The following is a 57,671-nucleotide window of genomic DNA, read 5'->3' as shown; positions in this document are numbered from 1 at the left end:
CGCTGAAAGCGTTCAAAGGCATCACCGAGTTCAGCGAGCCACTGCTGCTCGAAGCCATGCGCAAGCAGTTCGGCCTGGCGCCCGACGTCAACAAGACGGTGCTTTACCATCTGCGTGCGCCCAACCGCATGGAGCAGCAATCGTTGCTACAAGCGGCGCTGCACAATTTCGAGGCCGATGAGCCGTTTGACGATGTGGTGTTGCAGGAAACCAGCGGGCTGGCGCCAGCGGGCTCGCTGGAGCAGATTCTTTACGACAAGCGCGATACCTATCCATTTGCGAAAGTTCGCTATCACCTGCGCGACAGGTTGGCGATCAAGCCTGCGGCGTTCGCCAGCCTGTGTCGCCAACTGGATCTGGGCAAGCAGTATCAGGCACACCTGAGTGCTGTGTTTGAAACACCCGCTACCGCTGCGCAGGTGCGCCAGCAGATGGTCCAGGCCAACAAGGATACGTTGCGGGTCCAAACCCATATCGCTCGAATGCGCGACGCCATCAGCGAAACGGCCCGCACAACGTTGCTCGAAATCCTGGATGGCACGCCCGCGCCATCGTTTTATGGCTGGCCGGTGGCTTTCAGCCAATTGAATCTTTTGGGGGCGGACGTGAACGACGTGGTCGTTATCAGTACCGCCTTGCGCAGGCGGTCTGTCGTCACCGATTTCGTGCCCCCCATAGTCAGGCAGTACGAGTCGTTGCTCGTCCCCAGTCGGATCATTGTGTGCATCCCGGGCGACCCACTGGCGCCGGTCAAGGAGTACCGTTCGCTTGAGGCGTTTTTGGCGGCGTTGGCGGTCAATCTGCGTTCCTCCAACTACCAGCGCTTTTTTGCAGGGCTCTTGTCTCAGAACGAGGCGCAGACATTCTTGCGACGGCTCAAAAGCCAGTTGAAAGTCTTACGGTGGAACCCCAATCCCGTTTACCCGGGCCCGAACTACAACCCCGCGGTCTTCATGCATGGAATTTACGAATCGGTCTGGAACGACAATGTAAAACTGCACGCTGAAGAATCTTTCATAGATACCGACGTGTTCGGCCATCTCTACGAAAAGCACCTGGCACGGATCAAGTCCAGCGCCAAGCTGCTGGCGGTGCCCACCGAGCAGGTTGATCACAATGCCTGGATCAATCGCCTCACGCATTGGGCCGAATGGGGGTTGAACGTACTCAACGTTGCGGCGTTCTTCGTGCCTGGGTTGGGCGAGGTGATGATGGCGGTTACCGCCATGCAACTGGGGTACGAGGTTTATCAGGGGGCTCACGCATGGAGCGTCGGTGACAGTGATGAAGCCTGGGCGCACCTGACTTCGATCATGCAGAACGTCGCATACATGGCGGCACTGGGGGCAGTGGCGGCCAAGGCGCCGCCGATATTGCCGTCGACGTTCGTCAACGGGATGGCCCGGGTGCGATCGCCTTTCGGCAAACTGCGTTTATGGCATCCGGACCTTTCGGCGTACAAGAGCGGCGTTTCGCTCAAGGGCCTCAAACCTGATGCGCTGGGGCAGTATCAGGTAGCCGGCAAGACCTACATTACGCTGGAGGGTAATACTTACGAAAATATCTTCGACCCAGCGATCAAGCAATGGCGGATCAAGCATCCCCACGAAATAGATGCCTACCAGCCGATTTTGCGGCACAACGGCAACGGCGCCTGGCGTCACAGCCTGGAACGACCGCTGGAGTGGCAACGTCTGGCGCTGCTGCGGCGGACCGGGCCGCACATGGAGCGCTTTACCGACACACAAGTGGAACAGATCGCCGAGGTCAGCGGCGTCAGTGACGAAGTCCTGCGTGCACTTCACGTCGATAATAAACCTGCGCCCCCGGAGTTTGCGCAAGCGGCCCGGTTGTTCGAGGTCGACCGACAAGTGGACGAGGTGATCGGTCAAATCCGCGAGGGGGCTGGCATGGACGAGCCTGGCCAATTCGTTGTTCCACTGGCTGTGGAAATGCCGGGATGGCCGGTTGAGGTGGGAATAGAAGTGCTAAGCAGCCCCGAACCCTGGGCGACTTCAAAACGCTACGGCGCGGCCAGTGCAAAACAGTCGATCAAAATTACCCGGTCAGAGGTCGCTGCCGGGAAGTGGCCGGAGAAAATCCTCGCAGCCCTCGACGAAGCGCAGACCAAGCGTGTGCTGGGCGATGACAGTGTCCAGTCTTATGCAGATCGTCTGCAGCTGCTCAGGGACCGCTTGGCCGATCACGCAAAAGGTCGAAGCAAGTCACTGTTCGACAGCCTGTTGAGTGGGCAGACCGAGCCGGATGCCGACACGAAGTTGCTTCAGCGCAGTTTCCGGTCGCTGTCGCCAGAGTCCGCGCAGCCTGTGCTGGGCATTGCCAGCGCCGACGAGTTGAGCCAACTGCGCAGCACCGGGCGCATTCCCCTGCGGCTGGCCAAGGCGATTCGCGTGCAGTTGCATCAAAGCAGTTTGACTCGGGCACTCGCCGGCTTGTACCTGGAAAACCTGGCGTCCACGGCCAGTGATCGGTTGGCGTTGCACAGCCTGGAGCAAATGCCCGGCTGGTCGGCGGATATTCGGGTGGAAATGCGCTCCCTTGGCATCAGCGGGCCGCTGGTGGACAGCATCGGCAGTGAGCAGGCGTTGTCGCGGTATGTCCTGGTTAAGGAAGAGGATCACTTTATAGCCATGGACGCTGAGGGCAGGGCATTGAACAGCGCTGCCAGGTATGGCCGAAATCTATTTGAGTCGCTGCTGCAAGTGGTGCCTGATACATGGCGCCGTTCACTGGGGGAGAATCCGAGCGAAGCCTTGCGCCAGCAGGTGATCGACCACGCGCGCAGCAATCGTGACGCCATGTCGCGAATCCTCAAGCGCCAAGCGCTCAAGGACGGTGCAGGACGCTTGCTGCGCACACCGGGCCGGGTTGGCTACGCGGCCAGCGGTGACGTCGCGGGATTCGCTGATGGGCCATTGGTCGCCAGGGCGCGGGTTATCTACCCCAATATCAGTGATGAGCAAGCGTTGCAATTCGTCAGGAGCCGTCGGCTGGCGGGCGACAGCGATCAGCGGGTGTTCAATCTGTTGGAGGAGCGTCGCAGGGAGTTTGAAGGGTTAAATACGGTGCTGGATCGTTGGGTCGAAAGCTCGGCAACGCCGCCTCGGGTATTCGGGGCCCGCCGGCGTGAAATCGCCAATCGGATCATTGCTTGCTGGCGAGGCGGGCTTTATCGCGGGCAGACGCCTGCTTACAGGCTTACGCTGCTTGGCGCTGACGAACTACCCACGTGGACCTCCGATTTTTCCCATGTGCGCACCGTGGTGGCAGACAGTCTCCAGGTGGCTGATGGCACGCTTCTATCACGCTTCAGCTCGTTGGAGAGACTTGAAATCTCTGGCGGCATGGAAGGCATGGCAGGCCTGGCCGATCAGTTGACTGCACTCAACCGCATTACCGAGCTCAGACTTGAGTTGCAGGAAGGGTTCACGACCTATTCACCGGCACTGACCCAGGCGCTCCAGGGCATGACCCAGTTGCAGGAGTTGCACTTGTGCGGGAGCCTCCCGGTGCTCGACTACAGCACCTACACGGCATTGCGCAGGGTAACGCTGAGTGGAAACCTGCGCGATTGGCCGACCGGCCTTCTGGCGCTCGACAGGTTGGAATCAGTGGATCTGTCGCGCGCGCGAATTTCATCGCTGCCCGACGCACTGTTCAGTGGGCATGAACGACTATGGCGTGGTTTGTCGTTGAACTGGAAGGCCCTGGAACCACAGGCGTTCATGCGGGCTTTCGAGTATCTCTATCAAAATTCGGCCCACCTGGTGGATGAGGCGAGGATGGTGGGGGATTACTGTAAGGGCCGCCTTGAGAGCATGGTTCCCCGCGATGAAGCATTCGTGAACCATGTCTTCGTCGCTCTTCAGCAAGAGGGGCTTTCGGGCCGGGCGTTGTTGGCGAAGGTCGAGGCACTGCATCAGGAATATCGCGACGTGGAGGCCTCCCTGGCGCAGTGGGAAGGCGTGGCGGGTCCCCGGGTGGCGGGTGTGCAAATGCCCAGCCATGAGCGCACGGTGCTGGCTGACAGGTTGCGGGCTTGTTGGCGCGATGCGCAGAGGGCCAGGTATGCGCCCCGCGAGCCTATGGCGCAGACGTCGACACGCGGCCCGGATTCGGTGATAGCAGAGACGCTGGACTTGACGGGGTACGGTGCTCCAGGAAATTTGCCGACGTTGAACGAAGCCGTCTTTGCGCACGTACGTCGCCTGAAACTGGGAAACCTCGAACTGACGGTCACGCAGCTGAATGAGTTCCTGCGTCGGTTTCCTCAGCTTGGTGAACTTGATCTGAGTGGCAACCACCTCACCGAACTGCCCCAGGCCCTGGAAGAGCTGACACAGCTCATCGAGCTGAACCTGTCTGGCAATCAACTGACGATCACCACGCCGACCCAGGCCCGGTTGAACCGCTTGAGTGGGCTGCAGCGGCTGGACCTCTCGCGAAATCGCGTTGGCAGCCTGACGGTTGCCTCGCTGACCGAATTGATTTCGCTGAATCTGTCGAGGACCCGGATCACGGCATGGCCTGAAGGTGTGCTGAGCCTGCCACGCCTACGCTTCCTGGACTTGAGTTACAGCGCTGTCGACAGCATTCCGGAGGCTGCGTGGGTGGGGCACGAAGTGCTGCTGGCGGGCACTGGCTTGCGCGGTTGCCGTTTAAGCCCGCCGGCGCTGGCCAGGGCGCAGCAGTTCGCTGTAACGACCGGCCCCGGAACACCGCTGGCGACCATGTTCGTCAATCCGTTGGGGATCGAGCGCGGCATGCTGGTCGCCGGCAGGACCGGCGGCGAACCGGAGTTCTTCCCGGTGGAGGTCGCGCAGCAACCCGATCTGCTGCTGCCAGCGCCTGGCGCAGAGCCAGACCTGCCTTTGACATCCGCCGAGCGCCTGCAACGGCTTGATCCACAGCTTGATACCGCCCAAGCGGTTCAGCGAATCGACACCTGGCTCGCGCAAGAGGTGAGTGCCATGGACATTGAAGCCGCGTTGCTCCGGTGGCAGACGCAGCACGCGGCAATGATCCGCGATCTGAACGCCTGGATCGATCGCCCTGCGACGCGTATCCGTGAGGGCTGGGCGAACGCCACCGACCGTCGGCGTGCGGCTGACCGCCTGCTGTCCTGCTGGCGAGAAGCGCTGCGCGACGTGTCTGTCACGGGTTCCGCGGCTTCCCAGAGCGTTGACTTGAGCGGCCTTAACCTGGGCGACCTGCCGGAGCTGGAGGTCAGCTTTAGCCATGTGGATGCACTGGACTTGAGCGGTTCAGGGCTCACGGGTGTGTCGGATGCCTTTCTGCGCGCTTTTCCACGGTTGAACCGCTTGATGCTCAATGGCAACCCGCTGGGTGAATTGCCCGAATCGGTAACCCAACTGACCGACCTGACCCACCTGGGCATCAACAATAACGGGCTGACGGAGAGCGGACCGTTACAACGCGTGCTGCGCACCTTGCCGCGTTTGCAAACACTGGACCTGGGCGGGAATACACTGCGGGAGTTTGACGTGACAGGCCTCGATCGCTTGCAACACCTGGATTTGAACCGCAACCGGTTGACCGACTGGCCGGCAGGTGCCCTGGAGGCCCCCGCACTGACGCGTCTCAACTTGCGGGGCAACGAGTTTGAGACGATCCCTCGCACCGCGTTTGAACCGCAACATGCAGGTTTGATGGAGGGCATCGACCTGTCCGATAACCCGTTGACGGCGGAAGAATTCGCCGTGCTACGCGAACATCTGCGCGAAACCGGCCAAGGCTTGGGCTTTACCGCCGGGCAGATCGACCGCGAATTGTTAGCCAACGACCCTGATTTTTTTGACGATGAGGGCGCTGACGTTCACCCTGAGCTGGAAGATCAGCCCACTCAGAAAAATCGCTGGTTTGAGGGCGTAGCGGCAGATTCCGAGAAGCACGAGATGTGGGATGCGGTGATGGCCGCCGACCAGACGGGGGATTTCGCCAATATTCTTGCGCAACTGCGCCAAACCCACGACTTTATGCAGGATCGCGCCGGCCTTGCCGAGCGGGTCTGGGACGTTGTCGAGGGCGCGTATGCCGATCCGGCCCTGCGTGAACGGCTGATGAGCATCGCCCGGGCGTCGAGGCATCGCGAGACCTGCGGGGATGGTCGTATGTTGTTGTTCAATGCATTGGAGGTAGAGGTGTATGAATTCAATGCCTTGCGCGAAATTGATCCCACCGACAAAGGCCGTGCCTTGCTCAAACTCTCCAGGGGACTGTTCCGTCTGGCCGAGTTGGAAGCGATCGCCAGCGAGCGCATTCGACTCAATCCGGCCACCGACCCCGCCGAAATTCGCCTGGCTTACCGAGTCGGCCTGGCCCAGCGCCTGGAGCTGCCGAGCCAGCCCAGGGGCATGATTTATCAAACCCTGTCACGGGTGGTGCAGGCGGATCTGGATGCGGCTTACCAGCGGATTATCGAGCAGGAACAGACACCGGCGTTCAGCGAGCAACTGATTGCGCGCCCGTACTGGAAAGCGTATTTGCAGGAGAAATATGCCGACGACTTCGCCAGGCTGCAACAAGCCCTTGAACGCGAAGCCGCGGCGCTGGAAGACCAATACCCCGAGATAAACCCGGAGTATCTGCAGAAAATCAACACCCTGCAAAAGGCCAACGAGGACGAGCGGCAAGCCTTGATGTTGCAGCTGTCAGCGGCCGAAATCGCCGCGTTGGGCCGTTAGCCGATCAGTTGTCGTATCCCAGATTCGGCGCCAGCCAGCGCTCGGTCACGGCCAGATCCTGGCCCTTGCGCGCGGTGTAGCTTTGCACCTGGTCCTTGTCAACCTTGCCTACGGCAAAGTACTGCGCCTGCGGGTGGGCGAAGTACCAGCCGCTGACTGCCGCCGCCGGGAACATCGCGTAGTGTTCGGTGAGGAACACGCCGCTGCGCCCGGCTTGCATCTCCCGCGCCTCGGGGTCGAGCAATTGGAACAACTGGGCTTTTTCGGTGTGATCCGGACATGCCGGGTAGCCGGGGGCTGGGCGGATGCCGCTGTACTGCTCCTTGATCAGCGCTTCGTTATCCAGCTGCTCATCCTTGGCATAACCCCAGTAATCCTTGCGCACCTGCTGGTGCAGCCACTCGGCGCAGGCTTCGGCCAGGCGGTCGGCCAAGGCCTTGACCATGATCGAGTTGTAATCGTCGCCCGCATCCTGATAAGCCTTGGCCACTTCCTCGGCGCCGATGCCGGCGGTGGTGATGAAGCCACCGATGTAGTCCGTCACGCCGCTGTCCTTGGGCGCCACGAAGTCGGCCAGGGAGAAGTTCGGCTTGCCGTCGGTCTTGATGATCTGCTGGCGCAGATGATGCAGCTTTGCGATCGGCTGGCCGTCGTCGCCGTAGACTTCCAGGTCATCGTCCTGCACCTGGTTGGTCGGCCAGAAGCCGAAGACCGCGCGGGCGCTGATGAGTTTTTCGTCGATCAGCTTCCTGAGCATTTCCTGCGCATCGGCGTACAACGCGGTGGCGGCTTCACCCACTACTTCATCGGTGAGGATGCGCGGGAATTTGCCGGCCAGGTCCCACGAGATAAAGAACGGCGTCCAGTCGATGTACTCGGCCAGGACGTTGAGGTCGATATTGTCCAGCACCTTGGCGCCGGTGAAGGTCGGCACCACCGGGGTGTAGCTGCTCCAGTCGAACTGCGGCTTCTTGGCGATCGCCGCCGGGTAGCTCAGGCGTTCGGTGCGCGCGCTGCGGTTGGAGGTGCGCTCGCGCACATCGATGTATTCCAGGCGGGTCTTCTCGACAAACGCCGGCTTCAATTCCTTGGACAGCAACTGCGTGGCCACGCCCACCGCGCGGGAAGCGTCGGTCACGTAGATGACGGCGTCGTTGCTGTACTTGGGCTCGATCTTCACCGCCGTGTGGGCCTTGGAGGTGGTGGCGCCGCCGATCATCAACGGCAGGTGGAAGTCCTGGCGCTGCATCTCGCGGGCCACATGCACCATCTCATCCAGGGACGGCGTGATCAGGCCGGACAACCCGATGATGTCGCACTTCTGCTCCTTGGCCACCTGCAGGATCTTCTCCGCCGGCACCATCACGCCGAGGTCGACGATGTCATAACCATTGCAACCGAGCACCACGCCGACGATGTTCTTGCCGATGTCATGCACGTCACCCTTGACCGTGGCCATCAGGATCTTGCCCTTGGCCTCCGGCTTGTCGCCTTTTTCCAGCTCGATGAACGGGATCAAGTGGGCCACGGCCTGCTTCATCACGCGGGCGGACTTCACCACCTGGGGCAGGAACATCTTGCCCGCGCCGAACAGGTCGCCGACGATGTTCATGCCGGACATCAGCGGGCCTTCGATCACTTCGATCGGGCGCGCGAACGACTGCCGGGATTCCTCGGTGTCTTCGACAATGTGCGTGGTAATGCCCTTGACCAGCGCGTGTTCCAGTCGCTTGTTCACCGGCCAGCCGCGCCATTCTTCGGTTTCGGCTTCCTTGACGCTGCCGTCGCCCTTGTACTTGTCGGCGATGGCGAGGAGGGCGTCGGTGCCTTCCGGGGTGCGGTTGAGCACCACGTCTTCCACCGCATCACGCAGCTCGGTCGGGATCTGGTCGTAGATCTCCAACTGGCCGGCGTTGACGATCCCCATGGTCAGGCCGTTGCGGATCGCATACAGCAGGAACACCGAGTGGATCGCCTCGCGCACCGGGTTGTTGCCACGGAACGAGAACGACACGTTGGACACGCCACCGGAGGTCAGCGCATACGGCAGTTCGTCACGGATATAGGCGCAGGCATTGATAAAATCGACGGCGTAGTTGTTGTGCTCTTCGATGCCGGTGGCCACCGCGAAGATGTTCGGGTCGAAGATGATGTCTTCCGGCGGGAAGCCGACTTCATTGACCAGGATGTCGTAGGAGCGTTTGCAGATTTCTTTCTTGCGCGCTTCGGTGTCGGCCTGGCCGGCTTCGTCGAAGGCCATCACCACCACGGCCGCGCCGTAGCGCTTGCACAGCTTGGCGTGGTGAATGAACTGCTCCACGCCTTCCTTCATGCTGATGGAGTTGACGATGCCCTTGCCCTGAATGCACTTGAGGCCTGCCTCGATCACTTCCCACTTGGAGGAGTCGATCATGATCGGCACGCGGGAGATGTCCGGCTCGCCGGCGATCAGGTTGAGGAAGGTCACCATGGCCTTCTTCGAATCCAGCATGCCCTCGTCCATGTTGATGTCGATCACCTGCGCGCCGGCTTCCACCTGCTGCAGGGCGACTTCGAGGGCTTCGGTGTAGTTGTCTTCACGGATCAGGCGGGCAAAGCGTGCGGAGCCGGTGATGTTGGTGCGCTCGCCGACGTTGACGAACAACGAGCTGCGATCGATGGTGAACGGCTCCAGGCCCGACAGGCGGCAGGCCTTGGGGATGTCCGGGATCGGGCGCGGCGCATAACCGGCCACGGCCTTGGCGATAGCCTCGATATGGCCCGGCGTGGTGCCGCAGCAGCCGCCGACGATATTGAGAAAGCCGCTCTGGGCGAATTCTTCGATAACCTTGGCGGTTTCCGATGGCAATTCATCGTACTCGCCGAATTCGTTGGGCAGGCCGGCGTTGGGGTGCGCGGACACATGGGTGTTGGCCTTGTTGGACAACTCCTCCAGGTACGGACGCAGTTCGCTGGCGCCCAGGGCGCAGTTCAGGCCCACGGAAATCGGCTTGGCGTGGGCCACGGAGTTCCAGAACGCTTCGGTGGTCTGGCCCGAGAGGGTGCGGCCGGACGCATCGGTGATGGTGCCGGAGATCATGATCGGCAGTTCGATAGCCAGCGCTTCGAACACGCCTTGCACGGCGAAGATCGCGGCTTTGGCATTGAGGGTGTCGAAGATGGTTTCGATCAGGATCAGGTCGGCGCCGCCCTCGATCAGGCCCTGGGTGGCCTCGGTGTAGTTTTCCACCAGCTCATCGAAGGTCACGTTGCGGTAGCCGGGGTTGTTCACGTCCGGCGACAACGAGCAGGTGCGGCTGGTCGGGCCGAGCACGCCTGCGACGAAGCGCGGCTTGGCCGGGTTCTCGGCCGTCTTGGCGTCGGCGATCCTGCGGGCCAGGCGTGCGCCTTCCACGTTGAGTTCGTAGGCCAGTTCTTCCATGCCGTAATCGGCCATGGAGATGCGGGTGGCGTTGAAGGTGTTGGTCTCGAGGATGTCGGCACCGGCATCCAGGTAGGCCTTCTCGATCCCGCCGATCACGTCCGGACGGGTGATCACCAGCAGGTCGTTGTTGCCCTTGACGTCGCTCGGCCAATCGGCGAAGCGTTTGCCACGGTAGTCCTGCTCCTCGAGCTTGTAGCTCTGGATCATCGTGCCCATGCCGCCGTCGAGGATCAGGATACGTTCCTTGAGGGCTTGGTGAAGGGCTTGCAGACGAACGCTACGATCGGACATGGGACTACTCTGGTCAGGCATTACGGAGGGCACGAATCATAACAAACCTGTGCCGATTTTGAGCAGGGCAGGTTTTTCTTGAATTTCGCTCATGTTGTTCGGCGCATGCATCGGCCTGATACTGTCCTCTCAAACGAGAACGTCTGTCAGGCGCGCTGGGCTTTTCCGACGAAAATACTAGGACTTTGTACCTGCGTAATATTTTGGCGTAAACTGCGGGCAAGCCTGTGAGGAGTTTCCATGACTGCCATTACCATTACCGACGCCGCCCATGATTACCTGGCTGACCTGCTGTCCAAGCAGAACACCCCGGGTATCGGCATTCGCGTCTTTATCACCCAACCCGGCACCCAGTACGCCGAGACTTGCATTGCCTACTGCAAGCCCGGCGAAGAGAAACCTGAAGACACCGCCCTGGGGCTCAAAAGCTTCACCGCGTATATCGACGCCTTCAGCGAAGCCTTCCTGGATGACGCCGTGGTTGACTACGCCACTGATCGCATGGGCGGCCAGTTGACCATCAAGGCGCCGAACGCCAAGGTGCCGAGCGTCAACGCCGACAGCCCGGTGAACGACCGCATCAACTACTACCTGCAAACCGAGATCAACCCTGGCTTGGCCAGCCATGGCGGCCAGGTCAGCCTGATCGACGTGGTGGAGGACGGCATCGCCGTGCTCAAGTTCGGCGGCGGCTGCCAGGGCTGCGGCCAGGCGGACGTGACCCTGCGCGAAGGCATCGAGCGCACGCTGCTCGAGCGTATCCCCGAGCTCAAAGGTGTGCGTGACGTGACCGACCACACGCAGAAAGAAAATGCCTACTACTGAGTAAGGTGTTCACTGCGAACGAAAAAACGGCGCCCCGTGAGCGCCGTTTTTTATGTTTTAAATTCAATGTCTTGCGATATCTATCAGACAAACCGCATTAACTGTGGGAGCTGGCTTGCCTGCGATAACGGTGTGCCAGCCAGCAGATTTGGCCTCTGACACACCGCTATCGCAGGCAAGCCAGCTCCCACCTTTTTGATTACATTTAGTAGTCAGGGGCGATACAGGTGCGCATGGCCAGCCCGATACAGCGACGACTCACTGAAGCTATCGTTGGCCAGCACCCGCCCCACAATGATCAGCGCCGTGCGCCGAAAGCCTTTGGCCGCGACCTTTTCGCCGATATCACTCAACGTCCCCAGCGCCCAATCCTGATCCGGCCAGGTCGCCCGGTGCACCACGGCAATCGGGCAATCGCCGCCATAGTGCGGCAGCAGTTCGGCGACGATCTTCTCCAGATGGTTGACTCCCAGGTGAATTGCCATGGTGGTGCCATGCCGCGCCAGGCTGTCGAAATCTTCACCGGCCGGCATGCGGGTCTTTTCGGCATAGCGGGTCAGGATCACGCTCTGGGCGACGTCCGGCAGGGTCAACTCGGTCTCCAGCAACGCCGCGCACGCCGCTACCGCCGTGACGCCGGGAATGATCTGGAACGGGATGCCCAGCTCGCGCAGATGGCGGATCTGCTCGCCGATCGCCCCATACAGGCTCGGATCGCCGGAGTGCACGCGCGCCACGTCGTGGCCTTGCGCGTGTGCAGTCTTGATCAGGTCGATGATCTGCTCGAGGTGCAATTCGGCACTGTTGACCACCTGTTCCGCCTGATGGCCTTCCAGCACCGCCGCCGGCACCAGCGAGCCGGCGTAGATGATCACCGGGCAACTGCGGATCAGTCGCTGGCCTTTGACGGTGATCAATTCCGGGTCGCCGGGGCCGGCACCAATGAAGTAGACGGTCATGGAAAATCCTGTTCAAAAAACGCATGAGCATGAAGATTGCTCATGATTGCAGAGGGCGATTATCGGGTTTCAGCCGGTCCACGCCAATGCAAAGGTGGCCTGGGCGGCTTTTTTGCGGGTGATCCGCAGATAGGCTGGGGCGTTGGAGAGGTCTTCGGCCAGGGCCAGGGCGGCGCTTTCGGCGACGCCGTAACAGCCGGTATGGGCAAAGGCGACGTCGGATTTGTGGCTCAGGCGGTCTTTATAAAACGCCAATTGTTCTGCGCTGAAGCAGCGTAAAGGCAGTTTCAACAAGCGCGCCAAGGCGATTAATCCCGGCTCGTCTTGTCTGCGATCGATACTGGCCAGCGCGGTTACCTGTTGGCGCTCGACTCCGCCCTCGGCGAGGGCGCCGTCAAACAGGGCCAGCAGGGCGTGAACGTCGCAACCCCGCTGGCAACCCAGGCCGACCACCAGGGTCATGCCGAGTATTGACCGTCGCGGTTGCGCCGGAACAACCAGGCGCTGATCAGGCCCAGGGCCAGCCAGAATGCGACGTTGGTCAGCTGCGAAGCTGTCTTGAACTGCGTTTCCAGCGCCTCGGGCGCCAGCATCGAATGCACCAGCGGCTGCGGCGCGCCGATCACATGGGGAACGACCAGGATCGCCACACCCAGCACCTTGAGCAGCCAGTTGCGGCCAAACACGACCAGGGCGATTCCAACAGCGGTAGACGCGGCGGTGCCGATCCACCAGATCTGCCGCTGCGCCAGGTCAGCGGCGGCGGTGCCCGGCAGCTCGGGCGGCAGGCCCAGGGTCGGCGCCAATACAAAGGTGGCATAGCCGGCCAGGCCCCACAGCAGCCCATGGGCGGTACGGGTTGGAGCACGCAAGGTGTAGAGGCCTGCGAGCATCAAGGCAAAACCGACAGCGACGACCAGATTGCCGCCCGTGGTGGACAGCACGCGCTGCCAGCCATCTTCCGGCTCCCAGGCTTCGGCGTCGTGGGTGTGCGCCGCAGCGCCGGCAGCATGCCCGTGCGCAACTTCAGTGACAGCCGGGGCCTGTTCAAAGGTTTCCGCCTGCAGAATCAACGGGGCCACCCAGAAACTTTGCAACAGGGTCAGCAGCAAGGCAGCCAAAAGGCCGGTAAAACCTGCGGTTTGCGCAATACGCTTGATCATGTCGGCAGGCCTCAGTGGCACGGGAACGCGGCGCTGTGGCGGGTATCGTGGGCAGCATTGTGCACCGCCTCGATGTGCGAGAAACCGGCGAAATACACAAGGCAAACGCCGAGAATCGACGCACCGATGGCGGCGGCCAGGCGTTGGCTCAGGGTCGTGGTGCTGCTGGCGGAGTGCGAGGTGCTGCTGATGATCGACATGGCGCGTCCCTTTCAAATGTCTTGAGCGAACGGGCGCATGAAAACCCTGCGAGCCAGGCATGCAGGGTTCTGAACAGCGCCCGCCCACCGCGGGTTTGTTATCTGATTTTTCGGGCCGGTCTCCGGGCTTGCGAGGGGCTTATTGCCTGAAAACGTCGCCTTCCCATGCCTGGGGCACAGTGGATATGACGCTTCGCTCGCTTACCGTTGCGGGGGCAGCACCGGACTGGTCATAACGCTATGACGCACCGGTTTCCCGTTTCACCCTGTGAAGGGCACCCGAAACAAGATGTTCAGGAGAACACGCGCGGCCAACGTGCGTCAAATCCAGGGCGTGCCTGTCATGAGCGTGTTGGGTAAAAGCGATCAAATCCACTTCCCTTGCCTGCAGAAGGTCACAGTCCTGCGGTTGGCCCGGATCAGGTAATCAAGGTTTTCGATGTCAAATCGCTGATCCTCATTTCCCGGAAACCCCAGGAAACCGATGCCTATATCCAGATCACGCAGCAGTTTGGGCCGTTCAAGCAGTTCTTTGGCCGCTGCGGTTGCTTCTGCGGAAAACGTTCGGGTGGTAGGGCGCAATCCCGCTGCTTCTTTCAGTTCGTTGAAGTTTACATACTGATCGTCAGCGCCCGCAGCGTACTCCCGGAAATGCTCTTTAATCATGCTGAGCAGGTGTTTGTTGCCTACATTGCAGTGCGGGTTTGGGAAGTTCGACGTCGAGCGTTTCTGCACCGTATGCTCGGGCGAGCTGCCGGAGAATGACAGCGGCGTGTTGAGGTTGGTGATTGGCAGCATTCTGAATGACTCTTGATTGATGACAGTAGAGTGGCAGTCCTGTTGTCAATCACGTTGATCGACGGCAGTTGCTTTGATAGGTGGCGCCCGCTGCCGAGGCGTTCCCGGGGAAGTCTTTCCCAGTGTTTCACGTCGCCAAGAGGATAATTTCGGTGTTGTGTGGGGGAGGAGCCAAGCGTGAGCGGCAAGTCCGGCATCGCCAACATTGACCCGCCCCCACGCACTGCGTAGCCTTGCACCCTCGAGGTTCTTCGACCCAGGTCGAAGCTAAGAAGGGAACGCGGTTCAAGCCGCGGCTGCCCCCGCAACTGTGAAGGGTTTATCCGACTGCCACGCCACTGCCTCAACGGGCGGGAAGGCGCAGCCGGTGCCGGTCGCAAGACCCGCAAGCCCCAAGCCAGGAGACCTGCCTCGCAACCGATTTTCAATTCAACCGGGCGGGGTGATCCGGTGACGAAATCCGCTGCTGCGCGCCGTCGCAGGGCCTATCGTCCCGTATGCCCGCCCCAAAGGGCATCCGATGAAAACACTGGCCAAACTTCCCGTCACCATCGTTACCGGCTTCCTCGGTTCGGGCAAAACCACGTTGCTGCGGCATATGCTCGACAATGCCCAGGGCCGGCGTATCGCGGTGATCGTCAATGAATTCGGCGAGCTGGGCATCGACGGTGAAATTCTCAAGCAGTGCTCCATCGGTTGCACCGAAGAAGAAGCCAACGGCCGCGTCTATGAGCTGGCCAACGGCTGCCTGTGCTGCACCGTGCAGGAAGAGTTCTTCCCGGTGATGCGTGAATTGGTGGCGCGTCGCGCAGACCTTGACCATATCCTCATCGAAACCTCGGGCCTGGCCCTGCCAAAACCCTTGGTGCAAGCCTTCCAGTGGCCGGAAATCCGCAGCGCCTGCACCGTTGACGCGGTAATCACCGTGGTCGACAGCCCGGCCGTGGCGGCCGGCACGTTCGCCGCTTTCCCGGACCAGGTGGATGCCCAGCGCAAACTCGACCCGAACCTGGACCACGAATCGCCGCTGCACGAGCTGTTCGCCGACCAACTGGCCAGCGCCGACCTGGTGATCCTCAACAAGGCCGACCTGATCAGCCCCGAAGACCTGGCCCGCGTGCGCCTGGAAGTCGCCGAGGAATTGCCGCCGGCGGTGAAAGTCATCGAAGCCAGCAGCGGTCGCGTGCCGCTGGATGTGCTGATCGGCCTGGGCGCCGGCTCCGAGGAGCACATCGACGGACGCCACAGCCATCACGATCATCACCATGAAGGTGAGGATGACCACGATCACGACGCCTTCGACTCCATCTCCATCGACCTGCCGCAAGCCGACGAAGCCCTGCTGCTCGATGCCCTGGCCCAATTGGTGGTGCAGCACGGCATCCTGCGCGTCAAGGGTTTCGCGGCGATCCCGAACAAACCGATGCGCCTGCTGATCCAGGGCGTGGGCACGCGGTTCGACAAGCATTTCGACCGCGCCTGGGGCTTTGACGAAGCGCGCGTCACACGCCTGGTGCTGATCGGCCAGGACCTGGACGCCGCCGGCCTAGAAGCGCAACTGCGCGCCGCCCTCAGCGCCTGATCCATGCACCTGCTCAGGACCCAGCCCGGTGGTTTCGTCTCGGACGACAACATCGCCGACCTTGGCCAGACCCCCGCTGAACTGGTGATCCTGTGCAGCGGCGACTCCAGCCTGGCGCTGCTTGCCGAAGCGGCGCAGCAACTGCCGGGCGATTACCCGACCTTTCGCCTGGCCAACCCGATGCAGGTGCAGAACCACGCGTCGGTCGACCTGTACGTTGATGAAGTGCTGCGCCATGCCAAGGTCATCCTGATTTCGCTGCACGGTGGCATCGGCTATTGGCGCTACGGCATTGAGCGCCTGGTGGAATTGGCCGAGCGCGGCGTACAGCTGATCCTGGTGCCGGGAGACGATCGTCCGGACCCGGAGCTCAGCGGCCTCAGCACCGTAGGGCCGCAGGAACGCGACCGCCTCTGGCACTTCCTGCGCCAGGGCGGGCTGGCCAATGCCCTGGATTTCTATCGATGCCTGGCCGCCGGTTACCTGGGCCGCGACTACGCCTGGGCCGAGCCGCAAACCCTGCCGCGCACTGCGATTTACCATCCGCGCCACGCCAATGCCCGCCTGAGCGACTGGCAGGCGGACTGGAATGCCGACTGGCCGGTGGCGGCGGTGCTGTTCTATCGCTCACATTTGCAGGCGGCCAACACCGGATTCATCGAGGTGTTCTGCCAGCGCTTGCAAGCCGCGGGGCTGAACCCGTTGCCGATGGCGGTGGCCAGCCTCAAAGAGCCGGGTTGCCTGGCGACCGTCGAGGACTGGCTGGATGAAGTCGGCGCGGCGGTGATCCTGAACACCACCGGGTTTGCCCAATCCAGCCCGGAGGCGCCGCACCTGCGCCCGTTTCGCCGCAATATCCCGGTGATCCAGGCGATCTGCGCCCAGGACAACCAGCCCGGTTGGGAGGCCAGCGAGCAAGGCCTCGGCCCACGCGACCTGGCGATGCACATCGCCTTGCCGGAACTGGACGGGCGCATCATCAGCCGGCCGATCAGCTTCAAGGACCTGGCCTGGCGCAGCGAGCGCAGCCAGTCGGACGTGGTGTGCTATCGCGCCGCGCCCGAGCGCATGGATTTTGTCGCCGAGCTGGCGCGCCGCTGGGTCGAACTGGCGCAGGTGGCTAACGCAGACAAACGCGTCGCGCTGATCCTCGCCAACTACCCGACCCGCGACGGCCGTATCGGCAATGGGGTCGGCCTGGATACGCCGGCGGCGGCGCTGAATATCCTGCGTGCCCTGCAAGCCGAAGGCTATCCGCTGCCGCACGTGTTGCCCGACAGCGGCACTGAGCTGATCCACGCGCTGCTCGGCGGCGTGACCAACGACCTCGACAGCCTCGACCTGCGTCCCTGCCATCAAAGCCTGGACCTGGACGCCTACGAGGCGATGTTCAAGCGCCTGCCCGAAGCCAATCGCCAGGCGGTACTGACGCGCTGGGGCGCGCCGCATCAAGACCCGATGTTCCGCGACGGCCGCCTGATGATCGCCGGCCTGCGCCTGGGCCTGACCTTTGTCGGCATCCAGCCGGCGCGGGGTTATCAGGTGGATGCCAGCGCCGTTTACCACGACCCGGACCTGGTGCCGCCCCACGGTTACCTGGCGTTCTACTTCTGGTTGCGCCACACCTATGGCGCCCATGCGGTCATCCACGTGGGCAAGCACGGCAACCTGGAATGGCTGCCGGGCAAGGGTGTCGGCCTCTCGGAAAACTGCTGGCCCGATGCACTGTTGGGGCCGTTGCCGAATATCTACCCGTTCATCGTCAACGATCCAGGGGAGGGCGCCCAAGCCAAGCGGCGCACCCAGGCGGTCATCATCGACCACCTGATGCCACCCCTGACCCGCGCCGAAACCTATGGTCCGTTGCGTAACCTCGAACTGTTGGCCGACGAGTATTACGAAGCACAGCTGCTCGATCCACGCCGTGCGCTGGAGCTGCAGAAAGACATCCTCAAACTGGTGCGCGAAACCCGTATCGACCAGGAGCTGGAGCTGGAGAGCGATGCCGATGCGGCCGTGTGGCTGCCGCGCCTGGACACGTACCTGTGCGATTTGAAGGAGTCGCAGATCCGTGACGGCCTGCACATCTTTGGCGAGTCGCCTCAAGGCCGTCTGCGAATCGACACCTTGCTTGCCTTGCTGCGCATCCCGCGTGGCGATGGCCGCGGCGCGCAATCGAGTTTGCTGCGCGCATTGGCCAAGGCGTTCGAGCTGGGCTTTGATCCGCTCGATTGCGCCCTGGCCGAACCCTGGACCGAACGCCGCCCGCAGGTATTGCAGCAGATCGACGCGCAGCGGTGGCGCACCGCCGGCGATACCCGCGAGCGCCTGGAGCTGTACGCGGCCCGCTTGATCGAGCAGGCGCTGCAAGGGCCGCTGGAACAGTTGGACGCGCCCGGTTGGGAGGACGTGAAGGCGGTGATCGCAAGCCTGCTTAGCGTGGTTGCGCCACGCCTGGACGCCTGCGGCCCGGCGGAGATGCGTGGGTTGCTGGATGCCCTCAACGGCCGCTTTGTGCCCGCCGGCCCCAGTGGCGCACCGAGTCGCGGGCGCCTCGATGTGCTGCCGACCGGGCGTAACTTTTTCAGCGTCGACGTGCGCAACCTGCCCACCACCACCGCCTGGCGCATTGGCTTCCAGTCGGCCAACCTGATACTGGAACGGCACCTGCAGGACCACGGCGACCACTTGCGCCAGCTCGGCCTGTCGGTCTGGGGTACCGCCACCATGCGTACCGGCGGCGATGATATCGCCCAGGCCATGGCGTTGATGGGCGTGCGCCCCGTATGGGCGACGGGCAGCCAGAGGGTGGACGACTTTGAAATCCTGCCGATCAGCCTGCTCGACCGCCCGCGCGTGGATGTGACGCTGCGTGTGTCCGGCTTTTTCCGTGATGCCTTCGCCAACCTGATTCGCTTGTTCGACGCGGCGGTGCAGGCGGTGGCCGCGCTGGATGAGCCGGATGACATGAACCCGCTGGCCGCCAAAGTGCGCAGTGAGCGTGAAGCCCTGCTCAAGTCCGGCCTGGACCAGACGGCGGCCGCCAGGCAGGCCGGCTGGCGCATCTTCGGCGCCAAGCCCGGCGCCTATGGCGCGGGCGTGCAGGGCGCGATTGACGGTCGCCTGTGGCAAAGCCGCGAAGATTTGGCCGAGGTCTACCTGAATTGGGGCGGCTACGCCTATGGCGGGTCCGACGAAGGCACCGCCGCCCGCGAGCAATTCGCCCAGCGCCTGAGCCAGGTGCAGGCGGTGTTGCAGAACCAGGACAACCGCGAGCACGACCTGCTCGATTCCAACGATTATTACCAATTCCAGGGTGGCATGCTCGCCGCCGTCGAAACCCTGAGTGGCGACAAGGCCGCCAGTTACCATGGCGACCATAGCCAGCCGGACCTGCCGAAGATCCGTACCCTGAAGGAAGAGCTGAACCGGGTGATCCGTTCCCGCGCCGCCAACCCCAAGTGGATCGAGGGTGTGAAGCGCCACGGCTATAAAGGTGCATTCGAGATGGCAGCGACGGTGGACAATCTGTTCGCCTTCGACGCCACCACGGCACTGATTGACGATCACCAATACGCCTTGCTCGCCGATGCCTACCTGCTCGACCCCGACACCCGGGACTTTGTGCAACAGCACAACCCCGATGCCCTGCGCGACATGACCGAACGCATGCTCGAAGCCCAGCAGCGCGGCATGTGGAAAGAGCCGGGGGCCTACCGCGAGGCGCTGGAAAACCTGTTGCTGGATATAGAGGAAGACAGCTGAGATGCCGCGCCTGACTGATCGTTCCCACGCTCCGCGTGGGAATGCAGCCCGTGACGCTCGGCGTCACAAAAGCGGACGCAGAGCGTCCACTGAGGCGTTCCCACGCGGGAGCGTGGGAACGATCCATGACCGAGGATTCGCATGACTGATACTCCCCATTTCCCGCTGTCCGCCGTGGTCGGTGCCGACGATTTGAAACTGGCGCTGTGCCTGGCCGCCATCGACCCCAAAATCGGCGGCGTGTTGATCGAAGGCCCGCGTGGCATGGCCAAGTCGACCCTGGCGCGCGGGTTGGCCGATCTGTTGGCCAGCGGCCAGTTCGTCACGCTGCCGTTGGGCGCCACCGAAGAGCGCCTTGTCGGCACCTTGGATCTGGACGCCGCGCTCGGCGAAGGCCGCGCGCAGTTTTCCCCGGGCGTGCTGGCCAAGGCTGACGGCGGCGTACTCTACGTCGATGAGGTCAACTTGCTGCCCGATCACCTGGTGGACCTGCTGCTGGATGTGGCCGCCAGCGGCACCAACCTGATCGAGCGCGACGGTATTTCCCATCGCCATTCGGCGCGCTTCGTGTTGATCGGCACGATGAACCCGGAGGAGGGCGAGTTGCGCCCGCAACTGCTCGACCGCTTTGGTTTCAACGTGGCGCTGACCGGGCAGACCTTGCCGGCCGAACGCGGGCAGATCATCCGTCGTCGCCTGGATTTCGACAGCGACCCGGCTGGGTTCTGCGCGCAATGGGCCGAACCGCAGGCGGCGCTGCGTGAGCGTTGCACCCAGGCGCGGGCGCAGTTGGACCGTATCGAACTGGATGACCAGGCGCTGGCGCAGATCACCGAGCGGTGTTTCGCCGCCGGTGTCGATGGGCTGCGCGCGGACCTGGTCTGGCTGCGCGGCGCCAGGGCCCATGCCGCTTGGCGCGGCGCCAGCGCTATCGCTGAGCAAGACATCGAAGCGGTTGCCGAATTTGCCCTGCGCCATCGCCGACAAGAGCAAGCGCCCCCGGCCAGCCCGCCGAGCGAAGGGCAGTCGCCTGAAGCCTCCAACACCTCGCCGGCCCAAGGCCAGGGCCAGTGGGGCGACATGCCCGCAGCGGCGTTGCCCACGGGTGCTCGCCGCGACGTGCCGAGCTGGCCAAAAAAGCCCTAGGCATTCGCCCCCGGCCTGACACGGGGGCGGATGCCCGGCCCAAGTCGGGCCGACTGGACAGCGGCAGGCAGGGCAAGGCGCGCAGTGCCAGGCAGGGCTCGATCGATTGGCCGGGCACCTTGCTCGGCGGTCGGCCGCAATCCCGTGAGGATTTGCGGTTTCACCTGCGCACTCGCTCGGCCCATGAATTGTGGCTGGTGATTGTCGATGCGTCGGCGTCCACCCGCCGGCATCGTGCACTCACTGACGCCAAGGGCCTGCTGGCGCAACTGTTTGATGACGCTTACCGCCAGCGGGCGCGCATGGCGTTATTGACGGCGAGCGGGCAGTCGCCCACATGGCAGGTGCAGGGATTGAAGGCGGCGAAGAGCCTGGCGGGCTGGCTGGAGCAACTGGGCGCGGGCGGCGGCACGCCGTTGCTGGCGGCACTGGCTGAGGCCGGGCAATGGCTGGCGGCGCGGCGCAAGCGCTATCCGGCGGAGCAGCAGCGATTGCTGGTGATTACCGATGGACGGCTGAAGGATGTGGCTGGATTACCCGTGCTGGAGTGCCCGGGGCTGCTGGTGGATATCGAGCGTGGGCCGATCAGGCTGGGAAGGGCTCAAGCGCTGGCGGTTGGGTTGCAGTTGGATTATCGGCATATTGACAGTATGTAGCGCCTGGACCGTTGTCATCGCAGGCAAGCCAGCTCCCACAGGGGAATGCATTTCAATGTGGGAGCTGGCTTGCCTGCGATGAGGCCTTCAACTGCACCACAAACCTGTCAGCCAGCCCCCGGCACATTCGGCCAAAGATCCGCCACCAGAAACAACCGCTCGGCCTCTTCCCATTCCTCATCGACCTGAACCAGCCGCACCAGCAACTGCGCCGGGGCCATCGGGTCGAGGTCGGCCAGCCAACCCTGCATCTGCTCCTCGCTCCACACTTCATCCGCCAGGTAATGCGCCGGTGCCAGCCAGGCATGCCGGGGCAAGGGCTGCCAGCGGCCGGGCGGGCGCGTGCCGACAAATCGCAGCCAATCACGTTGATGCAACCAACGGCCCCGCAGATGCTGCGGATGAGCACCGCCAGGCGCCAGGGCTTCGCCGGGCCAGGGGTACAGCAAATACCCGCCCAGCCACAAATGCGCATCGAACTGCTGGATGTCCAACGCGGCCAACGCCTCACGGCTCTCCGTTCCCGCTGATATCGGCAATTGATGCTGGGCCAGGTGCGCGAGCTTGCGGTCCAGCCGGTCATGGCAACCCGGCCCGAGCCACTGCGCCGGGTCCTGGCCGTTGCCGTCCTGGGGGCCCAGGTAGAGTTTGATCGCCAGTTCCAGGTGATGCACGCCATCGCGGTCGCGCAGCACCATGTCCAGCTCGCCGAGGGTGTGCCCGGCGCGGCGGATCGGCAGGTTGGCGGCCAACAGCTCAACGCCCGGTGCGTGCTGCACCGCGAACTGCCACAGGCGTTCGTAATACAGGCCCAGGCGACGGGTGCGGGCCAGGCTCAGCCACTGCTGCAAGGCGCTGCTGTCCTGGTCGAGCTGGCGAAGCCACTGTTCAAGCATCTGCGGCGCCCGCACCCAATCGCTGCCGGCCAGCGGGTGGCGTTGCGGCCAGGGCGTCTGCGCCAGCATCGGCGGTGCAAGGATCACCCACGCCAGGTCGCGCACTTCGGGGTGGCGCAGCTGGCGGGGCAGGTTGTGCAGATCCGGGAACACAGTCATGGTCCGAGCATAGCCTTTTAACTTCAGTGAGGGTGGCTGAGAACCGTTGTCATCAAGGGTTCATGGCGACAAAGGATTTTGCCTGACGCGGCCTTTCGCCCATAATCGTTCTTTTTTGCCACACCCCAATCCCGCGGGAGCCCCATGGAGCAATTTCGCAATATCGGCATCATCGGTCGCCTGGGCAGTACCCAGGTGTTGGACACCGTCCGCCGGCTGAAAAAATTCCTGCTGGAACGCCACCTGCACGTGATCCTCGAAGACACCATCGCTGAAATCCTGCCGGGCCATGGCCTGCAGACCTCGTCGCGCAAGATGCTCGGCGAAGTCTGCGACATGGTCATCGTGGTCGGTGGCGATGGCAGCCTGCTTGGCGCCGCCCGCGCCCTGGCGCGGCACAACGTGCCGGTGCTGGGGATCAACCGGGGCAGCCTGGGGTTCCTGACCGATATCCGCCCCGATGAGCTGGAAGTCGAAGTGGCCAAGGTGCTCGACGGCCATTACCTGGTGGAAAACCGCTTTTTGCTGCAGGCCGAAGTGCGCCGTCACGGTGAAGCCATCGGCCAGGGCGATGCCCTCAACGACGTGGTGCTGCACCCCGGCAAATCCACGCGCATGATCGAATTCGAACTCTATATAGACGGTCAGTTCGTGTGCAGCCAGAAGGCCGACGGCCTGATCGTCGCCACGCCGACCGGCTCCACGGCCTACGCGCTGTCGGCGGGTGGCCCGATCATGCATCCCAAGCTGGATGCCATTGTGATCGTGCCGATGTATCCCCATATGTTGTCCAGCAGGCCCATTGTGGTCGATGGCAATAGTGAGCTGAAGATAGTGGTGTCCAAAGACATGCAGATTTACCCGCAAGTCTCCTGCGACGGGCAGAACCATTTCACCTGTGCGCCCGGTGACACCATCACCGTGAGCAAAAAGGCGCAGAAACTGCGGCTGATCCACCCGCTGGATCACAACTACTACGAAGTGTGCCGCACCAAGCTGGGCTGGGGCAGCCGCTTGGGGGGTGGAGGCGACTGATGCTCGATCCCGCGCGTAGCTACGACCTGATTGGTGACGTGCACGGATGCGCCCATACCCTCGAGCACTTGCTCGACCTGCTGGGCTACCACAAGCAGGGCGGTACCTGGCGTCATCCGTCACGCATGGCGGTGTTCCTCGGCGATATCATCGACCGTGGCCCGCGTATCCGTGAGGCGCTGCACATCGTCCACGACATGACCGAGGCCGGCCAGGCGCTGTGCATCATGGGCAACCATGAGTTCAATGCGCTGGGCTGGACCACCCAGGCGCCGCCCGGCAGTGGCCGGCAGTTCGTGCGCGAGCACACCCCACGGCATGCGCGCCTGATCCAGGAAACCCTGACTCAGTTCGAGCAGCACCCCGCCGACTGGCGCGACTTCCTCGACTGGTTCTACGAAATGCCGCTGTTCGTCGACGCCGGACGCTTCCGTGTGGTGCATGCCTGCTGGGACCAAGGCGTGATCGAGCCGCTGCGCGCGACCTTCCCGGACGGCTGCATCGACCAGCACTTCCTGCAGGCCGCCGCCGTGCCGGGCAGTTTCGCCTGCAACGCGTTCGACCGCCTGCTGCGCGGCACCGACATGCGCCTGCCCGACGGCCTCACGCTGACCGGTGGCGACGGGCTGACGCGTTCGTTCTTCCGCACCAAGTTCTGGGAAGACGACCCGAAAACCTACGGCGACATCGTGTTCCAGCCCGACGCATTGCCGGAGCCGGTGGCGCGTACGCCGCTGTCCTGCGCACAAAAGAATTCCCTGCTGCGCTATGGCGTCGACGAGCCCCTGTTATTCGTCGGGCATTACTGGCGCAGCGGCACACCGGCCCCGATCCGCCCGAACCTGGCCTGCCTGGACTACAGCGCGGTGCTGTACGGCAAGCTGGTGGCGTATCGCCTGGACCAGGAAACCCGCCTCGACCCACGCAAGTTTGTTTGGGTCGATGTCGAGCGGCCGGAGGTGGCTCCATGAGCCCCTGCGTGCTGCACACGTACTTTTGAGGAACTTGCATGGATGATTCGACGTTCGACCAACTGGAGGCTGCGCTGGCCGCTGCTCCCGGTAACGTCGCACTGCTGACGGTGCTGCTCGGCGCCTGCCTTGAGCGCGGCGAGCACGCGCGCGGGCTCAAGCTGTTACCTGCCAACTTCGAGCAATGGCCAGACGCCTCGGCCCTGAAACTGGCGGCGGCGCACCTGCTGCTGGCCGACGGCCAGGCGCTAAAGGCGTTGCCTCTGATCGAGGGGAGCGACCCTGCCGCGCGCTTGCTCAAGGCGCGCGTGCTCGCGGCGCTGGAACGCTTCAAGGAAGCCCAGGTGGAATACCGTGCGGCGGTGGACGCCAACCCGGCCCTGGAAGACATGGCATTGTGGCGTCGCCTGAATGTGTCGGTGGTGGACTTTCCCGGCGCCGAGGGCCGCCCGCGCCTGCGTGTGATCTCCAACGACGACACCGATCAGAGCGAAGTGGTGCGCCTGCTGGTGCCGGAAAACGAAACCCTGACCTTTGATGATATCGGCGGTCTGGATGAGCTGAAGAAGACCATCCACAAAAAAATCATCCTGCCGTACCAGAAACCCGGCCTGTTCCAGCGGTTTCGCAAGAAAGTCGGCGGCGGCGTGCTGCTGTATGGCCCACCGGGCTGCGGCAAGACCATGCTGGCCCGCGCCACGGCCGGGGAGTGCAAGGCTACGTTTTTCAACGTGGCGATTTCCGACGTGCTCGACATGTACATCGGCGAATCCGAGCGCAAGTTGCACGCGCTGTTCGAACAGGCGCGGGCGCAGGCGCCGGCGGTGATGTTTTTCGACGAGGTGGAGGCGCTGGGTGGCAAACGCGCCAATACCCGCGAGTCGACATCGTCCAAGCTGGTGAGCCAGTTCCTCTCCGAGATGGACGGTTTCACCAACGACAACCACGGCGTGCTGATCCTTGCCGCGACCAACGTACCCTGGTCGGTGGATTCGGCGTTCCGTCGCCCCGGCCGGTTCGACCGCGTGCTGTTTGTGCCGCCACCGGACCGCCCGGCACGCGAAAGCATGCTCAAGTCAATGATGAAAGGTCGTCCCATGGCCGACGACATCGACTTTGCCTTCCTGGCCAAGAACACCTCGGGCTTCTCCGGCGCCGACCTCAGCGAGTTGGTGGAAACCGCCGCCGATGAGGCCATTGAAGCGTCCATCGAGAGCGGCGCCGAGCAGTCGATCTGCGACCGGCATTTCAAGCAGGCCTTGAAAGAGGTGCGCGCCACCACGCTGGAATGGCTGACCACCGCGCGCAACTACGCGCGTTATGCCAATGAAGGCAACCAGTACGACGAAGTGCTGGCCTTTCTCGACAAACACGGGAAGGGTCGCTGATGGCGCAGTACGGTGGTTATCGCATCGAAGATGAACCGCGCCCGGGCGCCTTGGCCAAGTGGGCGGTTTCGCCGTTCTGGCCGTTGCTCGGCTTGATGCTGGGCGGCGCGTGGCTGGGCTTGCCGTGGTTCGTGTTCAACTCGATTGCGGTCGGCAGCCCGACGCGCGTGCGCGAGTGGGTACTGGCCGGTGTGGCGCTGGTGGGCAGCGTAGTGATCGGTTTTGTGCTGCTGCAACTGGTGGGCGCCGGTTATCTGCAGACCCAGGCGCAGATCCAGTACGCCTTGCTGGTGCTGGTGGTGTGGAAACTTGCCCTGGGTTACCTGCTGTATATGCAACAAAGCGCGACTATCGAGATTTACCAGTACTACGGCGGCGAGTTGAACCGCTTCGGTTTACCTCTGGCGTTGATTGGTGGCTTCGTGCTCAAAGGTATGGTCGTCAAATGGCTGCCATACACCCTGTGGTATCTGGTGGTGAGCTGATGAATACCGACTATCTGCTGCAACTGGCTTACCAACGCCTGCAGGCTGACCACAATGACGGCGCAATCGACGCGCTGCGCCAACTGCTGGCCAATGACCCGGACTCGGCCGAAGCCCATGCGCTGCTGGCAATCTGTTTGATGAACATGCGCCGCGTGCATGCCGCCAAGCGTGAAGTGCAGCTGGCCTTGGCCCTGGATGCGCAATTGCCGCTGGCGCACTATGCCGCCGCACAAGTGGCCATCGCGTTGCGCAAGTTCAAGCTGGCGCAGGAGCATGTGACTCAACTGCTGGATATGGAGCCGCTCAACCCGGTCAACTATCGGTGCCTGGCGGATCTCTACCAGCTTACCGGGCGCCTGGCGCAAAGCCGCGAACCGCTGGAAAAAGCCTTGGAACTGGGTCCGGACGATCCTGCCAACCTGGTGGCCATGGCGCAGTTCCACCGCGCCAGCAGTCATTGGGACCAGGCCTATCAGTTCGCGCGCCAGGCGTTGCAGGCTGACCCTTCGAATGCGGCGGCGGTGGTGGTGCTTGGGCATCTCTTGCTGCGCAAAGGTGATATCAATGGCGCGCGCGATCACGCGATCTGGGCCCTGCAGGAAAACGCAACCAATGTGGAAGCGCTGCACCTGCTCACGGCCGTCAAGGCGCGCAGCAATGTGTTCCTCGGCACTTGGTGGCGTTTCAACAGCTGGATGAACGAGCGCAGCGCCACCCACGCCGTCATCCTGCTGTTATGCATGTTCGTGGTCTACCGTGTAGCGGTGATCACCTTGACCGACCAGGGCTATCCGCAAGTGGCCGAGATGGTCAATTGGCTGTGGCTGGCGTTTGCCGCCTACACCTTCGCGGCGCCGCAGATCTTCCGGCGCTTGCTGGACAAGGAGCTTGTGCAGGTCAAGCTCTCCAAGGATTTCTGACGGGCCGGGCCCCGTCACCCATGTACTCGCTGAACCTCAGAGGTTGTTCACATGTCATCGTTTGCTGAAATGATCGAAAACATCACGCCGGACATCTACGAGAGCCTCAAGCTCGCCGTGGAAATTGGCAAGTGGTCCGATGGCCGCAAGCTCACCGCCGAGCAGCGCGAGCTGTCGTTGCAGGCGATGATCGCCTGGGAACTGCAGAACCTGCCGGAAGAGCAGCGTACCGGCTACATGGGCCCGCAGGAATGCCAGTCGAAATCGACCACCGTGCCGAACATTCTGTTCAAGTCGGATGCGATCCATTGATTGAAATCGGTCGTGGTGCAGTCAGCAAGATGTCGGCGCAACTCGGTGAGCCGACCGTTCAATACGCGTTTCGCCTGGGCGACACCGAGGTGCCGGTCAACCCGTTGATCGGCACTCACGTGCGCCTGGAGTACCTCGGCGCCATTCATTGCAGCCATTGCGGCCGCAAGACCAAGACCAGCTTCAGCCAGGGTTATTGCTACCCGTGCATGACCAAGCTGGCCCAGTGCGACCTGTGCATCATGAGCCCCGAGCGTTGCCATTACGACGCCGGCACCTGCCGCGATCCAGGCTGGGGCGAGACCTTTTGCATGACCGACCACGTGGTGTACCTGGCGAATTCGTCGGGGATCAAGGTCGGCATTACCCGCGCCACCCAGTTGCCGACGCGCTGGCTCGACCAGGGCGCAAGCCAGGCGCTGCCGATCATGCGTGTGGCGACCCGCCAGCAATCGGGTTTCGTCGAAGACGTATTGCGCAGTCAGGTCGCCGACAAGACCAACTGGCGCGCGTTGCTCAAGGGCGATGCGCAGCCTGTGGACCTCAAGCAGGTGCGTGACGCGCTGTTCGCCTCGTGCGCCGAGGGCCTGCTGAATCTGCAGGAACGCTTCGGCCTACAGGCCATCCAAACCATTGCCGACATCGAGCCGATCGAAATCCGCTACCCGGTCGAGCAGTATCCGGCCAAGATCGTCAGCTTCAACCTGGACAAGAACCCGATTGCCGAGGGCACGCTGCTGGGGGTCAAGGGCCAATACCTGATCTTCGACACCGGCGTTATCAATATTCGTAAGTACACGGCCTACCAGCTCGCCGTGCATCAGTAGAAGGATGCCACCCATGCGCACCGAACAACCGAAGATGATTTACCTGAAGGACTATCAGGCGCCGGACTACCTGATCGACGAGACGCACCTGACCTTCGAGTTGTTCGAGGACCACAGCCTGGTCCACGCGCAACTGGTGATGCGCCGCAACCCCGAGCGTGGCGCGGGTTTGCCGCCGCTGGTGCTGGACGGCCAGCAGCTTGAACTGTTAAGCGTTAACCTCGCCGACCAGGCATTGACTGCGGCTGATTATCAACTGACCGACAGCCACCTGACGCTGCAGCCCGACAGTGCGACCTTTACCCTGGATACCACGGTAAAAATCCACCCGGAAACCAACACCGCCCTGGAAGGCTTGTACAAGTCCGGCAGCATGTTCTGCACCCAGTGCGAGGCCGAGGGCTTTCGCAAGATCACGTACTACCTCGACCGTCCGGACGTGATGAGCACCTTCACCACCACGGTGATCGCCGAGCAACACCGCTATCCGATCCTGTTGTCCAACGGTAACCCGATCGCCAGCGGCCCCGGTGAAGACGGCCGCCACTGGGCAACGTGGGAAGACCCGTTCAAGAAGCCTGCGTACCTGTTCGCCCTGGTGGCCGGTGACCTGTGGTGTGTCGAAGACACCTTCATCACCATGACCGAGCGCACCGTGGCACTGCGCATCTATGTCGAGCCGGAAAACATCGACAAGTGCCAGCACGCCATGACCAGCCTGAAAAAATCCATGCGCTGGGACGAAGAAACCTATGGGCGCGAGTACGACCTCGACATCTTCATGATCGTTGCGGTGAATGATTTCAACATGGGCGCGATGGAAAACAAGGGCCTGAATATCTTTAACTCCAGCGCCGTGCTGGCCCGCGCCGAAACCGCCACCGACGCTGCGCACCAGCGGGTGGAGGCGATCGTTGCCCACGAATATTTCCACAACTGGTCGGGCAACCGCGTGACCTGCCGCGACTGGTTCCAGTTGTCGCTCAAGGAAGGTTTCACGGTGTTCCGTGATTCGGGTTTTTCCGCCGACATGAATTCGGCCACGGTCAAGCGCATCCAGGATGTGGCGTACCTGCGTACCCACCAGTTCGCCGAAGATGCCGGCCCGATGGCCCACGCGGTGCGCCCGGACAGCTTTATCGAAATCTCCAACTTCTACACCCTGACCGTGTACGAAAAAGGCTCGGAAGTGGTCGGCATGATCCACACCTTGCTCGGTGCCGAAGGCTTTCGCAAAGGCAGCGACCTGTACTTCGAACGCCATGACGGCCAGGCCGTGACCTGCGACGATTTCATCAAGGCCATGGAAGACGCGAACGGCGCCGACCTGACTCAGTTCAAACGCTGGTACAGCCAGGCCGGTACGCCGCGCCTGGCGGTGAGCGAGTCGTTTGACGCCGCGGCGAAAACCTACAGCCTGACCTTCCGCCAGAGCTGCCCGGAAACCCCGGACAAGGTGGAAAAACTGCCGTTCGTGATTCCGGTGGAGCTGGGCCTGTTGGACGCGAAGGGCGAGGGTATCGCCTTGCGCCTGGCCGGTGAAGCGGCTGCTGGCGCCACGTCGCGCGTGATCTCGGTAACCGAGGCCGAGCAGACCTTTACCTTCGTGGATATCGCTGAACAACCCTTGCCTTCGCTGCTGCGCGGTTTCTCGGCGCCGGTGAAACTGAGCTTTCCGTACAGCCGTGACCAGTTGATGTTCCTGATGCAGCATGACAGCGATGGCTTCAACCGCTGGGATGCCGGCCAGCAGTTGTCGGTGCAGGTGTTGCAGGAACTGGTTGGCCAGTATCAACAAGGCCAGGCCTTGCATATGGATCAGCGCTTGATCGCCGCATTGCGCAGTGTATTGAGCGACGAGACTCTGGACCAGGCGATGGTCGCGGAAATGCTGTCGTTGCCGGGCGAGGCTTATCTCACGGAAATCAGCGAAGTGGCGGATGTCGACGCCATCCACGCCGCCCGCGAGTATGCGCGCAAGCAACTGGCCGACAACCTGCATGAAGAACTGTGGCTGCGTTACCAGGCCAATCGCGAGCTGTCCAAGCAAACGCCGTATGTCGCGGCGGCCGAGCACTTTGCCCGTCGCGCGTTGCAGAACATCGCGCTGTCGTACCTGATGCTCAGCGCGAAGCCTGAAGTACTGGCGGCGACGCTGGACCAGTTCGACACCAGCGACAACATGACCGAGCGCCTCACCGCGCTGGCGGTGCTGGTGAACTCGCCGTTCGAAGCCGAGAAGGCCCAGGCGCTGGCCGTGTTTGCCGACAACTTCAAGGACAATCCGCTGGTCATGGACCAATGGTTCAGCGTGCAGGCCGGCAGCCCCTTGCCGGGCGGGCTGGAGCGGGTCAAGGCGCTGATGGACCACCCGGCGTTCACGCTCAAGAATCCGAACAAGGTGCGCGCATTGATTGGCGCATTTGCCGGGCAGAACCTGATCAACTTCCACGCCGCCGACGGTTCGGGTTATCGCTTCCTGGCGGACCTGGTGATCCAGCTCAATGGCTTCAACCCGCAGATTGCTTCGCGCCAGTTGGCGCCACTGACCCGCTGGCGCAAATACGACAGCGCGCGCCAGGCGCTGATGAAAGCGGAGCTGGAACGCATCCTCGCCTCTGGCGAGCTGTCGAGCGATGTGTTCGAAGTGGTCAGCAAGAGCCTTGCCTGAGCCGATTCGCCGATAGGTGGAGGCGTTGTGGTTCAAAGAGGCTGCGATAGCGGAGTGTCAGGCAACGCGATGTTGTCTGTGCCGCCGCCTTCGCAGCCTCGCCGGGGGGGGCGACAGCTCCCACATTGAGCTGCGGCGTTACTCAAATAGCGCCAGCCGCCACACCGCAAATTTGACCCCCGCAGCCGATCCCCTGTGGGAGCTGTCGAGCTTTAGCGAGGCTGCGAAAGCGGTCTGCCAGGCGATAAAAATGCCAGCCATGCCGCCGCCTTCGCAGCCTCGCCGGGGCTCGACAGCTCCCACATTGAGCTGCGGCGTTACTCAAATAGCGCCAGCCGCCACACCGCAAATTTGGCCCCCACAGCCGATCCCCTGTGGGAGCTGTCGAGCTTTAGCGAGGCTGCGATAGCGGTCTGTCAGGCGATGAAAATGCCAGCCATGCCGCCGCCTTCGCAGCCTCTCCGGGGCTCGACAGCTCCTACAGGTGAGTTGCGGCGTTGCTCAAATAGCGCCAGCCGCCACACCCAAATTTGGCCCCCACAGCCGATCCCCTGTGGGAGCTCTCGAGCCTTAGCGAGGCAGCGATAGCGGCAGGTCGGACGCTGGTCATTTGAGGCCTTTTTACGCCCGCAGCTTTCTCCATACGTCATACTGGCGCCATGACTATCGACTCGCCCCTCGCCGCCTACCAACACGCCATCGCTCAACAGGGTTTCGTTGCCGACGATGCCCAACGCAGGGCGGTGGACGCCTTGCAAACATGCCACGCGGCCCTGCATCAAGGCCGCGCGCCGATTCGTGGCGTCTACCTGTGGGGCCCGGTTGGTCGTGGCAAGACCTGGTTGATGGATCAGTTCTATCAGAGCCTACGCGTACCGGCGCGGCGCCAGCATTTTCATCATTTCATGGGCTGGGTGCATCAGCGTCTGTTCCAGTTGACCGGCACCCAGGACCCGTTGCAGGCCCTGGCCAAGGAACTGGGCCAGGCAGTGCGCGTGTTGTGCTTCGACGAGCTGTTCGTCAATGACATTGGTGACGCGATCATTCTTGGCCGCTTGTTCCAAGTGATGTTCGAGGAAGGCGTGGTGATGGTCTGCACGTCCAACCAGCCGCCCGACCGGTTGTATGCCGATGGCTTCAACCGCGAGCGGTTTTTGCCAGGCATTGCGGCGATCACGCGGCACATGCAGGTGGTGGCAGTGGATGGCGCTGAAGATCATCGCCTGCACCCTGGCGCAAGCCTGCAGCGCTATTGGGTGAATCAGCCCGATGCGCTGGCCAGCGTGTTCAAGCCATTGGCCGAAGGGCAGGCCGTCAGCAGCGCACCGGTTATCGTCGGTCATCGTTCTATCCTCGCGGTGCAGTCCGCTGACACCGTGCTGTGGTGCCGCTACGCCGATCTATGCGAACAGCCCCTGGCGGCGATGGACTTCATGCTGCTGTGCGATCGTTTCAGGGCCATCCTGCTGGGTGAAGTCCCCAACCTCAGCGCGCAACAGCGCCCGGGCCGAATAGCCCGCGGCACCGAAGATGGCGCACGGCGCGTGGAGGCCGGCGACCGTGAATTGCCGCAACTGTCGGTGCACGACGATAGCGTGCGTCGATTCATCGCACTGGTGGACGAATGCTATGACCGCAGGGTGCCTTTGTTTATCGAGGCCCGGGTACCCCTCGAACAGCTTTATACCGAGGGTTACCTGGCGTTTCCTTTTCGCCGCACTTTGAGTCGTCTGCAGGAAATGCAGTTGCAGCGTTTTGGCTAAGGCCTGTACGAAAAAACACCCACGACGCAGTGTCCATGGCTTTTTAGCGACATAGGCTTGGCGATTTCAGGCGCATATTTGTAGTTAATCTCCTTCATCTGATAGCTGCCGGGCGCTTACAATCATGACCCTCAAAGGGAGCCGATTCCCTTGTTGCCGTTATCGAGGAAGGAAATGGACACCCCTGACATCCTGGTGCTGCAAGCCAGCTACACCAACGCCGTGCATGCCGAAGCCATCGCCCTGGTACTCAACCATTACGCCGAAGACCCGATGGGCGGCGGGCACAGCCTGGACCCCGACCTGCTGCAACAACTGCCGGCCGAATTGGCCAAGCGTGCGCATGCGTTCAGCGTTTTGGCATTTGTGAATGGAGAGCCGGCCGGGTTGGTGAACTGTTTTGAAGGCTTCTCGACGTTCGCCTGCCGCCCATTGGTCAACGTGCATGACGTGGCGGTCATGGATGCGTTTCGTGGCTTGGGTTTGAGTCAGAAGATGCTGCAGAAGGTCGAGGAAATCGCCCGTCAACGCGGCTGCTGCAAAATCACCTTGGAAGTGCTCGAGGGCAATGAAGTGGCGAAGTCGGCGTACCGCAAGTTCGGGTTTGATGGCGCTCAGTTTGATCCAGCGTATGGAAAGATGCTGTTCTGGAATAAGCCGCTCTAAGTCAGTATTTGACGCTCAATAAAAAAGGCGCCACTACAGGGCGCCAAGTTAGCCTTTGCCAAAGGAGCGGAATGACAAAGGGTATAACGGTAAATCAACTTTTTGGTTGCTGGGTATCATCGGCTTTCAAATGTTTTACATCGCTGGAAGCCGTTTGCTCGGCTTTTTCTTGAGCCTGTTTCTGCATGAAATTGAAGTTGGCGTAGAACTGCCTCGAACGCTCGGAGCCCCCTTCAGCAAAGGCTGCGGCGGAAGTCAGGGTCATCAGGCCAGCCAGTATCAGAGTCGAAATTTTCATCGTCGGTATTCCCATAAAGTGTGAGTGGGTCTGTTCGGTTGGATCAGACTCGTGGGGCCGATTATGTGCAGGCTCGATTAAGCGAAGCTTAACTGAACAACCTCCAACCTTAACGATTTCGTTAAGGTTGAAGTTAATGTGCGAACCTATTTAAAGCTTCCAGTCCAACGCGAGCGTTACAGTGCGCGGGTCGCCCCAATAAACACCGTTATAGAAGCCGACACGCTCGTAATATTTTTTATCAAATAGGTTGTTGACGTTGATTGACGCCGAAACGTGCTCATCGAACTGATAGCGGGACATCAGGTTGACCACGGTGTAGGCCTGCTGGGTGATTTTCGCCCGCTCGGTGACCAACCTGTTGTTAACACGCTCCCCCGTCGGCCTGTTACCGAACTCATGGATATCGCTCTGCCAATTGACAGCGCCACCCACGGTCAGGTTGCGCCAGGCGCCCGGCAACCGGTAGGCGCTGGACACCTTCAGCAGGTTCAGCGGCTGCCCGGTGTTGTTACGCTTACCCGAGCCGTTCAGCGAGTGGGTGTAGGTGTAGCCTGCGCTCAGGTTCCAGTCCGGCAGCACTTCGCCGGCCACCTCCAGTTCGAAGCCATTGACCTTGTTACCTTTACCGCCGGACTTGTAGTACTCCTCGCCTGTGGTGGGGTTGGGTGGCACCGAGTCATCCCGTTCGGCAACGTTGTCCTGCTTGCTCCAGAAATAGGCGGCCGCCACGTTCAAGCGTTCGTTCAGCAGGCTGCCCTTGAGGCCCACTTCATAATTGCTGCCCACTACGGGCTCCAGGTATTTTTTGTTGACGTCCTTGACACTCTGCGGCTTGAAGATGTCGGTGTAGCTGGCATACACAGTGTATTGCGGGGTGATGTCATAGAGCAGGCCGGCATAGGGTGTCCACATGTCATTGTGAGTCTGGCGAGCCTTGTTGGTCCTGAGCAATTGGTCGTTGTCATCATAGGTGGGCGCGGCGCTTTCGAGTTCCCAGCTGCCATAACGGCTGCCCAGTACCGCGTGCAGGCGGTCGGCAAGGCTCAGGCGCGTGGCCAGGTAGCCGGCTTTCTGTTGCTTGCTGCTGTGTTCACCCTTGAGGTCGGTGACAGTGTCGGGGAATTTGCCGATCCCGCCCATGTATTTCCAGTCTTCAATGTTGTAGTAACTGTCAGGAATGCTATCGCGCATCACCGGAGAAATGTCGCGTTGCGTGGCCTCGCCGTAACCCATCATCAGTGCATGTTCGCGGCCGAGCAGGGCGTAGTTGCCGGACAGGTTGAGGTCGACCGCCTCCATCCTGGAAGTGCCGCGCATGTGGCTTGCCCAGGCGGTCATGCCGCTGCGGTCGTCATTGGGAAAACCCGCGCCGCCGTAGTACACCTTGCCATCCGTGTCGCTCTGGCGGTGGGTATAGGCGGCCTTCAAGTGCCAATCGCCGCTCAACCGGTGGTCGAGGGTGGCGAAGGTGGTCTTGTCCGTCAGCGGCCAGGAACTCCAGTGCGCCGCCATATTGGTGGAACGCGACAGCCCGGCTTTGCCACCCTGGCTGTTCCAGTAAGGCACGGTGCCCCAGGAAGTGCCTTGTACTTGCTTGTTCTGGTAATCAAAGCCTACAGCCAACACGGTATCGTCAGACAGATCGCCTTCAAGGATGCCGTAGCCGACCGCGCGCTGCAGCCCGTAGTTGTCACGCCAGGACTGGCTGTCGCGGTACGCCAGCACCGTACGCCCGCGCAGCTTGCCGTCGAATGCCAGTGGGCCGCCCACGTCCACATAGCTGTAGTAATTGTCATAGCTGCCGGCCTTTACCCCGGTTTGCGCCTGCCATTGGGCGGTAGGGCGCTTGCGCACCATATTGACCGTGGCGGAAGGATCGCCGGCACCGGTGGTCAGGCCCGTGGCGCCGCGGACCACCTCGATGCGGTCGTAGATGATGGTGTCGGCGTCGGACTTCATGAAGCCGAACGTATTGAGCATCCCGTCAACCTGGAAGTTGGCGATGCTATAGCCCCTTGACGAATAGGCCACGCGGTCGGAATCATTGTGCTGGACGTTGACCCCGGTGGTCTGGCGCAGCACCTCCGTGAGCGTATTGAGATTGAAATCATCCATCTGCTGGCGAGTGGTCACCGAGATCGATTGTGGGGTTTGCTTGATGGACAGGTTGAGGCGGGTGGCGGTACTCATCGAACCGGTGGTGTAGGCCCCGGTATGCTCGGTGGTGGCGCCCAGGTCATCGGCGCTGATGCGCGTGGCGCCCAGCTCGAGGGGTGTGCGCTCGGGGTCGGTTTCGGCCAGCAGCTCCGGGCTTGATACCAGGCTGAAGAGGCCGAGAGTGAAGGTCATGGAGCGGGTAAAAGGGGCGAACATTGCGTAAGACTCCTTGTCGTCTTGGCGGCCTGTCCGGTCGGAACAGGCCTTGGTTCAAAGACGAAAGGAGCGGGGGAATTTTAGCCTTAAACGAGAATGATTGTTATCTTTGTGTTACGGCGCCGGTTTTTCCTGCAGCACCACGTCTGTCGCGCTGACCTTTTTCGGCTTGATCAGGCTGAAATCGATCAAGGCTTTTTGCTGGCGCAGGTACGGGTTGCCGATTAACTGCGGGCGCGGCGTGAAGCTGTCGCTCACCAGGCTTTTGGTGCGGTCCAGCTCATTGAAGCTCAGCCCGGCCAAGTCAGCCCAGGTGTGAATCAACTGCGAGCTGCTGTAAGGCCGCTGCAGGTCGCCGGCAAAGCTCCAATCGTGGCTTTCACGCCATTTCGGCGAGGCATAGGCCATGAACGGGATGGTGTACATCGGTGCGGTCGGCTTGCTTTCGTTGCGTCCCAGGGTGTCGTGGCCGGTTGAGTCGAAGACATCTTCGCCATGGTCCGACAAGTACAGCAGGAAGCCGTTCGGGTCAGTCTTGGCGTAGTCCTTGATCAGGCTCGACACCACGAAATCGTTGTACAGCACGGCATTGTCGTAGCTGTTATAGGTGGGCAGTTGATCGTCGCTCACGCCCGCCGGCACGCCCTGGCGGTCGGTGAATTTGTCGAAGGTCGGCGGATAGCGATACTGGTAGCTCATGTGGGTGCCCAGCAAATGCACCACGATGAACTTGCGCTCGGCCGGGTCGGCCAGGGCCTTGGAAAACGGCGCCAGCACGTCGCCGTCGTACTGACGGGCGTTCTGGTTGCGGTTGTTGTTCAGGTACACCTGCTCGTCGGCCTGTTCGGAAAACGTCGTGAGCATGGTGTTGCGCTTGGTCATCGTCTGCTGGTTGGTGATCCAGTAGGTCTTGTAGCCGGCCTGTTTCATCACGCTGACGATCGACGGCGTCTTGAGGTACAGGTCGGGGTTTTCTTCGTCGGCGAAGGTCAGCACCTGTTGCAGCGCTTCGATGGTGTAGGGGCGCGGGGTGATGACATTGTCGAACACCGCCAGTTGATCGCGCAGCTTGTCCAGCTCCGGCGTGGTGTTGCGCGGGTAACCGTAGAGGCTCATGCGCTGGCGGTTGGTGGACTCGCCGATCACCAGCACCAGGGTCGACGGCTGGCCGGCCATGCTGTCCTTGAGGTTGGTCAGGGGCGGGATCTGGCTGGCGCTGTCGAGCATGCCTTGCATGTTGTCCAGCTGTTCGGTGTAGCGACGGTAGGCGACGATCATCTGCCACGGCACGGCGGGCTCGATGCGCGATTCAAAGCGGTCGATGGCATCAGCCAGGGTGTCGCTGCGGGCGATCTGTTTGACCAGTGGGTAGCCGATAACGCCTACCAGGATCGCCGTCGCCGCCAGCATTGCCTGGCCACGCGGCAGATACACCGGGCGCACGCGGGTCCACAGGAAAATAGCCACGGCGGTGTGGGCGATGAACGCCAGCACGATCCACCAGGCGAAATACTGGGTGGCGTATTCGCCGGCTTCAGAGATGTTCGACTCGAACATGATGAAGATGACGCTTTGCGAGAATTCCTGCTGGTAGATGAAGAAATAACCCAGGCTGGCCATGGAGCAGGCCCACAAGACCACACCGATCACGGCGGCGAGCAAGCGCGTACGGCGGGGAAACACCAGCAGCGGCGCCAGCCAGATGGCACTCATGAAGAACGCTTGGCGAAAACCGCTGAAGCCGGATGTGCCGCTGAGCTGGATCAGCAGTTGGGTAATACCCGAGAAATACCAGAAAAACAGGAATAGCCAGCCGAGACCGGCCCAGTCAAAGCTTTTCGCAGACTTCGTGCTGCGTTCGAACATCGCCATCCAGCGCTCCAACCCGGTAATTTTTCAGTCGACGCGCAGGGCTGCGCGCAACAGAGGCCACCCTTGCATGGGGTGGCCCTTGGGGGCGGGAGTATCGGCAGGAGCATGTGAAAACTTTGTGAGATTTTTGTAGGGTTTATCTTACAAAGCGATGACGAGGCTCAGCAGAGCGCGGGTTGCACACCGGTGGAGTGGTCCAGTTGGGCCTGGATGATATGAGCACGCAGGCGCAGGACTTCCTGCTGCAGCTGTTCGCGCTCGTCTTTCAACTGGCGCAGCTCATCGCGTCGGATAGAGACATAGAGCGTCTGGGGAGGACGGGACATCTGGTGTGCAGTGCTCATTGCTTACCTCGCAAATAGCCGGTGTGTCGCGGTGTGCCAGAACGCTTGAGTCGAGGTTCTTGGCATCAGTCAGGGTAATTCTGAATTCTTTTTGCGAGCAATGGAACTTTTTTATTTTTTATGGTCGTGTGACTTTTTGATCGATGATGCTGAAATGATGGCATCTTTTTATCATGAAACTAGATGGATCCGCTCTGGACTAACCCTCATTAGCCTCATTGCGCTATAAACTATGTCACACATTTTTTAGAAGTTAGGAGCATCAGCACATGCAACTGGGGATTATCGGACTAGGCCGCATGGGCGGGAATATTGCACGGCGCCTGATGCTCAATGGGCATACCACCGTTGTTTACGACCGTAACGAAGCTTTCGTCAAAGGCCTGAGCGAAGAAGGCGCCACCGGCGTTGCCGACCTCAAGGCCCTGGTGGCCGGGCTGCAAAAACCGCGCACCGTCTGGGTCATGCTGCCCGCAGGCGCGCCGACCGAAGACACCATCAATGAATTGAGCACGCTGCTGGAAGACGGTGATGCAATCATCGACGGCGGCAACACCAACTATAAGGATGACGTTCGCCGGGCCAAGGCCCTGGCTGAAAAAGGCCTGCATTATGTCGACGTCGGTACGTCCGGCGGCGTCTGGGGCCTGGAGCGTGGCTACTGCATGATGATCGGCGGCGACGCCCAGACCGTCCAGCGCCTTGACCCTATCTTTGCCAGCCTGGCGCCGGGCCTGGGTAACATCCCGCGCACCAAGGACCGTTCCGCCAGCGCCGACCCGCGCGCCGAACAGGGTTACATCCACGCCGGCCCTGCCGGTTCCGGGCATTTCGTCAAGATGATCCACAACGGCATCGAGTACGGAATGATGCAGGCATTTGCCGAAGGTTTTGACATCCTCAAGACCAAGAACTCGGAAAACCTGCCCGAAGACCAGCGTTTCGACCTGAACGTTGCCGATATCGCCGAAGTCTGGCGCCGTGGCAGCGTGGTTTCGTCCTGGCTGCTGGACCTCACCGCCGACGCTCTGGCCACCGACCCTAAACTCGACGGTTACTCCGGCTCCGTGGCCGACAGTGGCGAAGGCCGCTGGACCATCGAAGCCGCCATGGAACAAGCCGTGCCGGTGCCGGTATTGTCCACCTCGCTGTTTGCACGCTTCCGCTCGCGCCAGCAGAGCACCTACGGCGACAAGATGCTCTCCGCCATGCGCTTCGGCTTTGGTGGCCACGTGGAGACTTCCAAGAAATGACCGCCAACGGCAAGAAACTCAAGGCCGAACCCGCACCCCCCACTACCTTGTTCCTGTTTGGCGCCCACGGCGACCTGGTCAAGCGCCTGCTGATGCCGGCGCTGTACAACCTGAGCCGCGACGGACTGCTGGGCGATGGCTTGCGCATTGTCGGCGTTGATCACAACGCCATCAGTGATGCCGACTTCGCCAAGAAACTCGAAGATTTCATTCGTACCGAGGCCGCGAGCAAGGTCAAGGGCAATGCCGATAACGCGCTCGATCCGGCGTTGTGGGCGCAGTTGGCCAAGGGCATCAGCTATGTCGAGGGCGATTTTCTCGACGACAGCACCTACGCCGATATCGGCAGGAAAATCGCCGACAGCGGCACCGGCAACGCGGTGTTCTACCTGGCTACCGCGCCGCGCTTCTTCAGCGACGTGGTGCAGCGCCTGGGCAGTGCCGGTTTGCTGACCGAGACTGACGACAGTTTCCGTCGCGTGGTCATCGAAAAGCCCTTCGGCTCCGACCTGGCCACCGCCGAGGCGCTGAACGCCTGCCTGCTTAAAGTCATGAGCGAAAAGCAGATCTATCGCATTGACCACTACCTGGGCAAGGAGACCGTGCAGAACATCCTGATCAGCCGGTTCTCCAACGTGTTGTTCGAAGCGTTCTGGAACAACCATTACATTGACCACGTGCAAATCACCGCCGCCGAAACCGTCGGCGTGGAGACTCGGGGCAATTTCTTCGAGAAGACCGGCACCCTGCGCGACATGGTGCCCAATCACCTGTTCCAGTTGCTGGCCATGGTCGCCATGGAGCCGCCCGCGGCCTTTGGCGCCGACGCCGTGCGCGGCGAAAAAGCCAAGGTGATCGGCGCGGTACGCCCCTGGTCCCTGGAAGATGCGCGGGCCAACTCGGTACGCGGGCAATACACCGCCGGTGAAATCGCCGGCAAACCATTGCCCGGTTATCGCGAAGAAGCCAACGTCGCGCCTGACAGCAGCACCGAGACCTTCGTCGCCCTCAAGGTAATGATCGACAACTGGCGCTGGGTCGGCGTGCCGTTCTACCTGCGCACCGGCAAGCGCATGAGCGTGCGCGACACTGAAATCGTGATCTGTTTCAAGCCGGCGCCTTACGCGCAGTTTCGCGACACCGAGGTGGATGAGCTCAAGCCCACCTACCTGAAAATCCAGATCCAGCCCAATGAAGGCATGTGGTTCGACCTGCTGGCGAAAAAGCCCGGGCCGACCCTGGACATGGCTAATATCCAGTTGGGCTTCGCCTACAAGGACTTCTTCGAAATGCAGCCGTCGACCGGGTATGAAACCCTGATCTACGACTGCATGACCGGCGATCAGACCCTGTTCCAGCGCGCCGACAACATCGAAAACGGCTGGCGCGCGGTGCAGCCGTTCCTCGATGCATGGAAGGAAGACGACGGGATCCAGGCCTACAAGGCGGGTGAAGATGGCCCGGCCGCGTCCGATGCATTGCTGGCCCGTGACGGCCGTACCTGGCACAGACTCGGATGAGTGACGCCGCGATTCATCCCATCCGTTTTATCCTCAGCGATGTGGACGGCACCTTGCTGCATCCGGATCACAGCCTCAGCCAGCGCACCGCCGATGCGGTGCGTGCATTGCGTGAGGCCGGGGTGTTTTTCAGCCTGGCCAGCGGGCGACCGCCCAAGGCCATGTTGCACCTGGTGGAAACTTTCGGCATCGACGTGCCGGTGGCGGGCTTTAACGGCGGTACGTTGATCAACCCGGATGGCAGCATCCTGGTTGCCCATCACCTGCCGGCGGAAGCGGCGCTGGTGACGCTGGCGCTGTTCTCGGCGCAGCCGGAGGTGGAAGTGTGGGTGTTTGCCGATGGCGACTGGCTGCGCCGCGACCCGCCAGGGCCGATGGAGCCGCGCGAAGCCCACGGCCTGGGCTACGGGCCGGTGGTGGTGGAGAGTTTCGAGCCGTACCTGGACCGGGTCGACAAGATAGTCGCCGCCAGCAATAACACGCAGTTGCTGGTGGAACTGGAAGCGCAGTTGCACCCCAAGGTGCAGGGGCTGGCCCAGGTTTCACGTTCGCAACCGGTGTACCTGGACGTGACCGCGATGCTGGCCAACAAGGGCGAGGCGTTGAAGACCCTGGCGGCGCATTTGGGGGTTCCCATCGAGCAGACCGCGGCGATCGGCGATGGCGGCAATGACCCGGCGATGTTTCATGTGGCCGGGTTGTCGATTGCCATGGGGCAGGCCGAAGAAACCGTCAAGCGCCAGGCCAACGTGGTCACCGGTAGTAATATCGAGGACGGCGCGGCGGAAGCCATCGAGCGGTTTATTCTGGCGGCCCAATAAGCGTCGTGTGTTCTAACACTGAACTTGCGCTCATTTAAACCATGAGCGCAAGTTAGGCTGCCGATTACTTCGGCATTGCCCAGGACTGCAACTGGTAGCCATCTTTATCGAGCTCGGCGCGAGCTTGCAACAGCAAGTTTTCCAACTGCGCCGGATCGGTGCAGGCACTCGACGACAATTGTTTGCTGCCGATACGCGTATTGGTGCGATCGATGACGCTCAGGCTCAGGGCGCCGTTGCCATCGTGCCAGGCCACGCACTGAAAGGGTTGGAAAGCACGGTCTGCGATCAAAAGAGCGTCGTTGATGCGGAGCGGGGCGTTCATGTGGGTTCTCTCTCATTGCCCATTCAAGTGAGTGCCGGCGGTTGGGCTGACCGTGCGGCGGGTTACTTGTACTGATGCACGATGGCGGGGTGCGGGTCACATGCTAGAGCAACTATTTTCAACTTTTACTGATTGACGTCATGTAAGCGACTGTTTTGAAAGCTGAATGAAAGTTCGGTTGCGCGCTACCTTATTGCTCAACGCGCGCGGAAGTGGCTTTTCGCCCCGACTTATAGCGAATCGGTACAAGGCGCGCGTCAAGATCTTGCTAGGGTTAGCAGCAGACGTCACAAACTATTGTTTATAAATACATTTAACAATTTTGACGCCAAGGAACAGTCATGGGTGGACCCCCCGTTCAACGCCGTTTGCTAGTGGTCGATCCGTGTGAGGACTGCCACGCGCTGCTGCCCGGTTTGCGCACGGCGGGGTGGGAAGTCGACAGCTGCACGTTGGCAGCGGTCGGTGACCGGTCCTGTGATGTCGGCCTGTTGCGCCTGCAGCCTTATCACCTGGAGCGCCCGGAGGCGGTCAAGGAACTGATCGGGCGCAGCGGCACCACCGAATGGATCGCCGTGCTCAGCCAGGACGTGCTGCGCCTGCAAAACGTCGGCGATTTTGTGTGCGAATGGTTTTTCGACTTCCATACCTTGCCCTTTGATGTTGCCCGCGTGCAGGTCACGTTGGGCCGTGCCTTCGGCATGGCGCGCCTGCGGGGCAAGGGCCATACCCTGGTGGATGAGCCTGAGCATGAACTGCTGGGCGATAGCCGCCCGATTCGCGAGCTGCGCAAACTGCTGTCCAAATTGGCGCCCACCGAATCCCCGGTGTTGATCCGTGGCGACAGCGGGACCGGCAAGGAGCTGGTGGCCAAGACGCTGCACCGCCAATCCCAACGCCAGGGCAAACCGTTTGTGGCGATCAACTGCGGTGCAATCCCGGAGCATTTGATCCAATCCGAATTGTTCGGCCATGAAAAGGGTGCGTTTACCGGCGCCCACCAGCGCAAGATCGGACGCATCGAAGCGGCCAACGGCGGCACCTTGTTTCTGGATGAAATCGGCGACCTGCCGATGGAGCTGCAAGCCAACCTGTTGCGCTTTTTACAGGAAAAACACATCGAGCGAGTGGGTGGCAGCCAGCCGATTGCGGTGGATGTGCGGGTATTGGCCGCCACTCACGTCGATCTGGAAGCCGCAGTGGAGAAGGGCACCTTTCGCGAAGACTTGTACTACCGCCTCAATGTGCTGCAAGTGGTCACCGCCCCCCTGCGCGAACGCCATGGCGACGTCGCGATGTTGGCCAACCACTTTTCGCGCTTCTACAGCCAGGAAACCGGCCGCCGCCCGCGCAGTTTCAGTGACGATGCCCTGGTCGCAATGGGCCAGCACCCCTGGCCGGGGAACGTGCGCGAGCTGGCCAACCGCGTGCGCCGTGGCCTGGTACTCGCCGAAGGGCGACAGATCGAGGCGGCCGACCTGGGATTGCACGGCCAACCGGCACTGTCGGTGCCAATGGCTACACTGGAAGACTACAAGCACCGCGCCGAACGCCAGGCGCTGTGCGATGTGCTCAACCGGCACAGCGACAACCTGAGCGTCGCGGCCCGCGTGCTGGGGATTTCCCGGCCCACGTTCTACCGGTTGCTGCACAAACACCAGATCCGCTAGGGCGGGTAAACCGAAAAGCCCCACAATGACCCTTATCGTTGTGGGGCTTTTCCTTCCCGCGTGTGCACGATCAATTGTAGTGAGCGGGCTTGCCCCGCGCTGGGGGGCGAAGCCGCCCCAAACCAGGCTGCTCGGTTTTATCTGGAACACTGCGGTGTCTTTATTGGGGCGGCTTCGCCACCCAGCGCGGGGCAAGCCCGCTCACTACAGTCCGTGGTCGCTAGAAGTAATATGGAAACTTCAAACTGAACGTAAAGTCCGGCGCATCGTCCGTCATGCCGATCGCCAGGTTCGGCACGATCGTCAGGTTATCCGACGCCGCAATCGTCATCCCCACGTTGAAATAACCCGCGTTGGCATCGCTGGACACCACCGACTGCCAGTCCCCGCCGTTCGGCTTGAGCTTGCTCTTGCGCTGTATCAGATCGGACACCGAGAACGACATGCTCATCTTCTCGTTCAGGGCGAAGGCCACCCCCATTCCTAGCTGGAAACTGTCGCCGAGGCTGACTTTGCCGCCGACCTTCTGATTCTGTTCGCTGCTGATATCGTCGAACGACTCTTCGAAGTTGTGGGTATAGGACAGCGAGCCGAACAGCACGGCCGGGTCGAAGGTCTTGACCAGCGAGATACCCGGCGTGATCGACCAGACACCATTACCCGTCGGCAGGTTTTCCGGCACGTACAGGTTGTCGTTGGCGGTTGAGCGTACCAACTTGATGCCAAAGGGTTCCTTGCCCGTTGGCGCCTTGACGCGCAACGACACCACCGCATCCGGTAGAGTCGGGGTTTCATCCAGGAACTTGTAGGCCACGCCGAAGTTGACGTCGCCGAGGGTCGGGTCGCGGGTCACCGATTCTTCCGAGGTGGCGTTGCCATTGTTGCCCGCGCCGCCGGACTGGTAAGTCGACTCGCGATACACCACCGGCACGTTCACGTCGAACTGCCAACGATTGTCCAGGTTGTAGCGCCCGGTCATATCGACGGTCCAGTTATCCGACTTGATCCGGTCCAGGTTGATATTGCCCAGAAAGATCGAGTCCAGCGCCAGGAAACCGTTGAGCGTCAGTTGGCGTGCATCATAGCGAGCGTAAGTGACGCCGGTTTCAAAGCTGAACTTGCCATTGCCGAAAAAGCCGCTGGCCTCGTTGTACAAGTTACTCACACTTTGCGCCGGCGCCGAGTCGTCCTTGAGCGACTGTCCATACGAACTGCCACCGCCGCCCGCACCGCCGGAGGCCGCCGCCGCGCCGGTACCGGCAATGGTGGTGCCGCTGGCCTTCTGAAAATCCGCCGGGGATTTGGCCAGGCGCTTGGGGGGCGCCGCCTGCGGCTGATCCTCGACCTGGCGCACGCGCTGTTCCAATACCGCCAAGGCTTTTTGCTGCACTTCGTACCGCTGTTTGAGTTCCAGGAGTTCCTGTTTGAGCGTTTCGATATCGGCGTCTGGCGCGGCATACAACACGGATGCGGGCAAGAGCGTACTTAAACAGATCACCGCGCGTAGCGATAACGATCGATGCATGAAATAAGCCGTCCTTTTTCTAATGCGTAAGTGTCGAGGGTCAGCGTAGTTCAATAACCGAGCGTGCGTAGGCCTTTGAGTTGGTCCAGGTTGCAGTTCAACGCAGCGTTGCCAAGTCCGTTATTCATCACCACATTGAGCTGCGTCATATTGCTGACGAAGTTTCTGTCGCCGGTCAGCACCGTGCCTTGCAGCACCTGGCCGCCGCCAATCTGCTGGAGGCTGTTGCCTTGGTTATGATTGCCCTGGATCGCCATCTGCAAGCCGCCATTGCCGGCCGACACACTCACACGGCCTGCCGCGCTGTCGCCGGTGACGGTGCCGCCGGCCACCAGCACCTGGCCTGACTGCACGATATTGGCAGGGGCGAAGCCGTTCTCAGTGACGTTGATGCCGACATTGTTGTAGGCGGTGTTGCCGTCGCCGGCGGTGCGCACGCTTTGCGTCACGCCCGTGCCGGTACCCAGGCCGGCACCGCCGACCACGTTGCCGGTGCCAGTGTTCTGCTGGGTGCCCGTGCCGGCCGAGCCGGTGGTCTGCACATAAAACTGCGGAGTGATGGTTGACGCGTCGACCTGCATGCTGGCCTTGCCGGTGATGCTGTCGCCCACGGCATTGGTCCAGGTGCTGCTCATGACAATGCCGAAGCTGATGATCCGCCCCGGCATCACGTAGCGGCCGCGCAGTTCGGCCATCTCCGAATCCTTGAGTTCAATGGGCTTGAACCCCGACGAAGCATAAGCGGGCATCGAGGCTGCCAGACACATGACCGTCAGCCAACGGGAAGTGTTCATCTGCTGCTCCTGGAGCGTCCTGCCCCTTATTGCGCTTCTTAGAAGAAGTCGCTCTGGATGAAACCGAAATCCATCAGCTCGGCATCGCCTACGGGCCGGAACGTGTTCAACTGATTCTTGGCGGTCAACGGCGTGGGCGGATCGAGCAAGGCGTTGGCCTTGTCGTAACCTTCACCCAGCACGGCGAAGACAATGCCATTCCAGCCCTTGACGAAGTCGCCGTGTGAGTAGCGCTTGTGGCCCAGCACCGGGTCGCCGATATAGACCCAGTCCTTGTCCGCGCGCTGCAACACCACGAAGTGCTTGTAGCCACGTATTTCCAGCAGCACCACCACAGGGATCTTCACGGTCACCAGGGTGTCCGCTGCGATCTTGTAGCCCCGGGCACGCATGCCGATGCTTTCGAGGTAGCGCTTCATGTCCAGCATGGAAAAGCCCTGGGTGCGAACCAGGTCCTGGTCGGCATTGACCAGCATGCCTTTGATGACGTGGTCTTCGTCTACGTCGAGCCAATAGCCCTGGCGCAGGATGGTGGCAAGTGCCGCGGCACCGCAGCTGAAATCGGTTTTCTGTTCCACCAGGTTGGCGAACCGGCGCTCACGGATGCTCTCGACCTTCTTGTAGATGACTGCACCGCCAGGCATGGCGGAGATCGCCATGGTGCCCGCCCAAGTCGGGCCGGTGAGCAGCAGCAGGAGGCTGAGGGTCGCGAGACGCATGATCGTGTGACCTGATGGACACGGGAATAAAAAGGGCCTTGTTGCCAAGGCCCCGTTGGATCAGAAGCGCACGCCGCTGGCGCAGACGCTGCAACCCTGGCCGATCGACAGGCTGTTGCTGCCTTGGTTGCCCGAGCCCGATTGCAGGTTCACACCCAAGTTGCCGGAGTTGCGGTTAGCCGAGTTGTCGAGGCTGGAGTTGTTCGACACATACTGGGCTTTGCCGCCATGGCCATAGCCGTAGCTGGTAGCGGCAGCGTTGAGGTAGCTGTTGCCGAGCGAGTTTTGCTCGGTGTTGGCGGCCGCTGCGATGTTTTTGCCGTCGGCAGTGGTAATTGCCAGGTTGTTTTTACCTTGGTTGCCTTGCCCAGCCTGGCCGTTGTAGCCCACGTTACCGGAGTTCCCGTTAACCGAGTTATCCAGGGACGCGTTGTTTTGCGTGCCTTTGTTGACGAAGTTGTTCAGCGCGCTGTTCTGGTTCACGTCGACAACGGCGAACACGGTCGCAAAGTCGCCTTTGGCGCTGGAGATAGCGCCAGAGTTATCGGCCTGGTTGCCGCTGCCGGCTTGAACGTTGACGCCGGTGTTACCGCTGTTGCCGGTCACCGAGCCATCGGCGGAGGCGTTGTTTTCGGTCTTGGTGTCGTCGAACTTGTTGCCCACGCTGTTTTGCACATCGGTAACCACCGAGGCAACCACGCCGGTTGGCTGTGGCGCAGGGTGCCAGCCACCACCTGCCTGGGCAGCAGCAGCCATGAGTGCGGCGAGCGCGAAAACCAGTGGTTTCAGGGCCATTTGAGGTTTCATGGTGTTTCTCCTTGCTTCTAATTGGTTGGTTAAGTGTTGGTACGGTCGAACGTGCGCTACCAAGCGGTTACTTGATAGTGATGCTCAGGGTGTTAGCCACGCGGTTTGCCACCCCGGCACTCTGGGTCACCTGTGTCACTCCTCGGCTGCCGGTGAAGGCCTGGTCGCTTGTCACGACCTGGCGGCTGCCAGTGGTGGGGGTGAGCCCTGAGTCGGTTGCCAGCGTCGTCGTGTTCTGTTGCAACAGGACGCTGTCGTCGATGCTTTGCGGGCCAGGGTTGATGCTGATCCGCACGGCATTGATGGATTGGTTATGAGCCCCGGCCGACTGGTTGACGCCCAGCATGCCGCTGCCGTTGGTAAAAGAGGCGCCCTCGATCGCCGCCTTGGCGTTCAGGGACGGGTCGACCTTGCCGTTCATGTTCTGGACAGAGCGAGTGGTGGCCTGGCCACCAAGCGCGACGGCGCGGTTGTTGATCATCTGCAACTGATCGCCCGCCGCCTGGTTGATCATCAGGTTGCCGTTGTAGCCCTTGCCGCTGTCGTTGATCACGGCGGTGTTGTCGGCCATGACCGAAGCGCTGCCCAGCAGGGCCAGAATGAGCAGGGAGCGGTTCATTATTGCCCCCCCAGCAGGTTGCCGATGTTGTTCAAGGGCGCCATGCCCCGCTGGATCGAGTCGCTGATCTGCCCACCCATCGAGGCGCCCGCGCCATGGCCTGCGGCTGCGCCGGAGCCGAGTGTCGTCACGCTGCCTTGGGCGTTATTCAAACCGGGGAGGTTGCCGTTGGGCATGATGGCGCGGGTGATGCTCGAGCCGCTGCTGATGCCACCGATGTCCAGGTCACTGAGTTCGCCGGTGGAACCCAGGATCTCGCGGCTTGGGTTGGCATTGGCGGTGCTGGGATAGGGGTCTTTGCCGTAAGGCCGCCCGTACATATGCCCCTGTACGTCGCGCCCGGTGACGATGACGCCGTCACCCGCAAAGCTCGGAACACTGATACCGGTACTGAGTACACAGCTGACCAGCAGTACGTTCATCGAACCTTGAGTGAGTGTATTCACGGCGACAGTCCTTATGCTCCACGCTGACCCTAAACAGCGCTGTCAGGAAGAGTGCAGAAGACGTGCCGCTTTTTACTTAGTCTCTATATTCAATGGCTTGCGAGTATTCATGGGCAAAATGATGGCAGTGGTGTTTCGCCCATGAAACACCGGGCTGCCCGCGCGCAACGTCCCAGCCACTGCGCAAACGCTTCAGCCGCTGTATCAACGCTGTAACACCACCCGGGAAAAAACACCGAACCCACGCCGCTCGGGCGATCCAGGGCATCGAGGTGTTAAAGAAATGGACAGTTGGGGCGTGACTAAGCCTGTGCAGGCAGGCAAAAGCTCAGCCCTTGGGCGCTTTACGCGGGATCGAGTTGAGTACGGGGTTGCCGTCCTGGTTCTGGGTCAGGTAGACCGGCAAGACTTTGGGCAGGGAAGGGATGAGGTTGTTGACCTCATTGATGTTGTAGATGCCACCGATGCGGATCGCCCCGGTGCCGGCGTCGGCCAGCATCACCGGTTTGCTCAGGTAGCGGTTGATCAAGGGCAGCGCGTCGGCCAGGGCCAGGTTGTCGAGGATCAGCTTGCCCTGGCGCCAGGCCAGCGCCGTGTCGTAGGGGTTGATCGCGCGCACGCTTGGCGTGGCATCGCCCCGCTGATAGCTGGCTTGCATGCCGGGCGTCAGGGGCACGCTGCCGTGGACCTGGTCGCTGGCAATCTGCACCGAACCTTCGAGCAGCATCACCCGCACCTGGTCCTCGTACTTCCAGACGTTGAACTGGGTGCCTGTGACACGCACCTGGCCATTGCCCGCATGCACGATAAACGGATGGGCGCTGTCATGCCTGACGTTGAAGAACGCTTCGCCCTTTTTCAGCGTGACCCGCCGCTGATCCTTGTACTGGCTGTAGACCAATTCGGTGCCGAGGTTGAGTTCAACCTGGCTGCCATCGCCCAGGGTGACCTGGCGCAGGCCGTCGGCGGCCTCGAAGCGCTCGTAGGAACTGGGTAACCAACCGGCTTCCCAACCGGTAAAGGCCGCGAGGGGCAGGGCGGCCAGGCAAACCGCCGCCGCCACCGCGTAGGTGCGCACGCGACTGCGGGGCTTGAACGGCGCCACCGGTGCCGGTGCGGTTTCGGTGCGCGGGAGGTGGTCGGCGACATCCCAGATTTCCAGCATGGCCGCGTATTCAAAGGCGTGCAGCGGGTCGGCGTCGTGCCATTGCGCAAAAGCCTGACGTTCCTGCGCCGTGCAATCGCCTGCGTGCAGGCGCATGCACCAATGCGCGGCGGCATCGGTGATAGCGTCATATTCGGCTTCTGAAAGGGGCTTTTCGCTCATTAACTCATCCTGATTTCCCACATTCTAACCTCCAGGGTAGACGGCGAGAACAGCCATCATGGCGATTGCACATCAATTGGAACTTATTCTCGTTTGAACGCACCTAAAAAGCTCAGGACATTCTCACAATGGAGTAGGAACATGCTGAAGAAAACCCTAGTCGCTTTATGTGCAACCACCGCCTTGCTCAGTGCAGGCGCAGCGATGGCCGACAAGCCGGGCGCGGGCTGGATCACCATCGAGAAGGCCATTGAGGTGGCCAAGACCAAGGCCGGTTACATCGAGGTCTACGCGGCCGAAGCGGATGACAATGGCTATTGGGAAGTCAAAGGCCGTAAATCCGACGGCACTGTGTATGAAGCGCGCATCGATGGCGCGTCTGGCAATATCCTGCGTGACCAGAAAGACTGATCATCGCCTTCAGGGGGGCTGTTCAGGCCCCCTGATCCAACTCCCGCCCCAACTGCATGATCAGGTACGTTACCGAGTCGGCGTTCGCCAGGATCGTATCGATGCGCTTGTCCACGTTACTCATGAAAATCTGCCGGGCATCGTCCAGGGTCTTGGCACCTGTCATTTTGAAAATCTTGTCTCTGATTGAGGCTGTGGACGGATCAAGCCCGGCTTCTTCCCAACGCCTCGTAAACTCGTTAAACGTCAGGAACAACAGGCTCGCTGGTGTCAGGACGGACAATGCGGTGTCGCGCAGGTGTGACAGTTTAGTGTGCAGTTCTTTTCCCGCGTCGGTGCTGACATCAATGAGGTCATGAAACGGTCGCACGGTGTCCAGATACGCCACATCTTCGGTATGGCTCATCAAATGCGTCAGCTCGTGGATCAACACCGCAGCCCTTGCATGAGTGGCGATGCTGAACGGAATGGTCAGATGGCCTTCATACATCTCCAATAGAGGGTCGAAAAAACGCTCCAGCAAGTAGATCTTCTGTTCAATGTCGTCCGGCAAAACAAACGCAAAGCTGTCACAGGGGCGCCAGCGCGAAGTACCGACGACAAAGCGCGCCGAGTCAGGCTTGGACAGAGCCGGGTTGACCAATTCATTGAGCACCTCGTCGACGCGCTGCTCGACCCGCCTCAATTGCTCGGGCGTGAGACTGATTACACCGAACAGTTCGGTTAAAAAACGTCCAAGACGGCTTGCAGGGTCACGCTCGCCAGCGAAATACACAACGTTGCGTTTGCAGTTCACGGTGTAATACGTCGCCACGTTGAGCGCCTCGTCGATGCGTTGCGCTTTCCAGTTCGACAGCGCGGCAATCTGCTCCATGCCGACCGCTTCGATATTGATCGACTCCCGTTCGGCCGTGCGTGTGTGCCTGCGTCCGGCATAGCGCGACAGCGTTTTACCGAACCTGGGGTTGCGTTGGCGCAGGTCCAGCACCCAACGGCCCTCGGCGTCGCGCTGCACGGAGGGCCCGGTGGCGTCATCGAGGCTCACGCACCAGCCTTCACCGGTGTTGCGCACCGGGTACACCTTGCCCGCCACCGGCACGAAATGACGCAAGGTGCCGGGTTGCTGGAACACATGACTTACGCGGCTTTGCGTCAGCTCGACCAGGGCAATGTCGTGTTGTTCGAAGTGCTGCATGCGCGTGCGCAGCGGCTCGGTGATATCCAGGGTGGCGAGCGTCGTGGCGGTTGGCTTCACGTCGTCGGGCCTGGAGGACGAGGGGGTCGGCGCGCTGTCGGTTGGCAGCAGGGTATCCAGTTCTTGGCGCAGCGAGGCCAGGGTGGCTGTGCCACGGATGAAGCTTTTTAGTGCCGAACCCCAGCGGTGTTGCTGCAGGCCCTCGGCCGAGGTCATGAACAACTTGAAACTGCGCCAGACCACCAACGGGTAGCTGAGCTTGCCCGCAATAAATTGCAGGGCGGTGGGAATCACCTTGCGCAGCAGACCAGTGACCGTATCCCATTCGCCCTTGCCGTGCGGGTCGAACTGGCAGGCCAGCATCTTGACCAGCAAGCGCGTGTTGTCGCCGAACAGCTGTGTCAAGTGGTTGCCCCTTATCGGCGTCGAGGCCAGTTGCAAATCCACGCCACTCATCGGCGTGTGCGGCTGTAACAGATTTCGGTAAGAGGCCTGGTTCGCCACGTCCAGCCGGCGAATTACCCAGTCTTGCAACGGCCCGGGGCGCTCCAGCTCGTCGAGCAGGTCCTGTTCGCGGGCATATTCCCTGAGTACCGGCAGCGGACTATAGGGCGCATACAACACCAGCGGCCCGCTCGCGCCCGATTGCGGCCCGATCAGGTAAAGCCCCAAGGGTTTGACCACCACCGCGCCGGCGGTAGCGATCAACTCCAGCGGGCGAATCATCGCCGTCGTGCCGCTGACTGCTTCGCGCGCAAGCGCATCCGGCATGTCAAATACCTGCTGCACAAAACTCCAGGCCGTGGCGCTGAGGCGTTCTTCAAGCTTTTCCTCATGGGCATGGCGCAGCAGTTGCCAGGGCAGTTGTCGACAGAACAGTGCTTGACTCTGGCGTGCCTCATCGCTTTGCCCGCTCAGGTGAGTATTCAGCAGCGCGCCCAAGTGCGTGGCCAGGTCCAGTTGGCGCACCAATTGCACCACGGCCGCGCCGTCCAGCGCCGTCGGCAGTGACGTGGCCGTGCGCGAATAGGGGCGCACGTTGTCGCCGCTCAGCTCGGGCAAGTGAGCCATGGCGAAGTCGACCAGGCTCAAGGCATGACCGTCGAGGCGCGCGCGATCAGCAATGAGGACGTTGCCCGGGTCGATTGACTGGCCTGCGAAGCGCTTGTCCAGCAGTGCCGCAAGGGCTCGGGCGACATACTCGCGCAGCTCCTCCAGGCTGTGCAGGTAGTCGCGTTCGTCCTGGCTGTTGACCCGGTATTGCTCCAGCAGCTCAGCGTGCAGGATTTGCTCCCGGGGCGCGGCCATTCCCAGCCACACGGGCAACGCTTGCTGATGAATCATTGCATGCGCCACGCTCAGCGCCTTACCCAGGTTGCTCGGCGACGGACGTTGCATGAGGCTGTCCAGGCAGTCCTGCAGACGACGCGCGCCGAGCGGGATCGACAGCAGGTAGTCAACGCGATCGAGCGCAAAGTCGCGCCAGCTCTCCTGGCGATTGTTCAACAGGTCGTCGTCGATGCGTTGCAAGGGACCAAGGCGATAGCGCTGATGTGGCGTGTAACGCGTAACAGCGAGGTTTTCCAGGAGTGCAAAACGCTCATCCGCTTGCGCCAGGCGCTGCTCCAGGATGTGGCGGGCCGCCTGGATCGAGGCAAAGACTTCATGACCCCGGCGCGGCGTCCATAGAACGGCCTGGCCGGAATGCACGGGGTCGGTGCCACCGCGCTCGGTCAACAGGAAACCATTGGCCAGGGCCTGTGGCTGCTCATCTTCGCCCACCAGGACCGTCAAGCCATAGGCGTCCGGCAGGAAACCATCGAGGCCATGGCGCGTGAGACGCGTCAGGCTGTCGGGGCGCAGTACCGTGTCGAGGATGTCGTGGCCACGGCGGGCAAGGGTTTTGTACAGCAGGCGCAGTTCGGCTTCGCTGCGCAACCCCAGCAGCAACGCGTCATTGAGGGGCTTGTGGTGCTGCTGCAGGAAGTGCCGGGGCAGGGTGCGGATATCGTGGTTGACGAACGGCCCCATGGCGCTTTCAACGATGGCGTTGAATGTCTTGCCGTCCAGATTATTGAAGCGCAGGGCATAACCCGCGAGCCGCGCTGTGTACAAACCGATGAGCGGTGAGTCGGCGATCGGCCCCGCCGTACCGGCCAGGCGCTCGATAAAATGTTCGACCATGTTCAGCGACTGTTCGGGCGTGCGCTCCTCCGCTTGCTGCGCCTGGCTGGCATAGGTGTTGATAAACACCGAAGTGGCGTCGAGCGCGCGCTGATGTTTTTCCAGCTCGGCATTCAATGCATGGGCCGCCAGCTTGCGCAACGTCGGATGGTCGCGGTGCAGCGCGACCACCAGGGCGTCGGCCGCCAGCAGGGCTTGCAACTGCGCCTTGGCGCGTTCCGCCTGCACTGTTGACGGGCGCCCATTGCCGCTGGTAACCGGGTGCATGCTCCAGCGCCCACCGGCGTCAAGCGCCAGCAGGCGTTGATCGGTCATCTGCCGCATGTCCAGGGCGCAATCGAGCAGGGCGGCCAGGTCGACATTGCCATCACTGCGCCGGAACACGCCCAAGGCGTACTCCATATTGCTTTGCTGTTTGGCGGACACCGCTTCGATCATTGTCGAAAAAACATCACCTTTTATTTCTAATCCACTGATTTGTATATCATTCATCGCTATATAGACGCTGCGTTCTTCCAGCGATAGGAAGTTGAGCAGTTCATCTTCGTGGCCGGCTGTCTTGAGCATTTGCAGCAGTGTTTCGTTGAGGGCATCCACATCCCTGAGCATCTGCAGCCCGCGTGTCTGGGTATAGAGATAGGCATTGGTCGCGCTGATCAACAAGGTGCCGGCCAATTCCACGCAGTGCTGGTAGGGCGCATGGATACGCACCGTCTGGACGCGCAATGACGGGAAGTCAGCTTTACGAGTGGCTTGATCGGGTAAAAAGACGCCCTGCAGTACATGGCTTTCCTGGGCAGAAATAATGCCGTTCTGGCGCTTGAGCAGCAGGTCGGTTCGGAACTTGTCGCTGAGCACTTGGGCGAAAAAGCCACTGCGCGACTGGTCGTCGGCAAAATCTGCGTTCCAGTAGGTTTGCAGCAGGCTGGCCAAGAGCTTGGAGAGGATGGCCGAGCATTGTTCCACCAGGCTTTGCCAGCGCTCTACGTCCTGCACCCGTTGTGCCTCGGTAAAGCCCTGGGTGACATGACGCGGGTTGACGAAGCGGCGGGTTTGCCCTGCCGGCCAGCCTTGCAAGAGATAGAACTGCAGCAGGGCGTCGCTCAAGGGCACGCAACTCACCCAATGGGGCGCACGACCGCTGGTCGTCGGAGCAAAACTGTTGACTAGGCTGTCACGATGATCAAGGTCTGGAAAATACGAACGGCTCATGATGCTCAGCAGGGTATCGAGCATCCACGGCAGGGTGGGTATGGTGCCCAGTTGATCGAGCATCTCCCGCACATTCTGCTGCTGGCACGCTGCGAGGGTGTTTTCCTGGTCCTGCAGCACGGCGCCGTTGATGGTTTCCGGGACCAGCTTCAGGTCAGTGGCAGTCGCCAGATCGGCGCGTTGACGTATTGAAAGAAAACTAGTTAATTCAACGTCTTGTCTGTTATTTCTAAAGTTTTTAGTGAGGTTTTCGAGCAGTTTCTCACGGTTATCGAATACTTCCAGCCCTGCGTAAGGCGTGTACAGCACCGCCTTATCGTCCTCGGGACCGGGGCTCATCATGAAGGCGCCGGCCAGGGGAATGGGGGCTTTGCCCGTGACGTGAATCATCAGCTTTTCCACCGCCATCGGCGCCTCCCGAAACCTGGGGCTCTGCCGCGCTTCGTCAGTGGCGTAGTACAGCTTATGCAGCCAATCCAGGTCGCGCAGACTCAGACCCAGCGCACGTTCGCGCTCGGTGGGCTGCTTGCGCCTGACCGGGCGGAGGAACTCGTCAAAAAAATAGGGCGGCGTCAGCCGTGTCATGGTGAGGTTTCCGTTACAGCCAGGGAGATAGATGAGGCTAAGCGTGGGCGATCCTGGCAGGACGGTAGATAGCTGCCGCCATTTCGGCGACGCATGCACAAACGTGGATTGACAGCAGGCGCGGCGTGCGTTGTTAATCCTGGCCTGGGTTTCCAGTCTTGTTGCCCCTCCAATCATAAAATCGGAGCTTCAGATGTCTGCGCAGTCCTTGGTAGTTGAAGGTTCCACGACCCGCATTACTTTCACGGCGCTGGTGGCGTTGCTCCAGCGCATCTTCGAGCGCCATGATACGTCGGCGCACGTGGCGGCGATCCTGGCGCACAATTGCGCCAGCGCCGAGCGAGATGGCGCCCATAGCCATGGCGTGTTTCGCATGCCCGGTTACCTGTCGACCCTGGCCAGTGGCTGGATCGACGGCATGGCCTTGCCCGAGGTCACGGACGTGGCCTCAGGCTACGTGCGGGTGGATGCGCGCAATGGCTTTGCCCAGCCGGCGCTGGAAGCGGCGCGCGGGCTGCTGGTGGAAAAAGCCCGCAGCGCCGGGATCGCCTTGCTGGCGATTCATAACTCCCACCATTTCGCGGCCTTGTGGCCCGATGTCGAGCCGTTCGCCGAAGAAGGCCTGGTGGCGCTGAGCGTGGTCAACAGCATGACCTGCGTGGTACCTCACGGTGCGGACCGGCCGTTGTTCGGCACCAACCCCATCGCCTTCGCCGCGCCGCGTGCCGATGGCGCGCCGATTGTGTTTGACCTGGCCACCAGCGCCATTGCCCATGGCGATGTGCAGATCGCCGCGCGCAAGGGCGAGCGCTTGCCGCCGGGCATGGGCGTGGATGGACTCGGCCAGCCGACCCAGGACCCCAAGGCGATCCTTGAAGGCGGCGCACTGTTGCCGTTTGGCGGGCACAAGGGCTCGGCGCTGTCGATGATGGTCGAGTTACTGGCGGCGGCGCTGACCGGGGGCAACTTCTCGTTCGAATTCGACTGGTCGGAGCACCCCGGCGCGCGCACGCCCTGGACCGGGCAGTTATTGATTGTGATCGACCCGAGCAAGACCGGCGGCCAAGTGTTCGCCGAGCGCAGTCAGGAGCTGGTGCGGCAGATGCATGCAGCGGGGTTGCGGCGCTTGCCGGGTGACCGGCGTCATCGCACGCGGGCGAAGGCCGAAAAAGAGGGGATTGTGCTGGAAGCTGAAGAGTTGCAGCGCTTGCAAGCGATGGCAAACGCCTGAAAAAAGGCTGCGCACTGGGCGCAGCCGGACTTGCTCAGTTGCGACGGCCCAGCAGCAGGCCCACCACCAGGCCAAAGCCTGCGGAAATCGCCACGGTCTGCCACGGGTGACCACCGATATAGGTTTCGGTAGCGTCCACCACCGGCTTGCTGCGTTCGCGCACGTTGGACACCGAGTCCAGGGCTTGCTTGAGTTTGATGGCGACCTGTTCGCGCAGGGTTTCGCCTTCTTCACCCACCAGCGCGGCGCTGCTTTTGAGCAGTTTGTCCGATTCTTCGATCAACGCCGTCAGTTCACTGAACGCTTGATCCTTGATTTGCTCTTCGACGGCTTGGGCAGTGGTTTTGCGGGCCATTGGGTGACTCCTTGCGGGTGAATGTGGCAGTGAACAATGGAGTGCCGCGCGTCGGCAAAAGTTGCAGTTTATTTGCGCGCCGGTCACCGTGGGCAAAAATCGGAATCAGGAAATTTCGACCTACGGTGTAAGATGCCACCTATTTACGCAGC

At 61.6% G+C, this 57,671-nt stretch carries 43 protein-coding genes and 2 riboswitches (1 of these 45 running past the window's edge); of the genes, 22 read left to right on the top strand and 21 right to left on the bottom strand.

Features of this window, described 5'->3' with window-relative positions:
* Positions 1-6,725, top strand: partial view of an NEL-type E3 ubiquitin ligase domain-containing protein gene (locus BLL36_RS16500; protein WP_076952451.1) — the 3' portion only. The gene continues 226 nt to the left of window position 1, outside the view; the window shows 6,725 of its 6,951 coding nt (coding positions 227-6,951); the start codon falls outside the window, past its left edge; the stop codon is at positions 6,723-6,725.
* Positions 6,726-6,729: 4 nt separating this feature from the next.
* Here BLL36_RS16500 and metH read toward each other — a convergent pair whose 3' ends face one another.
* Positions 6,730-10,440 carry a methionine synthase gene (metH, locus tag BLL36_RS16495; RefSeq protein ID WP_076952450.1) on the bottom strand — a complete coding sequence of 1,237 codons (3,711 nt, stop codon included), beginning with the start codon at positions 10,438-10,440 and terminating at the stop codon, positions 6,730-6,732.
* A 240-nt stretch (positions 10,441-10,680) separates the two neighbouring features.
* Between metH and nfuA the strand changes: the two genes are divergently transcribed.
* Positions 10,681-11,265, top strand: a complete 585-nt coding sequence (gene nfuA / locus BLL36_RS16490; RefSeq protein WP_076952449.1) for a Fe-S biogenesis protein NfuA — start codon at positions 10,681-10,683, stop codon at positions 11,263-11,265.
* Positions 11,266-11,477: 212 nt separating this feature from the next.
* On the opposite strand, the gene cobM is transcribed toward nfuA, so the two are convergent.
* The 5 genes from cobM to BLL36_RS16465 all read right to left on the bottom strand — a co-directional run bounded on the left by cobM (position 11,478) and on the right by BLL36_RS16465 (position 14,385).
* Positions 11,478-12,224: a precorrin-4 C(11)-methyltransferase gene (gene cobM, locus BLL36_RS16485; protein WP_076952448.1), complete on the bottom strand. Its 747-nt coding sequence runs from the start codon at positions 12,222-12,224 to the stop codon at positions 11,478-11,480.
* Between the two features lie 69 nt (positions 12,225-12,293).
* Entirely contained in the window at positions 12,294-12,686 is a 393-nt protein-coding gene (locus BLL36_RS16480) for a cobalamin biosynthesis protein (RefSeq protein WP_076952447.1), read from the bottom strand.
* Positions 12,683-13,387, bottom strand: a complete 705-nt coding sequence (locus tag BLL36_RS16475) for a CbtA family protein (RefSeq protein WP_076952446.1) — start codon at positions 13,385-13,387, stop codon at positions 12,683-12,685. The genes BLL36_RS16480 and BLL36_RS16475 overlap by 4 nt, the downstream gene beginning before the upstream one ends.
* 11 nt (positions 13,388-13,398) lie before the next feature.
* Positions 13,399-13,587: a CbtB domain-containing protein gene (locus tag BLL36_RS16470; protein ID WP_076952445.1), complete on the bottom strand. Its 189-nt coding sequence runs from the start codon at positions 13,585-13,587 to the stop codon at positions 13,399-13,401.
* A gap of 96 nt (positions 13,588-13,683) precedes the next feature.
* A riboswitch (cobalamin riboswitch) is annotated at positions 13,684-13,885 on the bottom strand.
* Positions 13,886-13,953: 68 nt separating this feature from the next.
* Positions 13,954-14,385 carry a hypothetical protein gene (locus tag BLL36_RS16465; RefSeq protein ID WP_169922565.1) on the bottom strand — a complete coding sequence of 144 codons (432 nt, stop codon included), beginning with the start codon at positions 14,383-14,385 and terminating at the stop codon, positions 13,954-13,956.
* A gap of 227 nt (positions 14,386-14,612) precedes the next feature.
* Positions 14,613-14,813, top strand: a riboswitch (cobalamin riboswitch).
* 92 nt (positions 14,814-14,905) lie between these two features.
* On the opposite strand from BLL36_RS16465, the gene cobW reads away from it, so the two are divergent.
* The 4 genes from cobW (at position 14,906) to BLL36_RS16445 (ending at position 21,534) form a co-directional block, all read left to right on the top strand.
* Entirely contained in the window at positions 14,906-15,967 is a 1,062-nt protein-coding gene (cobW, locus tag BLL36_RS16460; RefSeq protein WP_076952444.1) for a cobalamin biosynthesis protein CobW, read from the top strand.
* Between the two features lie 3 nt (positions 15,968-15,970).
* Positions 15,971-19,732, top strand: a complete 3,762-nt coding sequence (cobN, locus tag BLL36_RS16455) for a cobaltochelatase subunit CobN (RefSeq protein ID WP_076952443.1) — start codon at positions 15,971-15,973, stop codon at positions 19,730-19,732.
* Between the two features lie 141 nt (positions 19,733-19,873).
* Positions 19,874-20,878, top strand: coding sequence for an ATP-binding protein (locus tag BLL36_RS16450; protein WP_076952442.1), 1,005 nt, complete (start codon positions 19,874-19,876; stop codon positions 20,876-20,878).
* 53 nt (positions 20,879-20,931) lie between these two features.
* Positions 20,932-21,534 (top strand): vWA domain-containing protein, encoded by a 603-nt coding sequence (locus BLL36_RS16445; RefSeq protein ID WP_076952583.1) that lies wholly within the window; start codon positions 20,932-20,934, stop codon positions 21,532-21,534.
* A 107-nt stretch (positions 21,535-21,641) separates the two neighbouring features.
* Here the strand turns inward: BLL36_RS16445 and BLL36_RS16440 are convergent, their stop codons facing one another.
* Positions 21,642-22,589 carry a DUF1853 family protein gene (locus BLL36_RS16440; protein WP_076952441.1) on the bottom strand — a complete coding sequence of 316 codons (948 nt, stop codon included), beginning with the start codon at positions 22,587-22,589 and terminating at the stop codon, positions 21,642-21,644.
* A gap of 144 nt (positions 22,590-22,733) precedes the next feature.
* Between BLL36_RS16440 and BLL36_RS16435 the strand changes: the two genes are divergently transcribed.
* The 10 genes from BLL36_RS16435 (at position 22,734) to BLL36_RS16390 (ending at position 33,630) form a co-directional block, all read left to right on the top strand.
* Positions 22,734-23,624 (top strand): NAD(+) kinase, encoded by an 891-nt coding sequence (locus BLL36_RS16435; RefSeq protein WP_003217892.1) that lies wholly within the window; start codon positions 22,734-22,736, stop codon positions 23,622-23,624.
* Positions 23,621-24,595 (top strand): metallophosphoesterase, encoded by a 975-nt coding sequence (locus BLL36_RS16430; protein ID WP_162279251.1) that lies wholly within the window; start codon positions 23,621-23,623, stop codon positions 24,593-24,595. The genes BLL36_RS16435 and BLL36_RS16430 overlap by 4 nt, the downstream gene beginning before the upstream one ends.
* A 38-nt stretch (positions 24,596-24,633) precedes the next feature.
* On the top strand, positions 24,634-25,983 hold the full coding sequence (locus BLL36_RS16425; RefSeq protein ID WP_076952439.1) for an ATP-binding protein: 1,350 nt from the start codon (positions 24,634-24,636) through the stop codon (positions 25,981-25,983).
* Positions 25,983-26,468, top strand: a complete 486-nt coding sequence (locus BLL36_RS16420; protein WP_076952438.1) for a hypothetical protein — start codon at positions 25,983-25,985, stop codon at positions 26,466-26,468. The genes BLL36_RS16425 and BLL36_RS16420 overlap by 1 nt, the downstream gene beginning before the upstream one ends.
* Positions 26,468-27,391: a tetratricopeptide repeat protein gene (locus BLL36_RS16415; RefSeq protein WP_076952437.1), complete on the top strand. Its 924-nt coding sequence runs from the start codon at positions 26,468-26,470 to the stop codon at positions 27,389-27,391. The genes BLL36_RS16420 and BLL36_RS16415 overlap by 1 nt, the downstream gene beginning before the upstream one ends.
* A 51-nt stretch (positions 27,392-27,442) precedes the next feature.
* On the top strand, positions 27,443-27,703 hold the full coding sequence (locus BLL36_RS16410; RefSeq protein WP_012723870.1) for a YeaC family protein: 261 nt from the start codon (positions 27,443-27,445) through the stop codon (positions 27,701-27,703).
* Complete coding sequence (locus BLL36_RS16405; protein WP_076952436.1) at positions 27,700-28,530, top strand: DUF2797 domain-containing protein; 831 nt, start codon at positions 27,700-27,702, stop codon at positions 28,528-28,530. The genes BLL36_RS16410 and BLL36_RS16405 overlap by 4 nt, the downstream gene beginning before the upstream one ends.
* Positions 28,531-28,543: 13 nt before the next feature.
* On the top strand, positions 28,544-31,201 hold the full coding sequence (pepN, locus tag BLL36_RS16400; RefSeq protein ID WP_076952435.1) for an aminopeptidase N: 2,658 nt from the start codon (positions 28,544-28,546) through the stop codon (positions 31,199-31,201).
* Positions 31,202-31,860: 659 nt separating this feature from the next.
* Positions 31,861-32,964, top strand: a complete 1,104-nt coding sequence (gene zapE, locus BLL36_RS16395; protein ID WP_076952434.1) for a cell division protein ZapE — start codon at positions 31,861-31,863, stop codon at positions 32,962-32,964.
* 174 nt (positions 32,965-33,138) lie between these two features.
* The gene (locus BLL36_RS16390; RefSeq protein WP_076952433.1) at positions 33,139-33,630 is read left to right on the top strand and encodes a GNAT family N-acetyltransferase; all 492 of its coding nucleotides are present in this window, start codon (positions 33,139-33,141) and stop codon (positions 33,628-33,630) included.
* Positions 33,631-33,724: 94 nt separating this feature from the next.
* Here BLL36_RS16390 and BLL36_RS16385 read toward each other — a convergent pair whose 3' ends face one another.
* From BLL36_RS16385 to BLL36_RS30555, 4 genes are all read right to left on the bottom strand, one after another.
* Entirely contained in the window at positions 33,725-33,928 is a 204-nt protein-coding gene (locus BLL36_RS16385) for a hypothetical protein (protein ID WP_076952432.1), read from the bottom strand.
* Positions 33,929-34,078: 150 nt separating this feature from the next.
* Entirely contained in the window at positions 34,079-36,304 is a 2,226-nt protein-coding gene (locus BLL36_RS16380) for a TonB-dependent siderophore receptor (RefSeq protein WP_076952431.1), read from the bottom strand.
* A gap of 114 nt (positions 36,305-36,418) precedes the next feature.
* Complete coding sequence (locus BLL36_RS16375) at positions 36,419-38,176, bottom strand: phosphoethanolamine transferase CptA (RefSeq protein ID WP_076952430.1); 1,758 nt, start codon at positions 38,174-38,176, stop codon at positions 36,419-36,421.
* A gap of 161 nt (positions 38,177-38,337) precedes the next feature.
* Entirely contained in the window at positions 38,338-38,502 is a 165-nt protein-coding gene (locus BLL36_RS30555; protein WP_225927084.1) for a DUF6026 family protein, read from the bottom strand.
* A gap of 287 nt (positions 38,503-38,789) precedes the next feature.
* Between BLL36_RS30555 and gnd the strand changes: the two genes are divergently transcribed.
* Genes gnd through BLL36_RS16360 form a run of 3 tightly spaced genes read left to right on the top strand, consistent with a single transcriptional unit; the run spans position 38,790 to position 42,114 of the window.
* Positions 38,790-39,773, top strand: a complete 984-nt coding sequence (gene gnd / locus BLL36_RS16370) for a phosphogluconate dehydrogenase (NAD(+)-dependent, decarboxylating) (RefSeq protein ID WP_076952429.1) — start codon at positions 38,790-38,792, stop codon at positions 39,771-39,773.
* Positions 39,770-41,293, top strand: a complete 1,524-nt coding sequence (gene zwf, locus BLL36_RS16365) for a glucose-6-phosphate dehydrogenase (RefSeq protein ID WP_076952428.1) — start codon at positions 39,770-39,772, stop codon at positions 41,291-41,293. The genes gnd and zwf overlap by 4 nt, the downstream gene beginning before the upstream one ends.
* Entirely contained in the window at positions 41,290-42,114 is an 825-nt protein-coding gene (locus BLL36_RS16360) for a Cof-type HAD-IIB family hydrolase (RefSeq protein WP_076952427.1), read from the top strand. The genes zwf and BLL36_RS16360 overlap by 4 nt, the downstream gene beginning before the upstream one ends.
* A gap of 64 nt (positions 42,115-42,178) precedes the next feature.
* Here the strand turns inward: BLL36_RS16360 and BLL36_RS16355 are convergent, their stop codons facing one another.
* Positions 42,179-42,439, bottom strand: coding sequence for a hypothetical protein (locus BLL36_RS16355; protein WP_076952426.1), 261 nt, complete (start codon positions 42,437-42,439; stop codon positions 42,179-42,181).
* A 341-nt stretch (positions 42,440-42,780) separates the two neighbouring features.
* On the opposite strand from BLL36_RS16355, the gene BLL36_RS16350 reads away from it, so the two are divergent.
* The gene (locus BLL36_RS16350) at positions 42,781-44,109 is read left to right on the top strand and encodes a sigma-54 dependent transcriptional regulator (protein ID WP_076952425.1); all 1,329 of its coding nucleotides are present in this window, start codon (positions 42,781-42,783) and stop codon (positions 44,107-44,109) included.
* Positions 44,110-44,329: 220 nt separating this feature from the next.
* Here BLL36_RS16350 and BLL36_RS16345 read toward each other — a convergent pair whose 3' ends face one another.
* From BLL36_RS16345 to BLL36_RS16315, 7 genes are all read right to left on the bottom strand, one after another.
* Positions 44,330-45,634, bottom strand: a complete 1,305-nt coding sequence (locus BLL36_RS16345; protein ID WP_076952424.1) for a transporter — start codon at positions 45,632-45,634, stop codon at positions 44,330-44,332.
* 50 nt (positions 45,635-45,684) lie between these two features.
* Positions 45,685-46,428, bottom strand: coding sequence for a hypothetical protein (locus BLL36_RS16340; protein ID WP_076952423.1), 744 nt, complete (start codon positions 46,426-46,428; stop codon positions 45,685-45,687).
* A 38-nt stretch (positions 46,429-46,466) separates the two neighbouring features.
* Complete coding sequence (locus BLL36_RS16335) at positions 46,467-47,147, bottom strand: C39 family peptidase (RefSeq protein WP_076952422.1); 681 nt, start codon at positions 47,145-47,147, stop codon at positions 46,467-46,469.
* Between the two features lie 60 nt (positions 47,148-47,207).
* Positions 47,208-47,954 (bottom strand): hypothetical protein, encoded by a 747-nt coding sequence (locus BLL36_RS16330; RefSeq protein WP_076952421.1) that lies wholly within the window; start codon positions 47,952-47,954, stop codon positions 47,208-47,210.
* Between the two features lie 67 nt (positions 47,955-48,021).
* Entirely contained in the window at positions 48,022-48,573 is a 552-nt protein-coding gene (locus tag BLL36_RS16325; protein WP_076952420.1) for an adhesin, read from the bottom strand.
* Positions 48,573-49,019, bottom strand: coding sequence for a hypothetical protein (locus BLL36_RS16320; protein WP_076952419.1), 447 nt, complete (start codon positions 49,017-49,019; stop codon positions 48,573-48,575). Before BLL36_RS16320 ends, BLL36_RS16325 begins: the two co-directional genes overlap by 1 nt.
* A gap of 328 nt (positions 49,020-49,347) precedes the next feature.
* Entirely contained in the window at positions 49,348-50,346 is a 999-nt protein-coding gene (locus BLL36_RS16315) for a FecR family protein (protein ID WP_076952418.1), read from the bottom strand.
* A gap of 141 nt (positions 50,347-50,487) precedes the next feature.
* Here BLL36_RS16315 and BLL36_RS16310 point away from each other — a divergent pair, with 141 nt between their 5' ends.
* Complete coding sequence (locus BLL36_RS16310; RefSeq protein ID WP_034104642.1) at positions 50,488-50,757, top strand: PepSY domain-containing protein; 270 nt, start codon at positions 50,488-50,490, stop codon at positions 50,755-50,757.
* A 22-nt stretch (positions 50,758-50,779) separates the two neighbouring features.
* Here the strand turns inward: BLL36_RS16310 and BLL36_RS16305 are convergent, their stop codons facing one another.
* The gene (locus tag BLL36_RS16305; RefSeq protein ID WP_076952417.1) at positions 50,780-55,933 is read right to left on the bottom strand and encodes a dermonecrotic toxin domain-containing protein; all 5,154 of its coding nucleotides are present in this window, start codon (positions 55,931-55,933) and stop codon (positions 50,780-50,782) included.
* Positions 55,934-56,126: 193 nt separating this feature from the next.
* Here BLL36_RS16305 and BLL36_RS16300 point away from each other — a divergent pair, with 193 nt between their 5' ends.
* The gene (locus tag BLL36_RS16300; protein ID WP_076952416.1) at positions 56,127-57,164 is read left to right on the top strand and encodes an Ldh family oxidoreductase; all 1,038 of its coding nucleotides are present in this window, start codon (positions 56,127-56,129) and stop codon (positions 57,162-57,164) included.
* A 34-nt stretch (positions 57,165-57,198) separates the two neighbouring features.
* Here the strand turns inward: BLL36_RS16300 and BLL36_RS16295 are convergent, their stop codons facing one another.
* On the bottom strand, positions 57,199-57,519 hold the full coding sequence (locus BLL36_RS16295; protein WP_076952415.1) for a DUF883 family protein: 321 nt from the start codon (positions 57,517-57,519) through the stop codon (positions 57,199-57,201).
* Positions 57,520-57,671 lie beyond the last annotated feature (152 nt).

This window comes from Pseudomonas cedrina subsp. cedrina (genome assembly GCF_001983175.1).
Taxonomy (GTDB): domain Bacteria; phylum Pseudomonadota; class Gammaproteobacteria; order Pseudomonadales; family Pseudomonadaceae; genus Aquipseudomonas; species Aquipseudomonas cedrina.
The sequence above is the reverse complement of the archived record's forward strand: the minus strand, read 5'-3'. Positions and strand labels throughout refer to the sequence as shown.

Bases quoted from the DNA above. Each gene is read 5' to 3' on its own strand.
- metH (WP_076952450.1), bottom strand. From the start codon at position 10,440: ATGTCCGATCGTAGCGTTCGTCTGCAAGCCCTTCACCAAGCCCTCAAG.
- nfuA (WP_076952449.1), top strand. From the start codon at position 10,681: ATGACTGCCATTACCATTACCGACGCCGCCCATGATTACCTGGCTGAC.
- cobM (WP_076952448.1), bottom strand. From the start codon at position 12,224: ATGACCGTCTACTTCATTGGTGCCGGCCCCGGCGACCCGGAATTGATC.
- BLL36_RS16480 (WP_076952447.1), bottom strand. From the start codon at position 12,686: ATGACCCTGGTGGTCGGCCTGGGTTGCCAGCGGGGTTGCGACGTTCAC.
- BLL36_RS16475 (WP_076952446.1), bottom strand. From the start codon at position 13,387: ATGATCAAGCGTATTGCGCAAACCGCAGGTTTTACCGGCCTTTTGGCT.
- BLL36_RS16470 (WP_076952445.1), bottom strand. From the start codon at position 13,587: ATGTCGATCATCAGCAGCACCTCGCACTCCGCCAGCAGCACCACGACC.
- BLL36_RS16465 (WP_169922565.1), bottom strand. From the start codon at position 14,385: ATGCTGCCAATCACCAACCTCAACACGCCGCTGTCATTCTCCGGCAGC.
- cobW (WP_076952444.1), top strand. From the start codon at position 14,906: ATGAAAACACTGGCCAAACTTCCCGTCACCATCGTTACCGGCTTCCTC.
- cobN (WP_076952443.1), top strand. From the start codon at position 15,971: ATGCACCTGCTCAGGACCCAGCCCGGTGGTTTCGTCTCGGACGACAAC.
- BLL36_RS16450 (WP_076952442.1), top strand. From the start codon at position 19,874: ATGACTGATACTCCCCATTTCCCGCTGTCCGCCGTGGTCGGTGCCGAC.
- BLL36_RS16440 (WP_076952441.1), bottom strand. From the start codon at position 22,589: ATGACTGTGTTCCCGGATCTGCACAACCTGCCCCGCCAGCTGCGCCAC.
- BLL36_RS16435 (WP_003217892.1), top strand. From the start codon at position 22,734: ATGGAGCAATTTCGCAATATCGGCATCATCGGTCGCCTGGGCAGTACC.
- BLL36_RS16425 (WP_076952439.1), top strand. From the start codon at position 24,634: ATGGATGATTCGACGTTCGACCAACTGGAGGCTGCGCTGGCCGCTGCT.
- BLL36_RS16420 (WP_076952438.1), top strand. From the start codon at position 25,983: ATGGCGCAGTACGGTGGTTATCGCATCGAAGATGAACCGCGCCCGGGC.
- BLL36_RS16415 (WP_076952437.1), top strand. From the start codon at position 26,468: ATGAATACCGACTATCTGCTGCAACTGGCTTACCAACGCCTGCAGGCT.
- BLL36_RS16410 (WP_012723870.1), top strand. From the start codon at position 27,443: ATGTCATCGTTTGCTGAAATGATCGAAAACATCACGCCGGACATCTAC.
- pepN (WP_076952435.1), top strand. From the start codon at position 28,544: ATGCGCACCGAACAACCGAAGATGATTTACCTGAAGGACTATCAGGCG.
- zapE (WP_076952434.1), top strand. From the start codon at position 31,861: ATGACTATCGACTCGCCCCTCGCCGCCTACCAACACGCCATCGCTCAA.
- BLL36_RS16390 (WP_076952433.1), top strand. From the start codon at position 33,139: ATGGACACCCCTGACATCCTGGTGCTGCAAGCCAGCTACACCAACGCC.
- BLL36_RS16385 (WP_076952432.1), bottom strand. From the start codon at position 33,928: ATGAAAATTTCGACTCTGATACTGGCTGGCCTGATGACCCTGACTTCC.
- BLL36_RS16380 (WP_076952431.1), bottom strand. From the start codon at position 36,304: ATGTTCGCCCCTTTTACCCGCTCCATGACCTTCACTCTCGGCCTCTTC.
- BLL36_RS16375 (WP_076952430.1), bottom strand. From the start codon at position 38,176: ATGGCGATGTTCGAACGCAGCACGAAGTCTGCGAAAAGCTTTGACTGG.
- BLL36_RS30555 (WP_225927084.1), bottom strand. From the start codon at position 38,502: ATGTCCCGTCCTCCCCAGACGCTCTATGTCTCTATCCGACGCGATGAG.
- gnd (WP_076952429.1), top strand. From the start codon at position 38,790: ATGCAACTGGGGATTATCGGACTAGGCCGCATGGGCGGGAATATTGCA.
- zwf (WP_076952428.1), top strand. From the start codon at position 39,770: ATGACCGCCAACGGCAAGAAACTCAAGGCCGAACCCGCACCCCCCACT.
- BLL36_RS16360 (WP_076952427.1), top strand. From the start codon at position 41,290: ATGAGTGACGCCGCGATTCATCCCATCCGTTTTATCCTCAGCGATGTG.
- BLL36_RS16355 (WP_076952426.1), bottom strand. From the start codon at position 42,439: ATGAACGCCCCGCTCCGCATCAACGACGCTCTTTTGATCGCAGACCGT.
- BLL36_RS16350 (WP_076952425.1), top strand. From the start codon at position 42,781: ATGGGTGGACCCCCCGTTCAACGCCGTTTGCTAGTGGTCGATCCGTGT.
- BLL36_RS16345 (WP_076952424.1), bottom strand. From the start codon at position 45,634: ATGCATCGATCGTTATCGCTACGCGCGGTGATCTGTTTAAGTACGCTC.
- BLL36_RS16340 (WP_076952423.1), bottom strand. From the start codon at position 46,428: ATGAACACTTCCCGTTGGCTGACGGTCATGTGTCTGGCAGCCTCGATG.
- BLL36_RS16335 (WP_076952422.1), bottom strand. From the start codon at position 47,147: ATGCGTCTCGCGACCCTCAGCCTCCTGCTGCTGCTCACCGGCCCGACT.
- BLL36_RS16330 (WP_076952421.1), bottom strand. From the start codon at position 47,954: ATGAAACCTCAAATGGCCCTGAAACCACTGGTTTTCGCGCTCGCCGCA.
- BLL36_RS16325 (WP_076952420.1), bottom strand. From the start codon at position 48,573: ATGAACCGCTCCCTGCTCATTCTGGCCCTGCTGGGCAGCGCTTCGGTC.
- BLL36_RS16315 (WP_076952418.1), bottom strand. From the start codon at position 50,346: ATGAGCGAAAAGCCCCTTTCAGAAGCCGAATATGACGCTATCACCGAT.
- BLL36_RS16310 (WP_034104642.1), top strand. From the start codon at position 50,488: ATGCTGAAGAAAACCCTAGTCGCTTTATGTGCAACCACCGCCTTGCTC.
- BLL36_RS16305 (WP_076952417.1), bottom strand. From the start codon at position 55,933: ATGACACGGCTGACGCCGCCCTATTTTTTTGACGAGTTCCTCCGCCCG.
- BLL36_RS16300 (WP_076952416.1), top strand. From the start codon at position 56,127: ATGTCTGCGCAGTCCTTGGTAGTTGAAGGTTCCACGACCCGCATTACT.
- BLL36_RS16295 (WP_076952415.1), bottom strand. From the start codon at position 57,519: ATGGCCCGCAAAACCACTGCCCAAGCCGTCGAAGAGCAAATCAAGGAT.